Origin of the sequence: Bacillus sp. FJAT-29937, from assembly GCF_001509555.1 — a bacterium.
Lineage (GTDB): Bacteria > Bacillota > Bacilli > Bacillales > Cytobacillaceae > Cytobacillus.
Genome location: NZ_LMAS01000006.1, coordinates 1 through 57,671 on the forward strand (window position 1 = coordinate 1; position 57,671 = coordinate 57,671).

General features: G+C 39.3%; 52 protein-coding genes and 3 tRNA genes (1 of these 55 running past the window's edge). 44 read left to right on the top strand and 11 right to left on the bottom strand.

The features are described 5' to 3' along the window. Positions 1 to 315: 315 nt before the first annotated feature. From AR328_RS13700 to dnaA, 8 genes are all read right to left on the bottom strand, one after another. Entirely contained in the window at positions 316 to 1,404 is a 1,089-nt protein-coding gene (locus AR328_RS13700) for an HD-GYP domain-containing protein (RefSeq protein ID WP_066295968.1), read from the bottom strand. A gap of 96 nt (positions 1,405 to 1,500) precedes the next feature. Further along, positions 1,501 to 4,026, bottom strand: coding sequence for a DNA gyrase subunit A (gene gyrA, locus AR328_RS13705; RefSeq protein ID WP_066295970.1), 2,526 nt, complete (start codon positions 4,024 to 4,026; stop codon positions 1,501 to 1,503). A 171-nt stretch (positions 4,027 to 4,197) separates the two neighbouring features. Next, positions 4,198 to 6,120, bottom strand: coding sequence for a DNA topoisomerase (ATP-hydrolyzing) subunit B (gene gyrB, locus AR328_RS13710; RefSeq protein ID WP_066295975.1), 1,923 nt, complete (start codon positions 6,118 to 6,120; stop codon positions 4,198 to 4,200). 112 nt (positions 6,121 to 6,232) lie between these two features. Continuing rightward, complete coding sequence (remB, locus tag AR328_RS13715) at positions 6,233 to 6,472, bottom strand: extracellular matrix regulator RemB (protein WP_066295977.1); 240 nt, start codon at positions 6,470 to 6,472, stop codon at positions 6,233 to 6,235. A 9-nt stretch (positions 6,473 to 6,481) separates the two neighbouring features. Further along, positions 6,482 to 7,600, bottom strand: coding sequence for a DNA replication/repair protein RecF (gene recF, locus AR328_RS13720; RefSeq protein ID WP_066295979.1), 1,119 nt, complete (start codon positions 7,598 to 7,600; stop codon positions 6,482 to 6,484). Positions 7,601 to 7,648: 48 nt separating this feature from the next. Next, a complete protein-coding gene (yaaA, locus tag AR328_RS13725; RefSeq protein WP_066295987.1) occupies positions 7,649 to 7,858 on the bottom strand; it encodes a S4 domain-containing protein YaaA in 210 nt (69 codons plus the stop codon). Between the two features lie 170 nt (positions 7,859 to 8,028). Continuing rightward, complete coding sequence (gene dnaN, locus AR328_RS13730; RefSeq protein ID WP_066295990.1) at positions 8,029 to 9,165, bottom strand: DNA polymerase III subunit beta; 1,137 nt, start codon at positions 9,163 to 9,165, stop codon at positions 8,029 to 8,031. A gap of 177 nt (positions 9,166 to 9,342) precedes the next feature. Continuing rightward, positions 9,343 to 10,689, bottom strand: a complete 1,347-nt coding sequence (gene dnaA, locus AR328_RS13735; RefSeq protein ID WP_066296000.1) for a chromosomal replication initiator protein DnaA — start codon at positions 10,687 to 10,689, stop codon at positions 9,343 to 9,345. Positions 10,690 to 11,093: 404 nt separating this feature from the next. On the opposite strand from dnaA, the gene AR328_RS13740 reads away from it, so the two are divergent. The 12 genes from AR328_RS13740 to AR328_RS13795 all read left to right on the top strand — a co-directional run bounded on the left by AR328_RS13740 (position 11,094) and on the right by AR328_RS13795 (position 22,535). Beyond that, the gene (locus tag AR328_RS13740; protein WP_156422695.1) at positions 11,094 to 11,303 is read left to right on the top strand and encodes a hypothetical protein; all 210 of its coding nucleotides are present in this window, start codon (positions 11,094 to 11,096) and stop codon (positions 11,301 to 11,303) included. Positions 11,304 to 11,549: 246 nt separating this feature from the next. Further along, entirely contained in the window at positions 11,550 to 11,684 is a 135-nt protein-coding gene (gene rpmH / locus AR328_RS13745) for a 50S ribosomal protein L34 (RefSeq protein ID WP_066296007.1), read from the top strand. 78 nt (positions 11,685 to 11,762) lie between these two features. After that, a complete protein-coding gene (gene rnpA / locus AR328_RS13750; protein ID WP_066296014.1) occupies positions 11,763 to 12,134 on the top strand; it encodes a ribonuclease P protein component in 372 nt (123 codons plus the stop codon). 164 nt (positions 12,135 to 12,298) lie between these two features. Beyond that, a complete protein-coding gene (gene spoIIIJ, locus AR328_RS13755) occupies positions 12,299 to 13,075 on the top strand; it encodes a YidC family membrane integrase SpoIIIJ (RefSeq protein WP_066296019.1) in 777 nt (258 codons plus the stop codon). Beyond that, positions 13,072 to 13,692: an RNA-binding cell elongation regulator Jag/EloR gene (gene jag / locus AR328_RS13760; RefSeq protein ID WP_066296021.1), complete on the top strand. Its 621-nt coding sequence runs from the start codon at positions 13,072 to 13,074 to the stop codon at positions 13,690 to 13,692. The genes spoIIIJ and jag overlap by 4 nt, the downstream gene beginning before the upstream one ends. A 298-nt stretch (positions 13,693 to 13,990) precedes the next feature. Next, positions 13,991 to 15,376 carry a tRNA uridine-5-carboxymethylaminomethyl(34) synthesis GTPase MnmE gene (gene mnmE, locus AR328_RS13765; RefSeq protein WP_066296023.1) on the top strand — a complete coding sequence of 462 codons (1,386 nt, stop codon included), beginning with the start codon at positions 13,991 to 13,993 and terminating at the stop codon, positions 15,374 to 15,376. A gap of 449 nt (positions 15,377 to 15,825) precedes the next feature. Continuing rightward, positions 15,826 to 17,715 (top strand): tRNA uridine-5-carboxymethylaminomethyl(34) synthesis enzyme MnmG, encoded by a 1,890-nt coding sequence (mnmG, locus tag AR328_RS13770; protein WP_066296024.1) that lies wholly within the window; start codon positions 15,826 to 15,828, stop codon positions 17,713 to 17,715. Positions 17,716 to 17,751: 36 nt separating this feature from the next. Then, a complete protein-coding gene (rsmG, locus tag AR328_RS13775; RefSeq protein ID WP_066296025.1) occupies positions 17,752 to 18,468 on the top strand; it encodes a 16S rRNA (guanine(527)-N(7))-methyltransferase RsmG in 717 nt (238 codons plus the stop codon). Between the two features lie 163 nt (positions 18,469 to 18,631). After that, positions 18,632 to 19,507, top strand: a complete 876-nt coding sequence (noc, locus tag AR328_RS13780) for a nucleoid occlusion protein (RefSeq protein ID WP_066296027.1) — start codon at positions 18,632 to 18,634, stop codon at positions 19,505 to 19,507. A gap of 553 nt (positions 19,508 to 20,060) precedes the next feature. Next, entirely contained in the window at positions 20,061 to 20,822 is a 762-nt protein-coding gene (locus AR328_RS13785; protein ID WP_066297271.1) for a ParA family protein, read from the top strand. After that, positions 20,815 to 21,657, top strand: a complete 843-nt coding sequence (locus AR328_RS13790; RefSeq protein ID WP_066296029.1) for a ParB/RepB/Spo0J family partition protein — start codon at positions 20,815 to 20,817, stop codon at positions 21,655 to 21,657. The genes AR328_RS13785 and AR328_RS13790 overlap by 8 nt, the downstream gene beginning before the upstream one ends. 164 nt (positions 21,658 to 21,821) lie before the next feature. Then, complete coding sequence (locus AR328_RS13795; RefSeq protein WP_066296031.1) at positions 21,822 to 22,535, top strand: DUF554 domain-containing protein; 714 nt, start codon at positions 21,822 to 21,824, stop codon at positions 22,533 to 22,535. A gap of 39 nt (positions 22,536 to 22,574) precedes the next feature. Here AR328_RS13795 and yyaC read toward each other — a convergent pair whose 3' ends face one another. After that, positions 22,575 to 23,195, bottom strand: a complete 621-nt coding sequence (gene yyaC / locus AR328_RS13800; RefSeq protein ID WP_066296035.1) for a spore protease YyaC — start codon at positions 23,193 to 23,195, stop codon at positions 22,575 to 22,577. 320 nt (positions 23,196 to 23,515) lie between these two features. Between yyaC and AR328_RS13805 the strand changes: the two genes are divergently transcribed. From AR328_RS13805 to AR328_RS13865, 13 genes are all read left to right on the top strand, one after another. Continuing rightward, the gene (locus AR328_RS13805) at positions 23,516 to 24,415 is read left to right on the top strand and encodes a mechanosensitive ion channel family protein (RefSeq protein ID WP_442854452.1); all 900 of its coding nucleotides are present in this window, start codon (positions 23,516 to 23,518) and stop codon (positions 24,413 to 24,415) included. Between the two features lie 2 nt (positions 24,416 to 24,417). After that, positions 24,418 to 24,615 carry a DUF951 domain-containing protein gene (locus AR328_RS13810; protein ID WP_066296037.1) on the top strand — a complete coding sequence of 66 codons (198 nt, stop codon included), beginning with the start codon at positions 24,418 to 24,420 and terminating at the stop codon, positions 24,613 to 24,615. Positions 24,616 to 24,737: 122 nt separating this feature from the next. Continuing rightward, a complete protein-coding gene (gene ychF, locus AR328_RS13815) occupies positions 24,738 to 25,838 on the top strand; it encodes a redox-regulated ATPase YchF (protein WP_066296040.1) in 1,101 nt (366 codons plus the stop codon). 156 nt (positions 25,839 to 25,994) lie between these two features. After that, positions 25,995 to 26,915 carry an ABC transporter permease subunit gene (locus tag AR328_RS13820; RefSeq protein WP_066296043.1) on the top strand — a complete coding sequence of 307 codons (921 nt, stop codon included), beginning with the start codon at positions 25,995 to 25,997 and terminating at the stop codon, positions 26,913 to 26,915. Between the two features lie 13 nt (positions 26,916 to 26,928). Further along, entirely contained in the window at positions 26,929 to 27,819 is an 891-nt protein-coding gene (locus AR328_RS13825; RefSeq protein ID WP_066296046.1) for an ABC transporter permease, read from the top strand. A gap of 239 nt (positions 27,820 to 28,058) precedes the next feature. Next, positions 28,059 to 28,346 (top strand): 30S ribosomal protein S6, encoded by a 288-nt coding sequence (gene rpsF / locus AR328_RS13830; RefSeq protein ID WP_066296048.1) that lies wholly within the window; start codon positions 28,059 to 28,061, stop codon positions 28,344 to 28,346. A gap of 66 nt (positions 28,347 to 28,412) precedes the next feature. Next, the gene (gene ssb / locus AR328_RS13835) at positions 28,413 to 28,931 is read left to right on the top strand and encodes a single-stranded DNA-binding protein (RefSeq protein WP_066296052.1); all 519 of its coding nucleotides are present in this window, start codon (positions 28,413 to 28,415) and stop codon (positions 28,929 to 28,931) included. Positions 28,932 to 28,987: 56 nt separating this feature from the next. Next, on the top strand, positions 28,988 to 29,224 hold the full coding sequence (gene rpsR, locus AR328_RS13840; RefSeq protein WP_066297275.1) for a 30S ribosomal protein S18: 237 nt from the start codon (positions 28,988 to 28,990) through the stop codon (positions 29,222 to 29,224). 234 nt (positions 29,225 to 29,458) lie between these two features. Further along, positions 29,459 to 30,400 (top strand): YybS family protein, encoded by a 942-nt coding sequence (locus tag AR328_RS13845; protein ID WP_066296054.1) that lies wholly within the window; start codon positions 29,459 to 29,461, stop codon positions 30,398 to 30,400. Between the two features lie 74 nt (positions 30,401 to 30,474). Further along, a complete protein-coding gene (locus tag AR328_RS13850; RefSeq protein ID WP_066296056.1) occupies positions 30,475 to 32,448 on the top strand; it encodes a DHH family phosphoesterase in 1,974 nt (657 codons plus the stop codon). Beyond that, on the top strand, positions 32,445 to 32,894 hold the full coding sequence (rplI, locus tag AR328_RS13855; protein ID WP_066296066.1) for a 50S ribosomal protein L9: 450 nt from the start codon (positions 32,445 to 32,447) through the stop codon (positions 32,892 to 32,894). Before AR328_RS13850 ends, rplI begins: the two co-directional genes overlap by 4 nt. 176 nt (positions 32,895 to 33,070) lie before the next feature. Beyond that, positions 33,071 to 34,426 carry a replicative DNA helicase gene (dnaB, locus tag AR328_RS13860; protein ID WP_066296068.1) on the top strand — a complete coding sequence of 452 codons (1,356 nt, stop codon included), beginning with the start codon at positions 33,071 to 33,073 and terminating at the stop codon, positions 34,424 to 34,426. A gap of 200 nt (positions 34,427 to 34,626) precedes the next feature. Further along, the gene (locus AR328_RS13865) at positions 34,627 to 35,919 is read left to right on the top strand and encodes an adenylosuccinate synthase (RefSeq protein ID WP_066297280.1); all 1,293 of its coding nucleotides are present in this window, start codon (positions 34,627 to 34,629) and stop codon (positions 35,917 to 35,919) included. 135 nt (positions 35,920 to 36,054) lie between these two features. On the opposite strand, the gene AR328_RS13870 is transcribed toward AR328_RS13865, so the two are convergent. After that, positions 36,055 to 36,330: a hypothetical protein gene (locus AR328_RS13870; RefSeq protein ID WP_197414466.1), complete on the bottom strand. Its 276-nt coding sequence runs from the start codon at positions 36,328 to 36,330 to the stop codon at positions 36,055 to 36,057. 386 nt (positions 36,331 to 36,716) lie between these two features. Between AR328_RS13870 and AR328_RS13875 the strand changes: the two genes are divergently transcribed. The 19 genes from AR328_RS13875 to AR328_RS13965 all read left to right on the top strand — a co-directional run bounded on the left by AR328_RS13875 (position 36,717) and on the right by AR328_RS13965 (position 57,325). Next, positions 36,717 to 36,792, top strand: a tRNA-Lys gene (locus AR328_RS13875). A 7-nt stretch (positions 36,793 to 36,799) separates the two neighbouring features. Next, a tRNA-Glu gene (locus AR328_RS13880) sits at positions 36,800 to 36,871 on the top strand. Between the two features lie 71 nt (positions 36,872 to 36,942). Beyond that, positions 36,943 to 37,015, top strand: a tRNA-Phe gene (locus AR328_RS13885). A gap of 376 nt (positions 37,016 to 37,391) precedes the next feature. Continuing rightward, on the top strand, positions 37,392 to 38,864 hold the full coding sequence (locus AR328_RS13890; RefSeq protein WP_066296079.1) for a M23 family metallopeptidase: 1,473 nt from the start codon (positions 37,392 to 37,394) through the stop codon (positions 38,862 to 38,864). A gap of 224 nt (positions 38,865 to 39,088) precedes the next feature. Beyond that, complete coding sequence (gene yycF, locus AR328_RS13895) at positions 39,089 to 39,799, top strand: response regulator YycF (protein WP_066296081.1); 711 nt, start codon at positions 39,089 to 39,091, stop codon at positions 39,797 to 39,799. A gap of 9 nt (positions 39,800 to 39,808) precedes the next feature. Next, positions 39,809 to 41,641, top strand: coding sequence for a cell wall metabolism sensor histidine kinase WalK (gene walK / locus AR328_RS13900; protein ID WP_066296084.1), 1,833 nt, complete (start codon positions 39,809 to 39,811; stop codon positions 41,639 to 41,641). After that, positions 41,638 to 42,960: a YycH family regulatory protein gene (locus AR328_RS13905; RefSeq protein ID WP_066296088.1), complete on the top strand. Its 1,323-nt coding sequence runs from the start codon at positions 41,638 to 41,640 to the stop codon at positions 42,958 to 42,960. Before walK ends, AR328_RS13905 begins: the two co-directional genes overlap by 4 nt. Beyond that, positions 42,947 to 43,750, top strand: a complete 804-nt coding sequence (locus AR328_RS13910) for a two-component system regulatory protein YycI (protein ID WP_066296090.1) — start codon at positions 42,947 to 42,949, stop codon at positions 43,748 to 43,750. The genes AR328_RS13905 and AR328_RS13910 overlap by 14 nt, the downstream gene beginning before the upstream one ends. A gap of 6 nt (positions 43,751 to 43,756) precedes the next feature. Further along, entirely contained in the window at positions 43,757 to 44,545 is a 789-nt protein-coding gene (locus AR328_RS13915; RefSeq protein WP_066296092.1) for an MBL fold metallo-hydrolase, read from the top strand. Positions 44,546 to 44,797: 252 nt separating this feature from the next. Further along, on the top strand, positions 44,798 to 46,036 hold the full coding sequence (locus AR328_RS13920) for a S1C family serine protease (RefSeq protein ID WP_066296094.1): 1,239 nt from the start codon (positions 44,798 to 44,800) through the stop codon (positions 46,034 to 46,036). Positions 46,037 to 46,257: 221 nt separating this feature from the next. After that, positions 46,258 to 46,437: a CxxH/CxxC protein gene (locus AR328_RS13925; RefSeq protein ID WP_066296096.1), complete on the top strand. Its 180-nt coding sequence runs from the start codon at positions 46,258 to 46,260 to the stop codon at positions 46,435 to 46,437. An 80-nt stretch (positions 46,438 to 46,517) separates the two neighbouring features. Then, positions 46,518 to 46,997: a 23S rRNA (pseudouridine(1915)-N(3))-methyltransferase RlmH gene (gene rlmH, locus AR328_RS13930; RefSeq protein WP_066296103.1), complete on the top strand. Its 480-nt coding sequence runs from the start codon at positions 46,518 to 46,520 to the stop codon at positions 46,995 to 46,997. A gap of 593 nt (positions 46,998 to 47,590) precedes the next feature. Then, positions 47,591 to 49,009, top strand: coding sequence for a sigma-54 interaction domain-containing protein (locus AR328_RS13935; protein ID WP_066296109.1), 1,419 nt, complete (start codon positions 47,591 to 47,593; stop codon positions 49,007 to 49,009). A gap of 205 nt (positions 49,010 to 49,214) precedes the next feature. Beyond that, entirely contained in the window at positions 49,215 to 50,504 is a 1,290-nt protein-coding gene (locus AR328_RS13940; protein ID WP_066296112.1) for a saccharopine dehydrogenase family protein, read from the top strand. 136 nt (positions 50,505 to 50,640) lie between these two features. Then, positions 50,641 to 52,047, top strand: a complete 1,407-nt coding sequence (gene nhaC, locus AR328_RS13945) for a Na+/H+ antiporter NhaC (RefSeq protein ID WP_082677240.1) — start codon at positions 50,641 to 50,643, stop codon at positions 52,045 to 52,047. Between the two features lie 393 nt (positions 52,048 to 52,440). Then, the gene (locus AR328_RS13950) at positions 52,441 to 52,749 is read left to right on the top strand and encodes a nucleotide pyrophosphohydrolase (protein WP_066296122.1); all 309 of its coding nucleotides are present in this window, start codon (positions 52,441 to 52,443) and stop codon (positions 52,747 to 52,749) included. A gap of 1 nt (position 52,750) precedes the next feature. Continuing rightward, positions 52,751 to 54,694, top strand: a complete 1,944-nt coding sequence (locus AR328_RS13955) for a DUF2075 domain-containing protein (protein WP_066296132.1) — start codon at positions 52,751 to 52,753, stop codon at positions 54,692 to 54,694. 191 nt (positions 54,695 to 54,885) lie between these two features. Continuing rightward, entirely contained in the window at positions 54,886 to 56,331 is a 1,446-nt protein-coding gene (locus AR328_RS13960; protein ID WP_066296136.1) for a DEAD/DEAH box helicase, read from the top strand. 328 nt (positions 56,332 to 56,659) lie between these two features. Continuing rightward, complete coding sequence (locus tag AR328_RS13965) at positions 56,660 to 57,325, top strand: hypothetical protein (protein ID WP_066296144.1); 666 nt, start codon at positions 56,660 to 56,662, stop codon at positions 57,323 to 57,325. 267 nt (positions 57,326 to 57,592) lie between these two features. On the opposite strand, the gene AR328_RS13970 is transcribed toward AR328_RS13965, so the two are convergent. Then, a protein-coding gene (locus tag AR328_RS13970; RefSeq protein ID WP_066296151.1) for a sensor domain-containing diguanylate cyclase crosses the window boundary here: on the bottom strand, positions 57,593 to 57,671 show its 3' end. 1,367 nt of this gene lie beyond the right edge of the window; 79 of the gene's 1,446 nt are visible here — the last part of the coding sequence; its start codon lies beyond the right edge, outside the window; its stop codon occupies positions 57,593 to 57,595.

Here is a 57,671-nt window from a genome sequence, read left to right on the forward strand (position 1 = left end):
CTCCAATAAAGTTGAGTTGATTAGCTCATAAATGTCTTTTTGATAAAAAGACTAAAACGTTGACGTTTTTGTTCGTTCAGTTTTCAAAGAACTATCATATCGCTCAGAAGCGACTTTATTAATATATCATTCCAAAATAACAATGTCAACATTTTTTTCTTTTCTTTAAGAAGTTATTTACTCTCGCTTGCTGACTTGAATTAGTATAACAAGCCCATAGTATGATTGCAAGTATTTTTTTGTATAAATTGTTCTTTTTATTATTGTAAAATATGTTAATTTCCTTTTACACAGAAATAGACCAACATTTGTGGTCTATTTAAGCACTTCCTCTATATATAATTGCCGATGTTTTTCTAAGTGGAGGATTTCGCCAGTTTGATTTATTTTCACAAGTGGCCTTGTCGGTGTTTTTTCTTCTAAAAACATAATTTCAGCTATATGGCCGTTTGAAAGCTTAACACTGCTTCCAATTGAAAAAGTCATAAAGCCTGATCCGATTGCGTGCATCGCTGCAATATCATATTTCCCAAACATATCCTGGAGCATCATTTCTAAAACTTTAAATGGTGACTGCTTTTTTCGGTAAAGTCTATTACTAGTCATGGCATGAAAGGTATCAGCCACCGCAATGATTTTGGCAAATGTGCTTATTTTACTGTTCTGTTCCCCTAAAGGATAGCCGCTTCCATCTAATCTTTCATGATGTTGAAAAATCCCTATCTTTGTCGTTTCTTTCAAAAGAGAAATATTTTGCACCATCTTATAGCTAGAGACTGAATGTCTTTTAATCTCTTCAAATTCCTGAAGAGTTAACGTTGAATTCTTAAAAAGAATGGAAGGCTTTATTTTTGCCATTCCAGCATCTGAAAGACAGCCACCAAGAGCAAGCTGTAGAACATCTCCTTTATTGTATTTAAGCTTCTTTCCGATAAAAGCACTTAATAGCCCGACTGCAACTGAGTGCTGATATAGGTATTCATCATTAGTTGATAAATGATGCAGGGAGAACAAATCAGAGGGATTAGCTTCTGATTTTTCAACGAGAGGAAGTATAATACTTCTGATTTTTGAAATATCGATTGGCAAACCTGATTGCCAGTTCTTAAATTCTCTTTTGTAATTTTGTACCGCAATAAGAAACAGATCTTCCAGACATTCATTGTTCTCGCTAGGTGCTTCCTTTGTATTCCTGTCATCACTTACGACTTCATTTGGAATAAAAGCAGTTCCATTCACCAGTAACTTTTCTACATCAACTTCCTCAATAAGAAAAACATTTAGTATATGTATTAATTCTTTTGTAAGAATACTTTTCTTAGTAACAATTGGACGATTGGTCAGACTATAAATATCTTCAGCTATAATACATCCCTCTCGCAGTTCCTTTATGTTCACACGCACAGTCTTCCACCCCAAATGTCATGAATCGTTTTTACCATTATACCCCATTAAACACAAAAGGAGGAACACAAAACTTGTGTTCCTCCCATTCATATATTATTCTTGATCATCTTCTGCGGATTCCTCATCAGGAAGAAATTCAGCACTTTCTAATGGCTTTGTTAATTCCTCTTCAGGTTTATCCTCTTCCTTTTCAACCTTGGCAACAGTAGCAACAAATTCATCTATGTTTTCGTCTAAACGAATGAGTCTAACACCTTGAGTGTTACGCCCCATTGTCGAAATATCACTTACTGCCATGCGGATGAGGACACCGCCAGTCGTAATTAACATTAAGTCTTCTTCGCCAGTGACCGCTCTCATGGAAACGAGATTTCCATTTTTCTCGGTAACATTACAGGTTTTAATTCCTTTTCCGCCTCTTCCTTGAATACGATATTCTTCGGAAGGGGTACGTTTACCATAACCGTTTTTCGTAACAATTAGTATTTGGGAATTCTCCTCCAACACTTCCATTCCCACTACTTCATCATCACCGCTTAAGCTTATTCCCTTAACCCCTGTTGCGGTACGCCCCATTGAACGGACATCATCTTCAGGGAATCGAATGAGTAAACCATTTTTCGTTCCAATAATAATTTCCTTCTGTCCATCTGTTAAGCGTACAGAAATTAGCTCATCATCTTCCCTTAAATTAATGGCAATTAACCCATTGTTTCTAATATTGGCAAAGGAAGTAAGAGGGGAGCGCTTAGAAATCCCTTGCTTCGTGGTAAAGAACAAGAACCAATCATCTACGAATTCCTCAATTGGAATAATGGCATTTACCCATTCATCTTTCTCAAGCCCGCTTAAGAGGTTAACAATTGGAATCCCTTTAGCTGTACGGCTAAATTCAGGAATTTCATATCCTTTAGAACGGTATACCTTCCCTTTATTCGTGAAGAACAAGATTGTGTCATGGGTTGATGTAGTCATTAAATGTTCAACAAAATCATCTTCGTTTGTCCCCATACCTTGAATTCCACGGCCACCACGCTTTTGGGCACGGTAAGTAGAAACAGGCAGACGTTTCACATAGCCTTTATGAGTTAAAGTGATGACGATATTCTCGCGAGGGATCAAATCTTCATCTTCAATTTGCTCAATGCCCCCTGCAACGATTTCCGTGCGTCGCTCATCATTAAATCTTTCTTTAATTTCAAGCAATTCTTCACGGATAATTTCGAGTACCTTTTCCTCGTCCGCCAATATTGCTTTCAACTCAGCAATTAGTTTAACTAAGCTTGCATATTCATCTTCAATTTTTTCACGCTCTAAGCCTGTTAAACGTTGCAGACGCATATCCAGAATAGCCTGAGCTTGCTTCTCAGAAAGATTGAATTTGGTCATTAATCCTTCTCTGGCAATATCCGTTGTTTGAGAACCGCGGATTAATGCAATGACCTCATCCAAATGATCGAGGGCAATTCTTAAGCCTTCTAGAATATGAGCACGCGCCTCCGCCTTTCTTAATTCAAACTCAGTTCTGCGTCGGATTACAACTTTTTGGTGATTTAAATAATACTCTAAACACTGCTTTAAATTCAGTACCTTTGGTTCGCCATCGACTAAAGCAAGCAAGTTAATTCCGAAACTCGTCTGCATCGCTGTTTGCTTATACAGATTGTTCAATAATACACTTGCATTTGCATCTCTGCGAACTTCAATGACAATCCGCATCCCGTTACGGTCGGATTCATCACGCAGATCGGTAATTCCATCAATCTTTTTATCTCTGACAAGTTCAGCGATTCTCTCTATCAGCTTCGCTTTATTCACTTGATAAGGGATCTCATTGACAATGATGACTTCTCTGCCATTTGCCTTTTGTTCGATTTCTACTTTTGCTCTTAATGTAATAGAGCCTCTGCCTGTTTCATAAGCCTTGCGGATTCCGCTCCGGCCAAGAATCATTCCGGCAGTTGGAAAATCCGGGCCGGGAATAATATCCATCAACTCTGGAATGGTTATATCTGGATCCTGGCTAATGGCCAATACCCCATCAATTACTTCGCCAAGCTGATGCGGAGGGATATTTGTTGCCATTCCTACAGCTATCCCTGATGTACCATTCACTAATAAATTCGGGAATCTAGCCGGCAAAACAACAGGCTCTCTTTCTTCCCCATCATAGTTGTCTTGATAATCGATTGTGTCTTTATTAATATCTCTCAAAAGCTCCATCGAGATTTTGGACATACGGGCTTCCGTATAACGCATCGCTGCTGCAGAATCCCCATCGACAGAACCGAAGTTTCCATGTCCATCAACAAGCATGTAACGGTAGTTGAAGTCCTGTGCCATCCGCACCATTGTTTCATATACAGCAGAGTCTCCGTGGGGATGGTATTTACCAATAACATCTCCAACGATACGAGCTGATTTTTTATAAGGTTTATCTGAGTGCATGCCAAGATCGTGCATGGCGTATAAAATCCGGCGGTGAACCGGTTTTAATCCATCTCGTACATCTGGTAAAGCACGTGACACAATAACACTCATCGCATAGTCAAGAAAGGACGAACGCATTTCCTGGCTTATATTAATCTCTCTTACTTGGGGCCTCGGAGTTTCAGCCATGTAAAGAACCTCCTTTATGTGAACAACTATTTCTCAATCTATCCATGGGTAAAAATTCCCAACGAATAGTTTCAATGATAAAAGGTAGCCTAATGATCAAAAGCAGCTGCCTTTGCATTTCAAGTATATAAAACCAGGATAGAATAATAGCCATCTACCCTGGGTGTTTAATCAAATATCTAGGTTCTTAACATATAACGCATTTTCTTCAATGAATTGACGGCGAGGCTCCACTTTATCACCCATAAGGATTTCAAAGGTTTCGTCCGCTTCAATTGCATCTTCGAGATTTACCTGCAATAAAGTTCTTGTTTCTGGATTCATCGTTGTTTCCCAAAGCTGCCCAGGATTCATTTCTCCTAACCCTTTGTAACGCTGTACATTTGGCTTAGGATTACTTGGCAAGCTTCCCATCACTTCTTCCAGCTGACTTTCATTGTAGGCATACTCAATCCGTTTCCCTTGCTGGATTTTGTATAAAGGCGGCTGTGCAATATAAATATATCCCGCTTCAATGATTTGTCTCATATAACGATAGAAGAAGGTTAATAGTAAAGTTCGAATGTGAGCACCATCAACATCCGCATCAGTCATGATAACAATCTTGTGGTATCGCGCTTTCGAAATATCAAAGTCATCGCCAATACCTGTTCCAGCTGCTGTAATCATTGCTCTTACTTCATTGTTTGAAAGAATTCGATCCAGTCTAGCCTTCTCAACATTGAGGATTTTCCCTCTTAGCGGAAGAATGGCTTGGAAATGGCGATCACGTCCTTGTTTGGCGGATCCGCCCGCTGAATCACCCTCAACAATATATAATTCAGAGATGGATGCATCCTTTGAAGAACAATCCGCTAATTTACCAGGCAAGCTTGATACTTCTAATGCACTTTTTCTTCTTGTTAATTCACGTGCCTTTTTCGCAGCTAATCTTGCGCGGGCAGCCATTAATCCCTTTTCAACAATTTTCTTCGCTACCGTCGGATTCTCCAGCAGGAATTTGTCTAATGCCTCAGAGAAAACAGTATCTGTAATCGCACGAGCCTCGGAGTTCCCTAGCTTTGTTTTTGTTTGTCCTTCAAATTGAGGGTCCGGATGCTTAATGGAAATAATAGCCGTAATTCCTTCGCGGACATCTTCCCCTGAAAGATTGGCATCATTTTCTTTGAAAATTCCGCTTCTTCTTGCATAGTCATTAATAACCCTCGTTAAAGCTGTTTTGAAGCCGACCTCATGGGTTCCGCCTTCATACGTATTAATATTATTGGCAAAGGAATAGATATTGCTTGTATACCCATCATTGTACTGGATCGATACTTCCACATTAATTCCGTCACGCTCGCCCTCAATATAAATCGGCTCCTCATGGAGGACTTCCTTTGAACGGTTTAAATGTTCAACGTACGACTTGATTCCGCCCTCATACATATATTCTAGCTTCTTGCCATTTTCGCGTTTGTCCTCAATCGTAATTTTCAATCCGCGATTTAAGAAGGCTAATTCCCGGATACGGTTTGCCAGTGTATCAAAGTCGTATTCAAGTGTTTCAGTGAAGATCTCCGGATCTGGCTTAAAGTGAATGGTTGACCCAGTATGGTCTGTTTCGCCAATAATCTTCAGGTCCCCAATCGTCACGCCACGCTCAAATTTAATATAGTGAATATGTCCATCCCGATGAACAAATACTTCTAATTCAGTGGAAAGTGCATTAACAACAGAAGCACCTACACCATGCAGCCCGCCGGAAACCTTATATCCGCCTCCGCCAAACTTCCCTCCGGCATGAAGGACAGTCATAATGACTTCAACGGCCGGACGTCCCATTTTTTCTTGAATATCGACAGGGATCCCACGTCCGTTATCGATAACGGTAATACTATTATCTTTCTCGATGCACACATTAATCTCTGAACAATATCCGGCTAATGCTTCGTCAATACTGTTGTCTACAATTTCCCATACAAGATGGTGCAAGCCCTTAGCACTTGTAGAACCAATATACATCCCTGGACGCTTACGAACCGCTTCAAGACCTTCTAAAACCTGTATCTGATTGGCATCATAAGACTCTTCCTGCACTGCCTTTTGCTCCATTGACACATCGATCACCTACGCTTTCATTTGCATTACTATCCAATATCAATTCATCTATTAAAAAGCCTGGCAAATCCTTATTCTATTTCGCCAAACTATTATCTTTATCTGTTTAAATTGCGGATTTCGCGGATCGCTTTTTTAATGTACCTGATGCCAGTGGGGAAAAAAAGATTTCCTTTGTGGTGATGACCACCGATTTATAAGAACCTTTGGAGAGGTTTATGACAGAGTGCTTCTGGCGCTCTAAAAACTCTTCTATCATTTTAGAAGAGTGTACACTTTGCTTATCAATAATAGCGACAATATCCTTTGAACGAACTAATATATCTTCTCCGACATGGATATACAAATGCTCACCTCATTGAATCTTTTTCATGCTTCCAGCTTCCACCCTGAAAGCTGCAGCCTCTTTTAAAGTCTTGTGATCAATTCCATCAACACTTGTCGTTGTGACAAAGGTTTGCACTTTTCCTTGAATCGTATTGAGCAAATGTGATTGCCGATAATCATCAAGTTCTGAAAGTACATCATCAAGAAGCAATAGGGGGTATTCGCCAATCTCAGAATGAATTAGCTCAATTTCTGCAAGCTTAAGAGATAAAGCAGTTGTTCGCTGCTGCCCTTGTGAGCCAAAGGTTTGCACATCGCGCCCATTAACAAAAAAGAGCAGATCATCCCGATGAGGGCCAAACATTGTCACACCACGTTCAATTTCTCTATTTTTTATTTTTCCAAATTTCTCTTCGTATACTTTTATCATTTTCGACAAATCTTGCTCATCTGATACATCTGCCGATGGCTTGTACTCTATTTTCAACGATTCAAGCCCTCTTGATATGCCCTCATGAATCGGCATTGCCCAATTTTCAAGCAGCTGAAGGAATTCGAAGCGTTTTTTCACGATTTTGACGGCAGTTTGAATAAACTGCTCTGTCAAGATGTCCAGCATTGTTTGATCCGTTTGCTTTTTTATTTGGAGCTGCTTTAAATAGTGATTTCTATGCTGCAGTATTTTTTGATACTGGCTAACATCATGAAGATAGATGGGAGAAACTTGCCCAATTTCCATGTCAATAAAACGCCGTCTTACTTGTGGGCTCCCCTTAACAAGATGGAGATCTTCGGGAGCAAACATGACGACATTCATATTTCCAACATATTGACTTAACTTTTGCTGTTCAATATGGTTGCATTTAGCCTTTTTTCCTTTTTTGGAGATGACTAATTGCATCGGTAAAGAGCCTCGATCTTTTTGGACCCTACCCTCTATTTTAGCATACTCTTCGTCCCAGCGAATAAGTTCTTTATCATTTGAGGTGCGATGCGATTTTGCCATGGCTAACACATAGATGGATTCCATGACATTTGTTTTCCCTTGTGCATTTTCGCCCAATATGACATTCACTTTATTTTCAAACTGGACTTCTAATCCTTCATAGTTCCGGTAATTTTTCAACTGCAATTGCTCGATATACATGGACCTACATCCTTTTAGCATAGCTCTCTGCTACAGAAGGCCTATTTTTTATACAATCGTAAATGAACCAAATTCCTCGATTTGAACTTGATCTCCCGTACGGAGCTTTCTTCCTCTTCTTTGGTCCTGCTCTCCATTTACGAATACTTCATATTCACTTAAAAACCACTTGGCCATTCCGCCAGACTGAATAATCTCAGCTATTTTAAGAAATTGGCCCAGTGTAATATATTCCGTATCAATTTTGATGTCTGTCATCTTTTTCACTTCCTCGATTGTTTGATTTTTATTGTTAGAAATATTTTTTCCATAAAATCAAAACAATTTCTAGAATGTACCCTAAAGTTCTATTTTACTAAAAATTTAGCGATTATACAAAGAAAAAGCTACCAGCTCTTATGCTGGCAGCTCCCCGTCATTTTTGTTTATTAATACGTTCTAACCGGCAAAATGAGCTGGAGAATGGAATCGTCATTAATTGGTCGAATAACAAATGGTCTCATGGCTCCCGTGAAGCTAATCGTTATTTCAGAACCCTCTAGTGTTTTCAGTGCATCCATCATAAATTTGGCACTGAAGGAGATTTTTAAATCCTCGCCTTCTACAGACTGGCTTTGTAATTCTTCAACAACATGTCCGATTTCAGGCGTATTAGAAGAGATTTCAATAATCCCTCCGTCAATCGTTGTGAATTTGACGACATTATTTCGTCCCTCTCTCGCTAATAGAGAAGCACGGTCAATCGCATGTAAAAACTCCTTCGTATTGACGACAATATCTGTTTTGCTTTCTGTCGGAATTAATCTGGATGTATCTGGGTAATTTCCTTCAAGTAATCTTGAGAAAAATAATAGGTGCTTCGCTTTAAATAAAACTTGATTTTCTGTAATAACAATTTCAACAGGATCATTATGATCATCCAAAATCTTGCTTAATTCACTTAAGCTCTTCCCCGGAATAACAACATTGTAACTTTCTGCTGCTTCTGTTTCGATTCTTGCTTTTCTGAGCGCTAATCGATGGCTATCTGTTGCAATACAGGTTAATTCCCCATTTTCCACTCGCCAGTTTACACCTGTCAAGATGGGGCGTGTTTCTGAGGTGGACACTGAGAACACAGTTTGGCGAATCATCGCTTTAAGAAGATCAGTTGGAATTTTAAACACATTTTCTTCCGAGATTTGCGGCAATAACGGATATTCCTCCGCATCTAACCCATTTAATTTAAATTCAGACTTTCCAGAGCGAATGACTGTTTGCAGCTGATTTTCCACATGCATTTCAACGGTATCCGTTGGCAGCTTCTTAACAATTTCGCTAAAAAACTTAGCCTGAAGCACAATGGAGCCTGTTTGTTTGATCTCCGCAATCTCATCTCCAGCTTCTTCTTTAGGAATAAATGATTCAATCGATATATCTGAATCACTGCCTGTTAATGTTACTCCTTCAGATGTCGCTACAATTTTGATTCCCGTTAAAATTGGAATAGTAGTTCGGCTCGTTACCGCCTTCATAACATCCTGAACACCTTGAACTAATCGATCCCGTTGGATTATAAATCTCATTTCTTAATCCTCCGTATAAACTATTTTTATATTTTTAGTTATATATATTTTTCTTTTTAAAAATACTAGAAGTACTAGTAGGGCCTGTTAACATGTGGATAACTATATTTTTTTAATGGAAACACAGCCTATCCACATGTGGACAGACTGTGTGTAAGCTAGTTCATGTTATGCACACTATATTTTAAGTATTTCATGAATCTCTTTTATTTCTTTTTGAAATTGAGTATCTGTTTGCACGAGTTTTGAGATTTTTTCATGAGCATGGATCACGGTTGTATGATCTCGTCCTCCAAACTCTTCGCCAATTTTCGGCAGAGAGAAGTCTGTTAATTCCCGCGATAAATACATGGCAATTTGCCTAGGAAAGGCAACAGATTTTGTCCTTTTCTTCGCTTTAAAGTCTTCTAATTTCACATTATAGTGTTCCCCGACAACGCGCTGAATATCAAGTATCGTAATCACTTTAGGCTTTGAGCTTGGAATAATATCTTTAAGAGCTTCAGCAGCCAAGTCGGCATTAATATCTTTATTAATTAAGGATGAGTACGCAACAACGCGAATAAGAGCGCCCTCTAATTCACGAATATTTGAATCAATCTGGTTGGCAATATACAGCATCACTTCATTTGGAATATCAAGTCCTTCAGCCTTCGCCTTTTTACGCAAAATAGCAATTCTTGTTTCAAGATCTGGAGGTGTGATATCAGTGATAAGCCCCCATTCAAACCTGGAACGAAGCCTATCTTCTAAGGTCGGGATTTCCTTTGGCGGCCGGTCGCTGGAAATAATAATTTGCTTGCTTTCCTCATGTAATGTATTAAAGGTATGGAAAAACTCCTCTTGAGTTGATTCTTTTCCGGCTAAAAACTGAATATCATCAATTAACAATACATCGACTTTTCGATATTTATTGCGGAAATCGACTGCCTTATTGTCACGAATCGAGTTAATGAATTCATTCGTAAATTTTTCTGATGATAAATAGACAACCTTAGCTGACGGGTTGTGATCTAATACATAATGGCCAATGGCGTGCATAAGGTGCGTTTTTCCAAGTCCGACTCCCCCATAAATAAATAAAGGGTTGTATGCTTTGGCTGGTGCTTCGGCCACTGCTAATGAAGCAGCATGAGCAAATCGGTTTCCTGAGCCAATAACAAACGTATCAAAAGTATATTTAGGATTCAGCATGTTTAATGGCAGTTCAGGATGTTCATCCTCTTTATCCGCTTTTCTTGGCGGATTTGGAAAATTAAGCCCTTCTTCATTTTGATTTTGAGGAATGATAAATTTAACTCCTAATTCTTCTCCAGTTATGTCATAGAGAATTCCAGAGATCAATTGGGAATAGCGCTCTTCCAGCCAATCACGGGCAAACTCATTCGGCGCAGTAATCGTTAACGTGTCTCCTTGAAGAGAGTGAGCTTTCGTCGACTTTAGCCATGTTTCATAACTAGGTTTGCTTATTTTCTTTTCGATGCTGGTCAGTGCATTATTCCAAAGATCCGCAATGTTCTCCAATAGATAGCCCTCCTTTGCCAGTTACTATTAAAGAAATTCCCTAAGCAGGTAGAACGTCGTAGGCCAATAATCACTTTTTTTATTTTATAAGAATGATAGGCGCCAAAAAAATATAGGCTATACAAGCAGTACAACCTAGATATTCATAAATATACAGACTCATGTATGTGGAAAAACATATAATAAGGAAGAGAAGAAGGATTTCGACAATATCCACTAGCTGTGGACAAGGTTTTACAACCTGAAAGAATAACTCATCCACATCTTATCCACAATCTGTGGATAAGAAAGTTATGCACAATGATTTATTAAGAGTGAAAACACAATTATGATAACAGATATTCCTAAGAGGTGCAATGGTTTTTAATAATCTATCCACAAGGCTAAGAGTGTGTGGATTTAAATTGTCCACAAGGGGTGTTTGTGTGAAAAAGCTGTCGATATGTGCTGTGGATAATAAAAAACGTGTCGAAAGTTTATCCACAACTCGAAAAGCGGAGAGCGCCCGCCTATCGGCGACAAGCATAAGACGAGCCGGCTGGAAGGTTGTTCTTTACCTTCTAGACGGATTGGCTTATGACCTCGAGCCGATGGCGCTCGGAGCTAGACAATAGAAGGATCACAGGCTTTTCGGGTGTCGAATTTAAAAAGTGGAGAAATTTACTTTTCTTAAAAACAAAATTTTAGAGTGACATCGATCCGAAAAGAGGGTAAAATTTCTTGGTGGATCTTTTTGTAAGAAATGAATCAGATTAAGCAATGCAGGCTTACGAATTTCTACCAGTTGACAACATTCTAGTTGCATCTTTATAATTAGTAGGACTGTCTTTAACAGCTATTCCTCAGGGAGGTGTCATATAATGAAAAGAACTTATCAACCAAAAGCACGTAAAAGAAGTAAAGTTCACGGATTCCGCAGCCGCATGAGCACGCCAAACGGACGTAACGTCTTAGCTCGTCGCCGTCGTAAAGGAAGAAAAGTATTATCTGCTTAGGCCACTGAAACGTCAGTGGTCTTTTTTTCCATAATCAATTAAAAACAGAGTCTTCCGCTTTTAGAGAGGTAAGAGACGATGAAAAAAGAATTTAGAGTGAAAAAGAATAAAGAATTTCAAGACGCCTTTAAAAAAGGCAAGTCATTCGCCAATCGGCAATTTGTTGTTTACTCACTTAATAAGCCAGGGCAGGAGCACTTTCGAATTGGCCTTTCAGTGAGTAAGAAAATTGGTAACGCTGTCACAAGAAATCAGATCAAGCGCTATGTTCGTCAAGCTTTCCACGAACTGGAGAATGAATTAAAACATCCTTTCGACTATATTATTATTGCCAGAAAGCCTGTTGCTGATATGGGTTTTCATGAGATTAAGAACAGTTTAATTCATGTATTAAAGCTGTCGAAGGTTATGGTTAAGCCTAAGCCAGGAATGGCTGATAAACAGTCTTAAGAAGAAGTGTTTTCTATAAAGACATGCCTTATTAATAATGTTAAAATATATGTAGTTTTGTTTTCCATAATCTTCTGAATTACATTTATATATTTAGAAGGTGGCAAACTTGGGAATAAACATACAATAGATAAATTTTCTTAGCAGTAAGGAGGAAAAATCGTTTGAAGAAAAGAATACTTCTAGTAGTCGGTCTGGTTTTCTTAACAGCGCTTTTATCAGGCTGTATGGATATTAATACGCCGATTACATCCGAAAGTGAAGGCTTTTGGAATCAGTACATAGTTTATCCGCTTTCACTTTTCATCATAAAAGTTGCTGAATTCGCGGGTGGCAGCTTTGGTTTATCGATTATCATTGTCACCATTATTATCCGTTTGATTATGCTTCCTTTAATGATTAAACAAACGAAAAGTTCAAAGGCGATGCAGGCATTGCAGCCAGAAATGGCAAAACTGAAAGAAAAATACAGTTCAAAGGATCAAAAAACCCAACAAAAGCTGCAGCAGGAAACAATGGCATTATTCCAGCAGCATGGGGTTAATCCTTTAGCTGGGTGTTTCCCATTAATCATTCAAATGCCAGTACTGATTGGGTTCTACCATGCTATATCCCGTACTCAGGAGATTAAGTTACATTCCTTTTTATGGTTTGAACTAGGTGCTCCAGATCCAATTTATCTATTGCCGCTAATTGCTGGTGTAACAACATTTATTCAGCAAAAAATGATGATGGCAGGCACAGCTAATCAAAATCCGCAAATGGCGATGATGCTTTGGCTCATGCCGATCATGATCGTTGTTTTTGCTATTAACTTCCCAGCTGCCCTTTCATTGTACTGGGTAGTCGGTAATATCTTTATGATCGTTCAGACGTATTTTATTAAAGGTCCGGAGCTGAAAGCTGCAGCAACCGGTAAAGCAGGAGGAGCAAAAAAGTGAAACAAGTAACTGCTACAGGACAGACCGTCGAGGAAGCAGTAAAGTCGGCTCTAGCTCAGTTGCAGACAACGGAAGAACGTACAGAAATTACAATCGTCGATGAAGGCAAAAAAGGGATCTTTGGCATCTTTGGTTCACGACCTGCAATTGTGAAAGCTGTTTTGAAAATCGACCCAATTGAAGAAGGCAAGAAGTTCCTTTTAGATGTAAGTGAAAAGATGGGCGCTGCGATTGAAATAGAGGTAATTGGCAGCGGAAGAAACATCGAATTCATTTTAACAGGTGAAAAAATTGCTCTGCTCATTGGAAAAAGGGGTCAGACTTTAAATTCTTTGCAGTATTTAACACAATTAGTTATGAATCGCTATTCGGAACAATACATTAACGTATTACTGGATGCGGAGGATTACCGAAAAAGGCGAAATGATACGCTTATCCAGTTAGCTGGACGATTGGCGCAAAAGGCGATAAAGACAGGCCAAACTGTTACTTTAGAACCGATGCCTTCTTATGAAAGAAAAGTCATTCATACCGCTCTCGCTGATAATAAACGGATCAAAACGTATTCAAACGGAAATGATCCGCATCGCCATCTTGTCATTACACCGGTTAAATAAGAGGGACCCAATCTTGTGATTGGGTTCTTTTTTTTTGTAAAAATCATCTGATGGCCGCTGCTTTATTGTTATTCACATGTGGATAAGATAAAATATAGTATACCTAATTTGAAAACTGTGGATAAATAAAGATTTTTTGAAAATAAAAATGCTGTGGAAAAGTTTTATTTAAGGCAAGAAGAGGAAGACAAACTTGTTTTCTAATAAAAAGGCATATGATATTCTATTATTTTGTAGAAATCACAGGAAGTAACGTTTATAGATAAATAAAGCTTTGAATGAAAAGAGGTGGAGTGTAATGGAATTAGATACAATTGCAGCCATATCGACGCCGATGGGTGAGGGAGCGATTGCGATCGTTCGGTTAAGCGGGGATGAAGCAATTGCGATTGCGGATAAAATGTTTAAAGGTGTTAGTGGTAAAAGACTGAATGAGGTTGCCTCTCATACGATCCATTATGGGCATATGATCGATCCAAGGACGAATGAAATCGCTGAAGAAGTCATGGTATCGGTTATGAAGGGCCCAAAAACCTTTACGAAAGAGAATGTCGTTGAAATTAATTGCCATGGAGGAATTGCTTCTGTCAATCGGGTGCTTCAGCTAGTTCTGAGTTATGGGGCTAGACTTGCGGAGCCTGGGGAGTTTACGAAGAGAGCCTTTTTGAATGGACGGATTGATTTATCTCAGGCTGAAGCGGTCATGGACTTAATTCGGGCAAAAACGGATCGGGCAATGAATGTGGCTCTTGGACAAATGGAAGGCAGACTATCGAAGCTGATTCGGAAGCTCCGTCAGGAAATATTAGAGACGCTCGCCCATGTTGAAGTTAACATTGATTATCCTGAATATGATGATGTGGAGGAAATGACCCATCAGCTCCTTTTAGAAAAAGGCTCCTATGTTAAAGAGGAGATTGAAAAGCTGCTTCGAACCTCTCATCAGGGGAAAATTTTACGAGAGGGCTTATCGACCGTCATTGTGGGGCGTCCAAATGTAGGAAAATCCTCTTTATTGAATAGTCTTGTTCAAGAAAACAAGGCAATCGTAACAGATATTCCTGGTACGACCCGTGATGTGATTGAAGAGTATGTGAATGTTCGCGGTGTGCCGCTACGTTTATTGGATACAGCAGGGATAAGAGAAACTGAGGATATAGTCGAACGAATCGGCGTTGAAAGGTCCCGGCAGGTGTTAAAGGAAGCGGACCTTATTTTGCTTGTTCTTAATTATTCGGATGATTTTACGGAAGAGGATGAAAATCTATTTAAGGCAGTCGAAGGCATGGACGTGATCGTCATTGTGAATAAAACTGATCTGCCTCAAAAGATTGATATGGAACGGGTTCAGAACCTCTCTCGGAACCATAAGCTCGTAACAACTTCCCTTTTAGAAGATAGGGGAGTGGATGAGCTGGAAGAAGCGATTGCATCTCTCTTTTTCGAAGGCTCGATCGAATCAAGGGATATGACGTATGTTTCGAATTCCCGCCATATTGCTTTGTTAAATCAGGCGTTAAGTGCTATGGAGGATGCTTTAATGGCAGTAGAAATGGGTACGCCTATTGATATTGTGCAGATTGATTTTACTAGAACTTGGGAGCTGCTCGGTGAAATTATCGGGGATAGTGTCCATGAAAGTCTAATCGATCAGTTATTCTCTCAGTTTTGTTTAGGGAAATAGGAGAAAGATGAAAATGTGCTTTATGGAGGGTTTATAGTGGCTCGTTTGAAGCGGTTATTTAAGAAAATGCGCACTATGAAGGGTTCATAGAGCTCATTTGAGGCGGTAATTAAAGAAAACGCGCATTATGAAGGGTCCATAACGCTCGTTTGAGGTGGAAACTAAAGAAAACGCGCACTATGAAGGGTTCATAACGCTTGTTTGAAGTGGAAACTAAAGAAAACGCGCACTATGAAGGGTTCATAACGCTCGTTTGAAGTGGAAACTAAAGAAAATACGCACTATGAAGGGTTTATAGGACTCGTTTGATGTTGATTCATAAGAAAACAAGTACTATACACATTTATAAAAATATATTTGCTACAGAATAACTGTAATTCCGCAAAATGTATCACTCAAAAGGGGATTACAAAAACAGAAACTTCAAGAGAGTAAAAGGAGGCAGCATCATGCCATATGAAGCTGGAACATATGATGTCATTGTCGTCGGCGCTGGTCATGCGGGCTGTGAGGCTGGCCTTGCGTCTGCCCGCATCGGTGCAAAGACGTTAGTTGTGACGATAAATTTAGATATGATAGCCTTTATGCCGTGTAATCCATCTATCGGGGGGCCGGCAAAAGGAACCGTTGTTAGAGAGATAGACGCTTTGGGCGGAGAAATGGCTAAGAACCTGGATAAAACCTACATCCAAATGCGAATGCTTAATACTGGAAAAGGGCCAGCTGTCCGTGCGTTGCGCGCACAAGCGGATAAGTTCGCCTATCAGCATGAAATGAAGAAGACACTAGAAAGTGAGCCTAACATCACCCTCATTCAAGGGATGGTAGAACAACTAATCATTGAAGATGGAGTATGTAAAGGAGTGATCACTCAAACAGGCGCTGTTTATCACGCGAAAGCTGTAATTATTACAACAGGAACCTTTTTAAGAGGAGAAATAATCCTAGGAGAACTAAAGTATTCAAGCGGCCCGAACAATCAGCAGCCTTCTATCAAGCTTTCTGAGAATTTAGAGGAGATCGGCTTTGAATTAGAACGCTTTAAAACAGGTACACCTCCACGTGTAAACAGCAACACGATTGATTACAGTAAAACAGAAATTCAGCCTGGTGATGATCTACCGCTCGCATTTTCATACGAGACGACAAAATTTATAACAGACCAGCTGCCATGCTGGCTAACTTATACAAGTGAACGCACACACCAAATTATTGAGGCCAACCTGCATCGTTCTCCGATGTATTCCGGAATGATCCAAGGGAAGGGTCCGCGCTATTGCCCGTCCATTGAAGATAAGATTGTTCGCTTCAACGATAAGCCGCGCCACCAAATTTTCTTGGAGCCGGAAGGACGAAATACGCAAGAGGTTTATGTTCAAGGTTTATCAACAAGCTTGCCGGAGGAAGTACAGCATGACCTAATCCGCAGTGTTCCAGGCTTGGAAAATGCCAAGATGATGCGTGCTGGCTATGCGATTGAATATGATTCCGTGAGACCGACTCAGCTTTGGCCAACATTAGAGACGAAAAGGGTAAAGAATTTATATACGGCTGGGCAAATTAATGGCACCTCGGGCTATGAAGAAGCCGGTGCACAGGGCCTTATGGCTGGAATTAATGCAGCGATGAACGTTTTTGGCAAGGAAGAAATCATTTTAAGCCGTTCGGATGCTTATATTGGGGTTATGATTGATGACCTGATTACAAAAGGAACGCAGGAGCCATACCGATTGCTTACTTCCCGTGCGGAATACCGCTTACTGCTTCGCCATGATAATGCCGATCTGCGATTAACGGAAATTGGACATTCAGTCGGTCTTATCAGTGAAGAACGCTATCAAAAGTTTGTTTCAAAAAAGCAAGCAATTGAAAACGAAATTGATCGGTTAAAAGGGATTATTCTCAAGCCATCAAAAGAAGTTCAAGAAATCATCAAGAGCCTCGGAGGCAGCGAATTAAAAGACGGAATCCGGGCATCAGACCTGTTGAAAAGACCAGAAATGTCCTATGAGCATATTTGGCAGCTCGCTCCTGGGGAAGAAAAGCTGGGTCAAGAAGTGGCAGAACAAGTGGAGATTCAAATTAAATATGAAGGTTATATTGATAAATCGCTGCAGCAGGTAGAACGATTAAAGAAAATGGAAGACAAAAGGATCCCAGAGAATATTGATTATGACGCGATTAATGGCCTGGCAAAAGAGGCGAAACATAATTTAAAAGAAGTCATGCCATTATCCATTGCACAAGCTTCTAGAATTTCAGGAGTCAATCCTGCTGATATTTCTATTTTGCTTATTTATATTGAACAGGGCCGAATTGCAAAGGTCACAAACGAATAAAGCTTGCCATTTCATAGCTTGAGAAAGGATTGGCGAATGAATACAGAACTATTTATTGAAGCGCTGGCGGCGAAGGGGATCTCCCTCTCGCCTCAGCAATTAGATCAATATGAGAAATACTTCACCTTATTAGTGGAATGGAACGAGAAAATGAATCTTACGGCAATTACAGATAAGCCAGAGGTTTATTTAAAGCATTTCTATGATTCGATCTCAGCAGCTTTTTATTTTGATTTTACAAAGCCATTACATATTTGCGATGTCGGAGCGGGAGCGGGTTTTCCAAGTCTTCCAATTAAAATCGCCTTCCCAGAGCTGCGGGTTACGATTGTCGACTCTCTTAATAAGCGGATTGGCTTTTTAGAGCATTTAACGAAGGAACTTGGCTTGGAGAACGTCCAATTAATTCATGACCGAGCGGAAACATTTGGTCAGAAAAAGGAGCACCGCGAATCATATGATGTCGTTACAGCCCGTGCAGTTGCCAGGCTTTCTGTTTTAAGCGAGCTATGTATGCCATTAGTAAAAGTCGGCGGTACATTTATTGCGATGAAGGGTGCGAGTGCTGAAGAAGAACTAGAAGTGGGGAAAAAGGCCATTTCCATCCTAGGCGGAAAACTTCATCAATCATTTTCTTTCACACTTCCACAGGAAGATAGTGAACGCAATCTATTAATTATTCATAAAGAAAAGGCTACACCAAAAAAATATCCTAGAAAACCTGGTACCCCGAATAAGACCCCAATTGAATAGGTTACACTTTTCAAAGAATTGTGGCATAATTAGTAGGGATAAGGGTACAGGTTCATGTCCCATTTAAGATATTTGGAAAAATAATAAATCCTGATTTTCAGCAGGACTTGTCAAGTTTATAGAGAATATGTAATAGGGAGTTTCGTAAAGGTGGTGCAGGGTGATGAAGCATTCTTTTTCACGCTTTTTTGGCCTAGGCGAAAAGGGAGAACAAGTTGAAATAGAAAAACAAGAAGAAATAAATGTTGAAAAGATTGGGGAATATGAGGAAATTAAGAAAATCCCCATCGATCATATTGTTCCTAACCGTTTTCAGCCAAGAACGGTATTTGATGAGGAAAGAATTGAAGAACTGTCACGAACCATTCATACTCACGGCATCATTCAGCCGATTGTTGTTCGGGAATTTGAGAATGAGCAGTTTGAAATTATTGCAGGTGAGCGCAGATGGCGTGCCATGAAGAAGCTTGGCTGGGAGGAAGTTCCCGCCATCATCAAAAATCTAAATGATACAGAAACAGCTTCTGTTGCCTTGATTGAAAACCTGCAGAGGGAAGAATTATCTCCAATTGAAGAAGCGATCGCATATGGGAAGCTATTGGAGTTGCATCATCTAACCCAGGAAGCATTAGCTCAGCGCTTAGGAAAAGGGCAATCAACCGTTGCAAATAAGCTGCGGCTATTAAAGCTGCCACAAGAAGTTCAGGATGCTTTATTATGTAAAGCGATAACGGAGCGACATGCCAGGTCACTTATTCCGCTAAAGGATCCTGAAAAGCAAGTGAAGCTGTTAGAGGAAATTATTGATAAAAACCTAAATGTGAAGCAAACGGAAGACCGGGTTGTTCGTCTTTTAGAACAAAATAACCCGAAGCCCAAACCGAAGAGAAAAGCGTTTAGCAAGGATATGAGAATTGCCGTTAATACCATCCGGCAATCCTTATCTATGGTTTCAGAGAGCGGTATAAACCTAGACTCGCATGAGGAAGAATTTGATGAATTTTATCAAATTACGATTAAAATTCCAAAAAAGAAATAATAAATATATTATATACTCATGAGGAATTAAACAGCCCATCGTTTAATTTCTCATGTTTTTTGTATGTGTATTGGTGTATAAGGTGTTAAGTTTTAATTGTTAATAGAGTACACTAGAAAACACGTACTATAAAGTGTCTATAACACTCGTTCTGCAAGTGTCCAGTAGAAAACACGCACTATGAAGTGTTTATAACGCACGTTTTGCAAGGGTCCAGTAGAAAACACGCACTATGGAGTGTTTATAACGCACATTTTGCAAGTGTCCAGTAGAAAACATGTACTATGAAGTATCCATAACGCTCAATTTTATCCTCATTTTTGATCGTAAGCTTTTCGACTTCCTCCAAGTTGAATCTCCACCTATTACTAGCTATTCCACTCATTCAGATTATCTTCAAATTGGAAGGATGCATTTTTTAATTAAAATTTATTCTCTTGTCTTTTTCATGTTAAAATAGAATACATGATTGTCTTTTTAATAGTTTGAAAGTAATTTCGAAGTCTTGAATATATCGATAGAAGTTTATTTATAGATGAAAGTAGGTGATATCGTGGGCAAAGTGCTTGCAATTGCAAACCAAAAAGGTGGAGTAGGGAAAACCACTACTTCCGTGAACCTTGGAGCCTGTTTAGCATACATAGGAAAAAAGGTTTTGCTTGTAGATATTGACCCTCAAGGGAATGCAACAAGCGGGGTAGGAATAGAGAAAGCAGATGTCGATCAATGTATTTATGATGTGTTAGTCGATGATGTAGAAGCTGCGAAGGTTATTCGCCCAACTACAGTTGAGAATTTGTATGCTATTCCTGCAACGATTCAACTAGCTGGAGCAGAAATTGAATTAGTGCCGACGATTTCAAGGGAAGTCCGTTTAAAACGCGCCTTGGAGGAAATTAAAGCTAACTTCGATTACATTATTATTGATTGTCCGCCATCTCTTGGCTTATTAACTTTAAATTCATTAACAGCATCAGATGCTGTCATTATTCCAGTTCAATGTGAATATTACGCTCTGGAAGGGCTTAGCCAGCTTTTGAACACAGTCCGCCTCGTTCAGAAGCATTTAAATCATGATTTGAAAATTGAAGGCGTGTTACTCACTATGCTGGATGCGAGAACAAATTTAGGCATTCAAGTTATTGAAGAGGTGAAGAAATATTTCCAGGATAAAGTGTATCAAACGATTATTCCTAGAAATATCCGCCTTAGTGAAGCGCCGAGTCATGGCGAACCTATTATTACTTATGATCCTAAATCCCGTGGGGCAGAGGTGTATTTAGATTTAGCAAAGGAAGTGGTTTCGAATGGCTAAAGGTTTAGGGAAGGGGCTTAATGCTTTTTTTTCCAACGTGGAGACCAAAGAGGAATCAGTTAGGGAAATCAAATTAAAAGAGCTGCGTCCTAATCCTTATCAACCTCGTAAAATATTTGAGAAGGAAGCAATTGAAGAATTAACTCAGTCGATTCTAGAGCATGGTATTTTGCAGCCAATCATCGCACGGAAAAGCTTAAAGGGCTATGAAATTGTTGTAGGGGAAAGACGGTATCGAGCGGCAAAAGCGGCGAAATTAGAAACGGTTCCGGTAGTCGTTAGAGAGTTAAATGAACAGCAGATGATGGAATTAGCCGTATTAGAAAACCTGCAGCGTGAGGATTTAACACCCATTGAAGAAGGTGCTGCCTACCAGCTTCTAATGGAAAAGTTGAAGATTACCCAAGAAGAATTAGCAAAGCGCCTTGGAAAAAGCCGGCCGCATATTGCAAACCATATTCGCCTACTCTCCTTGCCTCCAAAAATTCAAGGACTGATCTCCGAAGGGAAAATCACCATGGGCCACGGACGAGCTTTATTGGGGCTAAGAAGTAAAGAGAAGCTTATGGTGTTAGTTGAGAAAACGATTAAAGATAACTTAAATGTTCGGCAGTTAGAACAGTTAATTCAACAGCTCAATAATGTTTCACGTGAAACAAAAAAGCCTGTACCTAAAAAGGATATTTTTATTAGAGAACAGGAGTCCTTCTTACGCGAAAGATTCGGAACAACGGTTAATATTAAACAGACAAACAATAAAGGAAAAATTGAAATAGAGTTCTTATCTAAGGAAGATTTGGATCGGATTTTAGAACTGCTCGAAACAAGTAAATAATCTCTTTTAAGCCATCATAGGATGGTTTATTTTTTTGGCGTTAAGAGAATTCCACCTATCTATTAACGAAATTTTGAAAAAATGATTGTCATCTATCTCTCGTTCATGGTAGTGTATCTTTAACTTCATTCGCATGTCGAAATTTAACTAGTAAGGTGAAAAGAATGTTTCTACTTGGTACGCTCGTAAATGGAATATTAATTATTGTTGGTACCCTTTTAGGAAAAATGCTTAATAGAATCCCTGAAAATATGAAAGGGACGGTTATGCATGCCATTGGTTTGGCTGTCATGGTTTTGGGCCTTCAAATGGCTTTAAAGGGTGAGAATTTCCTAGCTGTTATTATCAGCCTCGTATTTGGGGCTGTTCTAGGTGAGTATTTTGCTTTGGAGAACAAGCTTAATGCACTTGGTGATTGGCTGGAAAGGAAAATCGGCTCAAATGGTCAGGGGAGCATTTCTCAAGGATTTGTCACGGCTACACTTATTTTTGTAATTGGTGCTATGGCCATTATTGGCGCATTGGACAGCGGGATTAGAGGCGATCATGATGTGCTTTACACGAAGTCGATTATCGATGGTTTTACTGCGTTAATTTTAACGACTACTCTTGGAATCGGCGTCCTGTTTTCGGCTATCCCTGTTATGGTTTACCAAGGACTTATTGCTCTTTTTGCTACACAGATCGATCAATTTGTTCCGCCAGTTCTGATGGATAGCTTTATTAAAGAAATGACAGCTACTGGTGGAGTCATGATTTTTGCTATTGGTTTAAATCTGGCTGGCATTATCAAAATTCGCGTGGCTAATTTACTTCCGGGAATTGCTGTAGTGGGGTTAATTGTGACGATTATTTATTTTTATCAATCATATTTCTAAAAAAGAAAAGGAGGGGAGCCATATAATATGGTCCTCTCCTTATGTTATTTGTTCTTGTTCCGCATCAAACCTTGATATGGTTTGTTCTGGCTTGTAAAGTAAGTTTGCACAATAAATCCCGTTCGCAATGGTTTTGGCCATGTTCATGACAAGATGAAGTCTTGTATTCTGCAGGACAAAGAACTCCATAAAGCCGCTTACATTGACGATTCCTGTAATATGCATATGCCCTACCTCTGGAAGCTCTTTATTTACACCAGCACCTGGCTTCACAGGGCCCTCTCCAATCTGAATGACACCTACACTTTTTAAACGCCCTAAGCATGCATCAATGCCAATGATAAAAGGATTAAAATGCCTTTTTTGGATTTCAGCCAGTTTGTCAGCCATATTTACAGCATGAATGGGATTTTCTAAAGTTCCGTACACGAAAAAGGAGGGCAATCTTTTTTCTTCAAGAAGTGTTCCAATGAGTGGACCTAATGAGTCTCCAGTTGATCGGTCAGTACCGATACAGACAAAAACAATAGGCCGGTTTATGAAACTAGTCGGCAATAATTGATTGATATGCAAAGCTAACTGATGGGCAGCATTCGGTTCATCATGCACGATTCTTTCCGGATTTGCTTTTTTTTCAAATAGCTGGGGTCTAAAATCCATTGGATCCACTCCTTTTTGTTAGGGAACTGGGAAACTATTTATGTATACAGTTTTCAGCGGCCATTCCACACACATATTTTAGGTAGTAATAGTATACGGAAAATATTAGCAATCTATACATGGTGTTTCGCATGGGGTTAAATTGTCATGTGGAGGGGTACAAAATTTAGAGAGAAATTGTTAAAATAAACTTGCTTTGTCTTTCATGATTACTGCATTATTCTAATCTATGATTGCTTGCCCTCAATAGATGCAATAAGCTTAAATAAAGTAAATTTTTTGATGCAAAAATCTAACATCTATTTAAAGAAGGTGAAGGATTGGATCATATAAGGACAATTATCAATAAAAAAATGGAAATTTTGTCAAATGAAGAAACATGGATGGCAATTGGTAATGGGGCTCTTAAAATTTTATTTATTATTATTTTGACGGGTCTTTTTATTAAAATAGGAAAAGCCATCATTTTAAAAATATTTAAACTTAGGTCGCACAGTTCGCTTATCCGAATTTCAGAGCGGCGTGAGGCTACACTAGTAAAGCTATTAGTCAATATTCTTACCTATGTGGCGTTTTTCTTTGCCTTAATGATGATTTTGGAAACGATGACCATCGATGTGAAGGCTTTATTAGCTGGTGCGGGAATTGTTGGATTGGCTATTGGGTTTGGAGCACAGAATCTTGTCCGGGATATCATCACGGGATTCTTTATTATTTTTGAGGATCAATTTTCGGTAGGGGATTATATTCAGGTGGATCAGTTTATGGGGACAGTAGAGGAAATTGGACTAAGGACAACGAAAATTAAGAGTTGGACCGGTGAAATACATATACTGCCTAACGGGAGCATTAACCAGGTAACGAACTTTTCAATCAATAATAGTGTGGCTTTTGTGGATGTTAACATCGCGTATGAAAGTGATATCAATAAAGCAGAGAAGGTTCTGCAGGAGCTGCTGGCGAAGCTGCCGGAAAAGTATGAGGATATGGTGAAGCCGCCTGAAATTCTTGGTGTGCAAACGTTAGATGTATCCAATCTCACAATCAGAGTGACGTCTGAAACATTGCCCATGAGGCATTTCTATATCGCACGGCAATTAAGGAAAGAAATTAAGCAATGCCTAGAGGAGAATGGAATTGATGTGCCGTTCCCTCGCCTTGTTATGTATTCGCGAAATGAAGAGGAGTTAAAGAAAACAAAAGATGGAATGGGGGGCTAACCGTGGAACAAAAGGAATTCAATTTAAATGATGTCGTTGAAATGAAAAAGCAGCATCCTTGTGGAACCAATCGCTGGAAAATTATCCGGATGGGAGCGGACATCCGAATTAAATGTGAAGGCTGTTCACATAGTGTATTAATCCCAAGAAGGGAATTTGCTAGAAAGATGAAGAAAATCCTTGTGAGGCATGAGGAATAAGTGAGGGCCGTTTGGCCTGGCAGCTTGCGCTTTTCTTAGTTAATCTCTATAATTGTGAAGGACTTCATATGCTGATTGTAAATGATTTTCATAGATATTTATTTAGTTGAGGAGTGACTTGGATGGCTTTAACAGCTGGTATTGTAGGGTTGCCGAATGTCGGAAAGTCGACATTATTTAATGCGATTACCCAAGCGGGAGCAGAATCGGCGAACTACCCGTTTTGTACGATTGATCCGAATGTAGGAATTGTTGAGGTTCCTGATTATCGCTTAAATAAATTAACAGAGCTTGTTCAACCGAAGAAAACCGTTCCAACAACATTTGAATTTACGGATATTGCTGGGATTGTTAAAGGGGCGAGCAAAGGTGAAGGGCTGGGAAACAAATTCCTATCCCATATCCGTGAAGTAGAGGCCATTTGCCAGGTAGTCCGCTGCTTTGCGGATGATAATATTACTCACGTTGCCGGCAAGGTTGATCCGCTTTCTGACATTGAAACGATTAATCTGGAGTTAATTTTGGCGGACCTTGAATCTGTTGAAAAGCGGATTGCCAGAGTTGGAAAAATGGCGAAACAAAAAGATAAAGAATCTATGTTTGAAATGGAGATTCTTGAGAAATTAAAAGAGGCTTTCGAAGCGGACAAGCCTGCACGAACTGTAGAATTCACTGAAGAGCAAATGAAGGTTGCTAAAGGGCTGCATCTTTTAACAATCAAGCCAGTTCTTTATGTAGCAAACGTAGGAGAAGACGATGTGTCAGACCCGGATTCTAATGAATATGTTCAACAGGTAAAAGAATTTGCCAAAAATGATAATGCGGAAGTTATTGTCATTTGCGCCAAAATTGAATCAGAAATTGCTGAGCTAGAAGGAGAAGAAAAGGAAATGTTTCTTCAAGAGCTTGGAATTGAGGAATCCGGACTGGATCAATTAATTCGCTCTGCCTATCATCTTCTTGGACTAGCTACTTATTTCACAGCTGGTGTTCAGGAAGTGCGTGCTTGGACATTCAAAAAAGGCATGAAAGCTCCACAATGTGCCGGGGTTATCCATTCTGACTTTGAAAGAGGCTTTATCCGTGCGGAAACGGTTTCCTATGATGATCTGTTAGCAGGAGGAAATATGGTTGCGGCACGTGAAGCCGGAAAGGTTCGCTTAGAAGGAAAAGAATACATTGTTCAAGACGGAGATGTGATCCACTTCCGTTTTAACGTTTAAAAGGGAACACTGCAGAGCGCTAATCTGCAGTGTTTTTTAACGCCATTTTTTAGCCTCATGAGGAGATAATGTTATGAATATACCGAATTTATAGAAAATTTTACCTTTTTTTGCTATACTTTCAAAAAGAGATCGAACATAAGGGGAGTCTTTTACATGAATATAGTAAGGGTGATTTTAAAGAATTTACTGCTTTATGCTGTTATCATTGCGGGATTATTTCTCGTTGTCTTGTTTCCAAGAAATCCGGTACTCTCTGTTAGTGGAAAGGCTTTAACGGTACAGATGGAATATCATTTCTCTTGGCAGGAGTATAAGGAAAATATTACGACATACATACAGCATATATGGGATAAAAAAAGCTTAGGGGGAACGAAGCATGAACGATTGACAGTTGAGGATGAGCTTAAGCGTTTTGTGCCCAATAGTTTAAGGCTGCTTCTTCCTGCTTTTTCTCTTAGCCTATTGATAGGAATTGGGAAGGGAATCTTTGATTATCGCAATAGATCAAATAAGAAGAGAATCATTGGCCATGGGTTCACATGGCTTTTGCAATCGATACCTGATTTCTTCCTTGTCATAAGTATTCAATGGCTCGTTATATTTACCTTTCCGACATTGCGCCTTTTTAGTCAGACGAATTGGTATGGTTTTATTGTTCCAGCTATTCTCATTTCCATTTACCCAATGATGTATATGGCTAGGATCACTTCAGATGCTTTAGCTAATGAAGAAGGCCAGTATTATATCCAAGTGGCACAGTCAAAGGGATTTCCGATGTCGAAGGTTATTAATAAACATATGTTTCGCAATGCTATGAAAACCGTTATAAATCATATGACCTCACTCATGATTCACTTATTGTCCAGTTTAATCATTGTTGAATATTTAATTGGATATGAAGGGATGGCTTATCGATTAATTACAGCCCTTGGTTTCGGCTTAGGCTTTCACATGGGAGCTTTTCGAAACTTTGAGCCGGGTATGATTATTGGAATCAGTTTATGTTTTCTGCTATTTGTCATCATTGCACAAGTACTTGGGTTTATCATGAAGAGAAGTTTACGGATACCTTAAAGGGGAGATTTATTTGCGTAACTATTATTTAATTATAGGACTAATCATGGCTAGTATATTGGCCTTTTTTACCATTTTTGGCCCTTCTCTTTCGTTTGTAGATTCGGATTTAAAGGGGGAGAGAGTGATCTTCCCAGGTCCAGGAAAAATTTCTGTAGCTCCTTTTCCTCCTTCTGACCGGTTCCCTCTTGGATCTGATCGGGAAGGGAGAGATTTATTAAGTCTATTAATCATGGGGGCAAAAGATACGTTTATTCTCATTTTTAGTATTGTGATCCTTAGGTATGTGATGGCTATTCCGTTAGGGCTTCTTGGAATGAGGAATAAAGGGGTTATTTCATGGCTTAATAAATGGTGGAATCAGCTGTTTTCCAGCTTTCCAGTCCTTTTTACAGCCGCTTTAGTTCTGACATTGCCATTTCTTCTTTTTCATGAGCATAGATACTATTGGACAATTGTCATCATTGCCTTAATTGAAGTAGGAAGAGTTAGTTTTATTATTCAGCAGGAGGCCTATGGTCTATCTCAAAAACCATTTATTGAGGCAGGGATCACGATCGGTGTCAACCCGATAAAAATGTTGGTTTCACACTATTTTCCGAACCTTTTCCCAAGCATGATCGTTAACTTTTTTATCGATGCAGGAAGGGTGGCCATCCTCATTGGGCAACTTGCCATTATCAATGTTTTTCTTACACAGGACATTGTGCAAGTTACATATGGGTATAGTGAGCTGTTCAATACAAGTATTGATTGGGCAACTCTTATTCGGGAGGCACGGAAGGATGTTATACGAGCTTTTTGGATTCCGTTCTTTCCGATGCTGGCCATTGTGATTTCCACGCTGACATTTAATATTTTGGGGGAAGGCATTAGGCAGCATTTTAATCGGCATATTCAGTAGGATAGAATATGGAGAGCCTCAGTATTAAAAAACACCCTGAGATACATAATGAAGCAGTTGCAAAGGGATAGAAATCCAAACTATGATGGTATAGGCACATAAAGCAAATATTCCTTTGTAGATGTCTAGTCCATTGCAAAAGCAGATATTTTGTGCTATACTTTCATCTTGTGAGTAATGAATAATTGCTCCTTGCCCTTATGATGGGGCCGTTTAGACCAAAAGGAGGTGTAATAGTGATGAGAAAGTACGAAATTATGTACATCATCCGCCCAAATATTGAAGATGAGGCTAAAAAAGCTCTAGTTGAGCGTTTTAACGGAATCTTAACTGATAATGGTGCGGAATTGACTGAAGCAAAGGATTGGGGTAAGCGCCGTTTAGCTTACGAAATCAATGATTTCCGCGATGGTTTCTACCAATTAATCCATGTTAATGCTGAGTCCCCAGCTGTTGACGAGTTCTCTCGTTTAGCGAAGATCAGCGAAGACATTATCCGTCATATCGTTGTTAAAAATGAGAAGTAATAGATAAATACTTTTAACTAAAATGTTTCACGTGAAACATTTGTTGGGAGAAAGGAGTTGATTCTGATGATGAACCGCGTTGTTCTTGTTGGACGTTTGACAAAGGACCCTGAATTACGATACACCCCAAATGGTGTAGCGGTTGCTTCATTCACTCTTGCTGTAAACCGTACGTTTACGAATCAACAAGGTGAAAGAGAAGCTGACTTCATCAACTGTGTTGTTTGGAGAAAAGCTGCTGAAAACGTGGCGAACTTCTTGAAAAAGGGCAGTCTTGCTGGAGTAGATGGAAGGATTCAAACTCGCAGCTTTGATGGTCAGGATGGAAAGCGTGTATATATTACAGAGGTATTGGCTGAAAGTGTTCAATTCCTTGAGCCTCGGAATAGCTCTAATAGCTCCAGAGGCGAAAATGCTAATTATGGCGCACCTAGAGAACAGGATTTCCCATTTGGAAATAACAACAATCAGAATCAACAACCGCAATACACCAGAAATAATCAAGGGTATACGAGGGTAGACAACGATCCATTTGCAAATGACGGTGGACAAATCGACATTTCAGATGACGATCTGCCATTCTAACATGATTATTTTTTGAACGATAATAAACAAACAAAAGGAGGGAAATGACCATGGCAATGGGAGGACGCAGAGGCGGACGTGCAAAACGTCGTAAAGTTTGCTTCTTTACAGCAAACGGCATCACTCACATCGATTACAAAGATGTAGATCTTCTTAAAAAGTTCATTTCTGAGCGCGGTAAAATTTTACCTCGTCGTGTAACTGGTACAAACGCTAAATACCAACGTAAATTAACAGTTGCAATCAAGCGTGCACGCCAAATGGCATTACTGCCATACGTTTCAGGTGAATAATAGATGATCAAAAGCACAACAAGGGGCAACCTGTTGTGCTTTTTTTATTACAATGATAGGCGGAATATAAACTGTTAGCCCTACAAGGAACTCTTCAGCCGCAAAATCAACACAAGTAGAAGTTAAAAGAAGCACCTGCCACTGATGTACCGGACATCGCCCTTCCTAGTTGAATATGACAAAAATACTAGCTAAAATAGAATTTATGGTGTCCCGCTAAAAAGAGGTGTAAAAATGAAAAATGTACATAAGCTGACTGAAGGGGCTGTTTTGTTAGCTACGTTTGCAGTATTAATTTTAATAACCATGTATATCCCTCTAATAGGGGTTGTCAGTAATTTGTTTTTGGCTGTGCCATTTATTCTGTTTGGTGCAAAGAATTCTCGTATGTATGCACTGGTTTTTATCGTTGCAGCCATTCTAATCTCCTTAATTGTTGGTGCACTGCTAGCGGTTCCTCTGACGTTAACTTACGGATTGACAGGGATCGTGATTGGGCAATCAATTAAAGAGGGGAAAAGCAGAATCAGTTCTTATATCAAAGCAACCCTTGTATTTCTAGCAACCATTTTAGTTCAATATGCGGTTGCCGTTGTCTTTTTCAAAATGAATTTTATTAAAGAATTTAATCGTGCAATGAAGGAATCACTTGATGAATCACGAGGTATGGTGGATGCTTTAAGCCAGGGACAAGCTGAAAAAGTAATGGAGCAAATGGAGGCATCTTTTCAATTACTTGAGACGTTAGCTCCGAGTTTATTAGTATTAATGGCTCTTTTCGGTGTGATATTAGTTGAGTTAGTCTCATTTCCAATCGTAAAACGTTTTGGAGTAAATATTGAACGCTGGAAGCCCTTCAGAGAGATTGTCTTACCAAAAAGTATTCTATGGTATTATTTATTAACGATGTTGGCCTCCTTTGCCTTAAATCCTGAACAAGGCACCTATTGGTATATGGCGTTAATGAATATAGGATTTCTGCTTCAAATGTTTATGGTCCTTCAAGGATTATCACTTATTGCGTATTTTTGCCATAAGAAGGGCATTTCAAAGGCTGTCCCTATTTTTGCGGTGGTCTTTACATTCATCATTCCAATTTTCCTTTCTATTGTAAGGATATTAGGTATAATTGACTTAGGGTTTGATTTAAGAAAAAGATTTGAAAAGAGTAAATAAATGTATGTCCAATTGGGTGAATCCATCTCCTGAATAGGACATGCTCTAAACACTGCTGTTTAGGAGCTGAAAACATGCCATCATATTTAGAAAAGCGCTCCATTCGCTATCCAATCTTTGGGTTGATGGGCATAACAGTGGTGCTTCTTATTATATTAGCGTATTATAACTGGATTTTTGGCCTAATCGGACTTCTTATTGTTGTCCTTCCTTTCTATTACCTATTTAAAATCATTTATTTGCAGAGGAAGGAAACAGAAGAATACATATCTACCTTATCTTATCGGGTAAAAAAGGTTGGCGAAGAGGCCTTAATGGAAATGCCAATTGGGATTATGCTCATTAATGATGATTATTACATTGAATGGACCAATCCTTTTTTGGCCTCATGCTTTGATGAAGATACGTTAGTAGGAAGATCGCTTTATGATGTAGCAGATTTGCTGGTCCCATTGATTAAGCAAGAAGTGGAAACAGAAGTGATTTCGCTTCAAGACCGTAAGCTTCGTGTTATTCTGAAATTGGAAGAGCGCCTGCTTTACTTTTTTGATGTAACAGAACAAACAGAAATTGAAAAAATGTATCAAGAAGAAAGAACCGTTATTTCGATTATCTTTTTAGATAATTATGATGAACTGACCCAAGGGATGGAAGATCAGGCGAGAAGCAGCATTAACAATATTGTGACCTCCATTCTGAACAAATGGGCAACAGATAATGGTGTTTTCTTAAAAAGGGTATCCTCCGATCGATTTATTGCAGTCTTTAATGAACAAATACTTCAGTACCTTGAAAAAGGGAAATTTTCAATTCTAGATGATATTAGAGAAATAACGGCAAAGAGAAACCTGCCACTAACATTAAGCATCGGAGTGGGAACGGGTGTCTCATCCTTGCCTGAATTGGGCGTTCTTGCTCAATCCAGTCTCGACTTAGCTCTCGGTCGCGGCGGAGACCAAGTGGCCATTAAGCAGACAAACGGTAAAGTTAAGTTCTACGGGGGGAAAACGAATCCTGTTGAAAAACGAACAAGGGTCCGTGCGCGTGTCATTGCCCATGCTCTGAAGGAGCTAATCACCGAAAGTGATAAGGTGATTATTATGGGGCATAAGAATCCGGATATGGACGCCATCGGAGCAGCCATTGGCATTCGAAAAATTGCCCAGATGAATCAGCGTGAGGGGTATATCGTCATTAATCCGCAAGATATTGACACCGGTATTCAAAGGCTTATGACGGAAATCAAAAAAAGCGAATCCATGTATTCGAAATTTATTACTCCGGCACAGGCTTTAGAATTGGCAACTGACAATACTCTTTTAGTGATTGTCGATACTCATAAGCCTTCTATGGTTATTGAGGAAAAGCTTGTCCAGAAAATAGATCATGTGGTTGTGATTGATCACCATCGCCGGGCAGAAGAGTTCATTCATAATCCGCTGCTTGTATATATGGAGCCTTATGCTTCTTCGACTGCTGAGCTAGTGACCGAGCTTCTTGAATACCAGCCGAAATTTGGAAAGATTGATATGCTTGAGGCAACCGCCTTATTAGCTGGAATTACGGTTGATACGAAGAGCTTTAGTCTAAGAACTGGTTCAAGAACCTTTGATGCAGCATCCTATTTGCGCTCTCAGGGAGCTGACACTGTTCTCGTGCAGAAATTCCTTAAAGAGGATGTTAATACTTATATTAAACGGGCCAAATTAATCGAAAATGTGTATTTTTATCGTGAAGGCATTGCGATTGCAAAGGGACAGCCTGATGAGGAAATTCATCAGGTGTTAATTGCACAGACGGCAGATACATTGTTGACAATGGACGGCGTTCTTGCTTCTTTTGTTATTTCGAAGCGATCTGAAAATACAGTCGGAGTAAGTGCAAGATCTCTTGGAGATATCAATGTTCAAGTCATCATGGAAAGCCTAGATGGCGGAGGGCACTTAACAAATGCGGCCACTCAGCTGACAGATCACTCTCTAGATGAAGTAGAAGAACGTTTACATGCCGCCATTGATGAATATATGGAAGGGAGAAAAAAGGAATGAAAGTTATATTTTTAAAGGATGTTAAAGGAAAAGGAAAAAAAGGGGAAGTCAAAAATGTTGCGGACGGATACGCACAAAATTTCCTGATCAAACAAGGCTTGGCTGTTGAAGCAAACCAAGCAAATATAAGCACATTAAGTGCACAGAAGAAGAAAGAGGAGAATTTAGCTGCAGAAGAGCTGGCTGAAGCCAAAAAGTTGAAGGAAACAATGGATAAAATTACATTGGAGTTTTCAACAAAAGCAGGCGAAGGCGGACGTCTATTCGGCTCCATTACGAGTAAGCAAATTGCAGAAGAATTACAGAAGGCCCACAGTATTAAAGTGGATAAGCGCAAAATTGAGCTACCGGATGCCATTCGCTCACTAGGTTATACGAAGGTTCCTGTCAAGCTTCATTCAGAAGTGACATCCACATTGAATGTCCATGTAAAAGAAGCAAACTAAATTTGGAAGTTCCATTGGCTCATAAACATGATAAAATAGAAGAGTTGAAAAAAATGTGATCGGTTCCTGCTGGTCACATTTTTTCTAAGCTTTTAGCCATTTTTAATTATTTTATTACTGTAATCGTTATTTAACTTTCATATTCCTCTGGATAATAATTAAGGAGGTTTTTATAGATGAATGAATTAGTTGCAGATCGTCTTCCACCGCAAAATATAGAAGCGGAACAGGCGGTTCTAGGGGCTATTTTCCTCGAGCCATCTTCCCTCACTTTAGCTTCTGAAATATTGATTCCTGAGGACTTTTACCGTGCGGCCCATCAAAAGATTTTCAACGTGATGTTAAAGCTAAGCGATCAGGGAAAAGCGGTTGACTTGATTACCGTGACGGAAGAGCTTGCTGCAGCAAAACTGATCGAGGATACAGGCGGAGTCAGCTATTTAAGTGAACTTGCAGGTTCTGTTCCGACAGCAGCAAATATAGAGTATTACGCAAAGATTGTGGAGGAGAAATCCCTTCTTCGCAGGTTAATTCGTACAGCAACAGGCATTGCTCAGGATGGTTATACCCGTGAGGATGAGGTTGAGGTCCTATTAGGGGAAGCGGAAAAGAATATTCTAGAAGTAGCCCAACGGAAAAATGCAGGCGCCTTTCATAATATTAAGGATGTCCTTGTTCGTACTTACGATAATATTGAAGTCATGCACAATCGGAAGGGTGACATTACAGGGCTTGAGACTGGTTTTGCAGAGCTTGATAAAATGACGGCTGGATTTCAGCGCAATGATTTGATTATTGTTGGAGCACGTCCATCCGTTGGGAAAACTGCATTTGCCTTAAATGTTGCGCAAAATGTAGCAACTAAAACAGGGGAAAATATAGCGATTTTTAGCCTGGAGATGGGTGCCGAACAGCTCGCTATGCGTATGCTCTGTGCTGAGGGAAATATTGATGCACAAAGACTGCGTACAGGTTCCTTGACGGATGAAGACTGGGGCAAGCTGACGATGGCGATGGGAAGCTTGTCGAATGCAGGGATATTTATCGATGATACACCTGGTGTGCGGATTACAGATATTCGTTCTAAATGCCGCCGTCTGAAGCAGGAGCATGGCCTTGGGATGATCTTAATTGATTACTTGCAGCTCATTCTCGGCAGCGGACGCTCTGGGGAAAACCGCCAGCAGGAAGTTTCAGAAATTTCCCGGTCATTAAAAGGATTAGCACGTGAATTACAAGTTCCTGTTATTGCTCTATCTCAGCTTTCCCGTGGAGTGGAGCAGCGTCAAGATAAGCGGCCAATGATGTCTGATATCCGTGAATCAGGGAGTATTGAGCAGGATGCGGATATCGTTGCATTCCTTTACCGTGATGATTATTATGACAAAGAATCAGAGAATAAAAATATCATAGAAATCATCATAGCGAAGCAGCGTAATGGTCCAACAGGTACTGTGTCGCTTGCCTTTGTGAAGGAGTATAATAAATTCGTAAACTTAGAGAGAAGATACGATGATCCTCCTGGTGCTTAATATTCATATTTTTATAGCGGAAGAGCCAGTTTTAATAGCTGGTTCTTTTTTATTTTGCTATTTTCATATAAATGCGAACGAAATGTGATATTTTTATGGAATAGTTCGTGTCTTGTTGACTTTTTCATAAAACGATTGCTAAGATGATGATGTTTAAAGGGGAATCAATCTTGATTGATAAATCCGGAGGTGCTGTAAAAATGTCATCAGTTGTCGTTGTTGGAACACAGTGGGGAGATGAGGGGAAAGGAAAAATTACCGATTTCTTGTCTGAAAATGCTGAAGTCATTGCCAGGTATCAAGGGGGAAACAATGCGGGTCATACAATTAAATTTAACGGAGAAACGTATAAGCTGCATTTGATTCCCTCAGGGATTTTCTATCGTGAAAAGATCAGTGTGATCGGCAATGGGATGGTAGTTGACCCTAAAGCACTTATTAAAGAGCTTGCCTACCTGCGCGAAAAAGGAGTAGCAACTGATAACCTCCGTATCAGCAACCGTGCCCATGTCATTCTGCCCTATCATCTTAAATTGGATGAAGTGGAGGAAGAGAGAAAAGGGGCGAATAAAATTGGAACAACGAAGAAGGGAATTGGCCCCGCCTATATGGATAAAGCAGCGAGGATTGGCATCCGTATTGCTGATTTATTGGATAAGGAAGTTTTTGAAGAAAAGCTTGCACGCAATCTGGAGGAAAAAAACCGTTTATTGGAACGTATTTATGAAACACAGGGTTTTACAATAGAAGAGATTTTAGATGAATATTATGAATATGGACAGCAGATCCAACATTATGTTTGTGATACATCCGTAGTGCTGAATGATGCCCTTGATGAGGGGCGCAGAGTTCTCTTTGAAGGAGCACAAGGGGTCATGCTCGATATCGACCAGGGGACCTACCCATTTGTTACCTCTTCTAACCCTGTCGCCGGGGGAGTAACAATTGGTTCAGGTGTAGGACCTTCCAAGATTAAACATGTTGTAGGTGTATGTAAAGCTTATACAACCCGAGTGGGGGATGGCCCATTTCCAACCGAACTTGATAATGAAGTTGGCCATCAAATCCGGGAAGTTGGCCGGGAATATGGAACTACAACAGGACGTCCGCGCCGTGTCGGCTGGTTTGATAGCGTCGTTGTCCGCCATGCACGCCGAGTGAGCGGGCTGACAGATCTGTCCTTGAATTCTGTAGATGTCTTAACTGGAATTGAAACTTTAAAAATTTGCGTAGCCTATCGCTATAAAGGGGAAGTGCTCGAGGAATTCCCTGCAAGCTTAAAGGTGCTGGCAGAATGTGAACCTGTTTATGAGGAACTTCCGGGCTGGAAAGAAGATATTACCGGCTGCAGAACATTAGACGAGTTGCCCGCCAATGCGCGGCATTATATTGAGCGCGTTACACAAGTAACTGGAATTCCGTTATCCATCTTCTCAGTAGGTCCTGACCGTACGCAAACGAATGTAGTGAGAAGTCCTTGGCGGCAAAACTAATCTAAAAAGAGTAAAGAGAAAAAATTTCGCAAAATTAAAGTGGAGCAAATAGGGATTAATCTAATTGCTCCATTTTCTTTTTTATTCAATTTATAATCTTCTCCAGAGTGTAGCATGTATAAATAGGAAGGTAATTTAGTATCCTTCGCGATGGGTCCCATATCCTTGATGGTACGGATAACCGTCATGACCAAAACCATGACCATAAGGATAACCGCCAAAACCTTGGTGATACCCAGGATAGCCTCCGTATCCCATGCCGTGACCAGGATATCCCCCATGGCCCATCCCATGGCCAGGATAGCCACCAAAGCCCATCCCATGTCCAGGGTAGCCGCCATAACCCATGCCATACCCAGGGTAGCCGCCGCCCATGCCCATACCATAACCGGGATAACCCCCCATGCCCATACCAGGAATCATGCCTCCAAATTGTCTATCCATATCTAATATCCCTCCTCAAATCATTACAATTGTAGTGTATGAGTCCATATTGAAAGAGGAATAGGGCATTTGCCTATTTATCAAGAAATTAAACTTACCATTCAAAGAAATATTTTTTTCGAAAAAACATTGCGCAATAATATCTCTCTATGCTATTATAAAAAGCGTCGTCATAAACGATGAAGCAACATAATATACCGAGCCATTAGCTCAGTCGGTAGAGGATTTTAAAAGATTGCACTCCGAAGCAGATCTTCCCCGAATGGGAAACTTTTAAAATCTGTGACAAAGACCGTAGGACTTTGGAACACAGTCCGACTACCATCAATATTTAGGAAACAACATATTATTCCGAGCCATTAGCTCAGTCGGTAGAGCATCTGACTTTTAATCAGAGGGTCGAAGGTTCGAGTCCTTCATGGCTCACCATTTCTTAGGCCCATTGGTCAAGCGGTTAAGACACCGCCCTTTCACGGCGGTAACACGGGTTCGAATCCCGTATGGGTCATGGCAAATGACATCCAGCAAGCGGCAGGCAAGCCCGGCCACCTTGCTGGGTGTCATTAATACATACAATACGGCTCAGTAGCTCAGTCGGTAGAGCAAAGGACTGAAAATCCTTGTGTCGGCGGTTCGATTCCGTCCTGAGCCATCACCAAATAGAGTATGAACCTGTTCATACTCTATTTTTGTTACATAACTGTAATAATTCACTTCCTTTAACGAGAAAAGGTAAAAATACCGCGCGAATACCCTCCTTTATAAAAACTAGTAGGAAAAACCTAGTCATAATAAGCTTTATTTACTATTTTTCCTCTTCATTTCGACAAAATTCAATTGGATTTTTAGGCCCTTGTGGCAGTAAATTGTCATCATTTATACAATTGTGTTACATTATGAAGTCAAATAGTCTATTAGGTGGATTATATGGTAAAGTATAGAAGTGAAAAAATTACAGTAAATAGAATAATAGTTATATAGCACTAATTGGAAGTGTGTTTGTTGCCGTAGTCTAGGAGGATATACCAATGCAGGATTCGACAAATAAATTCACGAAGATCAAAAAACATACATATAATAAATTTAAAACTGCTATCAAAAATACCGCATTAACAGTCTTTGCAATCGGTGCGATTTCTTTTGCAGCTGGAAGTTCAGCACAAGCCACAGAAAAGCTGACAACAGTTTACTATGTTTATGTTGATAAACAATATATTGGAACTGTTACTGATAAAACGGCTATAGAAGGTCTAATTGAAACGAAGCTTAAAGAGGCTCAGTCTTTGAATGAAGAGCTGAAATTATCATTAAACTCTGAAGTTACATATGTACCGGAGCAGGTTTTCCATGCAAACTCTGAAACGAATCATACAGAGGTCGCAGAGGAAGTTATGAAAGAAATTAAGGTACAGGCCGAAGCTTCTGCCCTAATCATTGATGGAAATCCAGTTGCCTACGTCCAAAACGAAGAACAAGCAAACGAAATCATTAAGAACTTGAAGTTAAAATATGTATCAGAAGATGAATTAAAAGCAGTTGAGGCAATGAAAGCTTCTGCTACTAATACATTACCCCCTTTGAAAGAAAATGAAACTCGTATATTAGACGTTAAACTATCAAAAGAAGTTTCCGTTAAAACAGAAAAAATTGAGCCGGCAAACATTCTTTCTGTTGAGGATGCTGTTAAGCTACTTGAAAAGGGATCTTTAGAGGAAGTCAAATATACGGTGAAAGAAGGGGATGTGCTAGGTGGAATTGCTCAAGCTCATAACCTTACATCCAAGCAATTGCTAGACCTGAATCCTGGATTATCAGAAGACTCCCTTCTGCAAATTGGCCAGGAATTGAACGTAACCATTTTAAAACCATATATTCACGTTATGATTGAGAAGGAATACTTCACAAATGAAGTGATCCCTTTTGAAAAAGAAGTAGTGGAAGATGCAAAAATGCCCAAAGGGGAAACAAAGGTTAAGCAAGAAGGAAAAGATGGAAAACGGGCTGCTACCTATCATATCTCCGTACAAAATGGGCAAGTGTTGAAGAAGGAGATTGTAAAAGAGGAAATCATCGAGCAGCCTGCTAAACATATTGTCGTCAAAGGGACTAAGGTGATTCCATCCCGCGGTGAAGGCAGCTTTGTCTGGCCTGCGGTTGGAGGATATGTTTCAAGCCATGTAGGCAATCGCTGGGGAAGATTGCACAAAGGAATTGATATCGCTAGACCGAGCAACCGTACGATCAAAGCTGCTGATAATGGGGTAGTTGTATCTGCAGGCTACCAAGGCAGCTTTGGCAACAAAATTGAGATTGACCATCAGAATGGCTACCGTACCATCTATGCTCATCTATCATCTATTAATGTAAAGCCGGGACAAGTCGTTTCAAAGGGCTCTAAGATAGGAGTAATGGGGTCTACTGGAAACTCAACAGGTGTACATTTACATTTTGAACTTTATAAAAATGGCGCACTCCAAAACCCATTAAACTATATTCGTTAATGATCAAAGTCTCTAGTTTCGATACTAGAGGCTTTTCTACTTCAATAAACTAGGTAATGGCAACTATATAATAATTATCCAGCCCTGCCTCTGACATCCTAGGAAATACAACGTTTTTTCTTATTAGATGAATTCACATTTATAACATGTTAAAGTAAAATTGAATGATAATAAACAAAATCTATCAATCAACATAAATCAATCTTCAGGAAAAGGAGAATTACATGGAAAGAAAAATTTTAGTAGTTGATGACGAGAAACCGATTGCTGACATATTGCAATTTAACTTAAAAAAAGAAGGCTTTGAAGTCTATTGTTCGTATGATGGAAATGACGCTCTCGAGAAAGTGGAAGAAATTAAACCAGACCTTATTCTGCTTGATATTATGCTTCCTCAGAGAGACGGAATTGAAGTTTGCCGGGAAGTAAGGAAAAAATACGATATGCCCATCATTATGCTGACAGCAAAGGATTCAGAAATTGATAAGGTGATCGGCCTTGAACTTGGGGCGGATGACTATGTGACAAAGCCATTCAGCACAAGAGAATTAATTGCCCGTATTAAAGCGAATTTGAGAAGGCATCAGCAAATGGCTGCCAATGCGAATGAAGAGGAAGAGACGAATGAAATTACAGTCGGAACCTTAATCATTCATCCAGATGCTTATATTGTGTCAAAAAGAGGAGAAACGATTGAACTGACTCACCGTGAGTTTGAGCTTCTTCATTACTTGGCAAAGCATATTGGACAAGTGATGACCCGTGAGCACCTTCTTCAGACCGTTTGGGGCTATGATTATTACGGAGATGTTCGGACAGTTGACGTAACCGTTCGAAGACTCCGAGAGAAAATTGAGGATAACCCAAGCCACCCAACCTGGATTGTGACAAGAAGGGGAGTTGGGTACTATTTACGAAATCCTGAACAGGAGTAAGGACAATCAATGAAAAAGGTAGGCTTTTTTCGTTCTATTCATCTTAAGTTTGTCATCATCTATGTGTTGCTCATATTGATTGCCATGCAAATTATTGGCGTCTACTTTGTTAGACAATTGGAATTTACACTTAAGGATAATTTTAAATCAACCATTCAGGACCGTGTGAATCTGCTTGCTTATTATCTGGAGGAGCAGCTGACAAAGGAGCGATTGCCTGATGAGGAGGGTCCTACCCTTGAGGAAGATGTTTACCGGCTGTTAAGAGATTATAATTCGGAAGACATCACTGAGGTTAGGGTGATTGAGGGGGCTACTTTAAAGATTCTCGGAACCTCTGACCCTGATAACCAAGGCGTTGTCGGACAAAGAGATACGGATGCATTAATAAAAATGACGCTTGCTACCTCTCAACAGGCAAGTGACGAGCTTATTGATTCCCAAACGGACAATCGAATCTGGGTTTTAGTTACACCGATCAAGCATAATGGCGAGGTAAGAGGAGCCATCTACCTCGTGGCAAAAATAGAAAATGTATTCGAGCAGATGCGGCAAATTAACAGCATCTTTATTTCCGGTACAGCCATTGCCCTTGCCATTACAGCGATTCTGGGTGTCCTTCTAGCCCAAACCATAACACGGCCGATGTCAGACATGAGAAGACAGGCTCTTGCGATGGCGAAGGGAAACTTCTCCCGTAAAGTTAAAATATATGGCAATGATGAAATTGGCCAGCTAGCTATGACGTTTAACAATTTAACGAAAAAATTGCAGGAAGCTCAGGCTACAACTGAAGGGGAAAGGCGAAAGCTCTCATCTGTACTCTCCCATATGACTGACGGGGTGATAGCAACAGATCGAAAAGGAAGAGTTATTTTAATCAATGAACCTGCTGCTGACATGCTGAATGTTTCACGTGAAACAGTTTTATCGATGCCGATTGTTTCACTTCTTGGCCTTGATGAAGATTATACATTTGAAGAATTGCTATCTGAACGGGATTCAATCATTTTGGACTATAGCAACCATTCAAATACATTAATTCTGAGAGCCAATGTTTCTGTCATTCAGAAGGAAACAGGATTTGTTAATGGACTTATTACGGTTCTTCATGACATTACGGAGCAGGAAAAGATTGATATGGAGCGCCGGGAATTTGTTGCAAATGTTTCGCATGAGCTGAGAACGCCGCTCACAACAATGCGAAGTTATTTAGAGGCCTTGGCAGAAGGGGCTTGGCAGGATGAAGAAATTGCTCCGAAATTCTTAGACGTAACTCAGACGGAGACAGAGCGAATGATTCGCCTTGTGAATGATCTTCTGCAGCTTTCAAAAATGGATAGCCGAGATTACCGCCTGAAGAAGGAATGGATTGATGTTATTCGATTCTATAACCGAATCATTGACCGTTTTGAATTATCGAAGCAGCAGAATGTTACCTTCGAAAGGAAACTCCCCGACCATTCAGCGTTTGTTGAATTGGATGGAGACAAGCTAACACAAGTAATTGATAATATTATTTCGAATGCCCTTAAATACTCCCCAGAGGGTGGGAAAATCACCTTCATGCTCGAGGAACAGAATGAATTTGTCGTTATAAGTGTTTCTGATCAGGGAGTAGGGATACCGAAGGAAAATATCAATAAGATATTTGAACGATTTTACCGGGTGGATAAGGCTAGAACGAGAAAACTTGGAGGCACTGGACTTGGGCTTGCAATCGCCAAAGAAATGGTAGAAGCCCATGGAGGGAAAATATGGGCGACAAGTAAAGAAGGAAAAGGAACAACCATTTCGTTCAGCCTGCCATATGATCGTACTGAAGAGGATGATTGGGAATGACATATGAAAATATAAAATCACTCATCTTAGTCATTTTAGTATGCTTTAGTGTGCTTTTAACATGGAGCATCTGGACATATCAGCCCAATTTAGAAACGATGAAAAAAACAAAAACGGTTCAAGAAGTCGCGATCAGTGAGAAAAAGGATGCAGAAAAGATTGTTAAGCCAGACAGAGTGATCTACCATTATTCAAAGGATAAGCATTTTGGAACGACAGATGCAGGTGAGATTGATAAGATCATTTCTGAAATTAGCAGATGGAATTTTACAGATTTTATAGATGTCACTAGTGAAATTAAGAACTACCCTTCATTCATTCATAATTCCGGAAATGCAGTTATTCTCTTTCCAGATTCGATACCAATCGATTTTTACCGAACAATCATTGATATGAAGGAAAAAAAGATCCCAGATTTTTATTTTGACCGAATTGTTATTGATACAGAGGGAATTCAAAAGGATCAGGGATTTGTCTATTTCATTTCATCTGAAAAGGGCCAGGCTTTCCGAAGCCAAGTCCCTGCATCATTCGTGCAAAGTTTTTATAACGGCTTTTTTAATAATGCGGAATATAGCCTTCATTATGCTAAGTACTTTCCGTTTAAGAGTTCTAGCAACCGGGTTATTTACATGCCAGAGGATGCACCTAAAATGATTCAATACCAGTACTTATCAAAACCTTTAGAGTCAGAAAAGTTCAAGAATGCTTTGTTCAGGGATCCTACTGTCGTTAAGAAGAGTTATCAGCAATCTGGTGAGGAATACACAAATGGTTCAAGCTTAATGCGTGTGAATAATGATCGAAATACGCTTTCATATGTGAATCCAGTTGGTGGCAGCGAAAGCCAATTGACGTCAAAAAGCCTTCTGAAAAGGAGTATTGATTTTGTCAATGATCACGGGGGCTGGACTGATAATTACCGTTTTGTTGAAATGGATGAGACGAGCCGCCAAGTATTGTTCCGTATTTATGATCACAAAGGATATCCTATTTTTAGTGAGGGCAGCGGAATTTCAGAAATTCGCGAAACTTGGGGCCAAAGTGAAATCTATAAATATTTCAGGAGTAACTTCTTAATGGAGCTTCGAATGGAAGATACTGAAGTGAGTCTTCCATCGGGACAAAAGGCTATTGAGCTGTTGGAATTGAAAGGACTTGAACTGGCCAATCTGCAGGATATGATGCTCGGCTATTCGATGGAAAAGGATTCAAGGCTCGTGTATTTAGAGCCTAGCTGGTTCTATAAATATAATGGTTCCTGGAATCAGTTATCCGTGGATGAGACAATGGGAGGGGCTAACCGTGGATTGGAGTAGAATCAAAACCATTTTCATCTTAACCTTCCTCGTCCTGGATATCTATTTAATGTATGAGTTTTTTAAGCTAAACGATTCGAGCCAGTATGAGTATAGTACAGAAACTTCCTTTGAAAAGCGATTAAAGACAGATGAAATTGAGTATGTAGAGCTTCCAAAAAATTATGCGAAAGATTCGTATTTAAGCGCAAAGCCGAAAAGCTTTAATAATGATGAAATTGAATCATTAGAGAACACGAAGCTTAAGGGGCAGAGACTGCAGGTCAATACAGGCACAGTGCTAAAATTTGTTCTTGATAAGCCGTATGAGCTTAGTGATAAATTGGATACGGCAGAAATCAATTCATTCGTCAAAAATAATGTTTTAAATGGGGATCAATATCGTTTTTGGAAGAAAGAAGAGAATGCGATTACGTATTACCAGCAATTCGATGATAAGGTTTTCTATCATAATATGAGCGGCGAGCTAACGATTTATTTAAATGAAGAGAATGATATTGTGACTTACCAGCAATCCATGCTGGAGGAAATTGAAGAGCTATCAGAAGAACAGAAGCTTATCCAGCCTTTGAAGGCAATCGAAACGCTTTATGAAAAAGGCTCCTTAAAGTCAAAGAGCAAGATAACAAAGGTGGAGCTGGGCTATTTCACCTTTGTGCAATTAAGCACGTCACAGGTTTTGACTCCTGCATGGCGTTTTGTGATTAATGATAATGAAGATGTATTTGTTCATGCCTTTGAAGGGCAGATCATCGAATTAAACAACGAAGATAAAAATATAGTGGAGTGAGAGAATATGCGATTCAGCGTACTCGCGAGTGGTAGTACGGGGAATGCGATCTTTGTCGAGACTGAGGATCATTCGTTTCTTGTCGATGCGGGCTTGAGCGGAAAGCAAATGGAAGCCTTGTTTCAAAAGATTGACCGGGATATGGGGAAGCTCTCCGGCATCTTAGTAACCCATGAACATAGTGATCATATTAAAGGTGTCGGGATACTCGCAAGAAAATATAAATTACCCATCTATGCCAATGAAAAGACATGGAATGCAATGGACGGTTTAATCGGACAGGTCCCTGTGGAGCAGAAATTTACTTTTTCCATGGAGACGGTTAAGTCATTTGGATCATTAGATATTGAATCCTTTGGCGTTTCACATGATGCGGCCGATCCGATGTTCTATGTGTTCCACCATTCAGGGAAAAAGCTTGTATTGATTACGGATACAGGGTATGTAAGTGATCGTATGAAGGGGCTCATATCCAATGCGGACGCTTATGTATTTGAAAGCAACCATGATGTCCAAATGCTGCGGATGGGCCGCTATCCATGGAGCATTAAAAGGCGAATCCTCAGCGATGTCGGACATGTATCCAATGAGGATGCAGCGATTGCCATGAGCGAAGTGGCCGGCGAACGGACAAAGCGCTTTTATCTGGCACACTTAAGCCAGGACAATAATATTAAAGAACTAGCAAGAATGTCCGTATCCCAAACGCTTGAAAGCAGAGGCATTATTGTGGGAGAGCAGTTTGAGCTATATGATACAGATCCAAAGACACCGACTGCGCTGACGGCAATATAGCGATTTTAGCAGGAGTGAAGAGCCTCTTTTGACGGCTTTTCACTCCTTTTTTTATTGTTAAAAAAATGGTTCTAACTTATGAACAAACTCGTAAGATTGCTGATTTGACCTGCATTTCAATAGATTCTTCAAAAGAGGCGAGTATAATAATAAATAAGGTGGAAGAATAGAAAGTAGCACTTATATTTAACACCTTTTCAATAGAGCTTGTACGAAGTTTCTAAATGAAATAAGGGAAAGGAATGGTCCAGAGTGGGTTACTATGATCAAGATTATCGAAACCAGTATAAGAAGCAAAAGGGAAACAGGGGCGGCTATTTTCTAGCAAGCCTTGTCGGGGCAATTCTAGGTGCCATTCTTGTAATCATTGCCATCCCGAAATTTGCTGAGTTGAATGTATTGCCTTATTCTGTTCAGCCAGACGCCCAGTTAGAAGAAAGTGCGGCCACTAATAATAACGCAAATATTCCTACTGAAAATGTCTCTCTGAACGTGGTTTCAGACGTAACAAAAGCGGTTGATAAAGCAGGTGATGCGGTTGTTGGGGTATCCAATATTCAAACAACAAGCTTCTGGGGTGAAGGCAGCAACGGCAGCAACGTAGAAGAGCCTGCTGGAACAGGATCAGGAGTCATTTATAAAAAGGCTGGAAATAAAGCTTTTGTTGTCACGAATCACCATGTAGTGGAGAATGCTAGTAAGCTAGAGGTTACTTTAGCGGATGGGACGAAGATTCCGGCCGAGCTTCGTGGCAGTGACATTTGGACGGATCTTGCTGTTTTGGAAATTGATGCGAAGGACGTAAAAGCCATTGCTGAGTTTGGAAATTCCGATACATTAAAAGCGGGAGAACCCGTAATCGCTATCGGGAATCCACTTGGTCCGACGTTCTCAGGTTCAGTGACACAAGGGATAATTTCCGGATTAGAGCGGACCATTCCAGTAGATATTAACCGCGATGGAGTCATTGACTGGAATGCCGAAGTACTGCAAACAGATGCGGCGATTAACCCTGGTAACAGTGGCGGAGCCTTAGTCAATATTAAAGGGCAGGTCATTGGAATCAACTCTATGAAAATTGCCCAGAATGCAGTTGAAGGAATTGGTTTAGCAATCCCAATCAACTCCGCACTTCCGATTATTAATGATCTTGAAAAATTCGGCGATGTCAAAAGACCATATATGGGTGTAGATTTAAAATCCGTTAACGAAATTCCATCCTACTATCAGCAGGAAGCATTGAAGCTGCCAAGAGATGTGAATTATGGAGTCGCTTTAAGACAGGTTGTGCCAAATTCGCCAGCCGCACAAGCAGGATTACAAGAGCTTGATGTGATCGTTGAAATGGATGGAGAACAAATCAAAGATGTGGTTGATCTCCGAAAGCACCTTTACAATAAAAAGAAAGTCGGCGACCAAATGAAAGTGAAATTCTACCGCGATGGAAAGATTCAGGAAGTAACGGTGAAACTGAGCGGGGAAACGTTTTAATTAAATTGGGGACAGGGGAGCGAAAAGTGCTCTCCTGTTTTTTTGAATTTGAGTTGGAAAAACTTAAAATGTGAATAACTTTTTGCCGGTCTGGCTATATAAAAAATGTGGGTGCTTTCACATTTGTTTTTGTTTTGTTAAGATGAAATGTGGATAACTGAAAAATGATGTGGATTTTTAAATTATCCACAATATAATATTAGAAATTAGGTGGATTAAGGATGAAAGAAAATAAACAAATCATATGCAGCTGTGATGAACACGTTGATATAGCAATAGATACAATCGTTGATGAGTGTGAAACCTTTCCAGTGTTAACGAAACTTTCAGACGAGGAAAAGTTATCAACACCCTGTGAATATTGTCGAAATCAGGCAATATATCTTGTGGCGAACGAATGATCTCACACAATATGTGGATAGAAAATGTGGATATGTGGATAAGTTATGTGGATATCTTGTTTGTAAAGTGAGGATTACTTGTGAATATCCCAATTATTACCGTCGGAAAATTAAAAGAGAAGTATTTAAAGCAGGGAATTGATGAATACTTAAAGCGATTATCAGCCTACGCTAAAGTGGAAATCATCGAAGTTCCCGATGAAAAGGCGCCTGAAGAATTGAGCGAAACCGAAATGCTGCAAGTGAAGCAAAAAGAAGGCGAGCGGATATTGGCCAAGATTAATCCAGATGCCCATGTGATTGCTCTTGCAATTGAAGGGAAAATGAAATCATCTGAGGAGCTGGCGGATACTTTAGACAAGCTTGCTACATATGGAAAGAGCAAGGTGGCATTTGTCATTGGCGGATCGCTGGGGTTGAGTGAGGATGTGTTGAAGCGGGCGGATGAGAAATTGAGCTTTTCCAAAATGACGTTTCCGCATCAGTTGATGAGGTTGGTGTTGGTGGAGCAGGTTTATCGGGCGTTTCGGATAATAAAGGGGGCGCCGTATCATAAGTAAGTGGAGTTTTTAGCCAAAAGCCTCTCCTCAAGGTTGGGGAGGCTAGAGCATACCCGATTAGATAAAATAGTCGGAAAAATTCCGCTTAATTGGTAAAAAAAATAAAAAACAGCTTAAATAGACGGAGAGATTCCGCCTATTGCCCCAAAAAACGTGAAAATTGGGGATTTTGTTTTGCATAGGCGGAAAACCTTCCCTTATTTACCCCGAAATGAGCTCCATTTTGCCTCTAACCGGAAAACCTCCGTTTATTTTACTTTCGCTGGTTCCTTAAATATAAACAAGAATTCTTATCGAAAGGAAGTGAGATGAAACCATCACGAGATGGTGCTTTGGTGCTTTGATTTTTAGCATTTTTTTGTTATCTTAAAAAATCCTAGAGAACCCGGTATCTAATTAGGAACATTTCACAATATGGTAAAGCGATAATCCACTGGGGAGAATCATATCCCCAAAAAGGATATTTATTGGAATTGCTCATAATGCAGATCCTTTATACTAAAAGAGTAAGCATGTTAATCAATAATTTATCGAAACCAGTTTTATTAAATCCTATACTTTTTAACTGAAATGGAAAAAAAGGAGCTAGATGTATGAATAAGCTAAGACCGGTTTTAGATTATGTCGATTCAATAATGGTTGTAGATAAGAATTTTAATATTATACATACAAGTAGGGCTAATCCAAGATTCGGTAATAATGAAATGGTTAATGAATATAACCAGTATTACCACAAACGATTTTTTGAAGTATATCCAAATCTTGACCCCAAAGAAAGTACGATGGTTGAATGCTTGAAAACTGGTAAAATAACGTTTCATAAGAGTCAAGTATTCACTGACTTGCTCGGTAGAATATATCATACAAAGAATATTACCTATCCAATTATTCGTTATGGTGAAATTGTTGGAGCTATAGAATTATCACAAGATATCACCTCTATTGGAGATTTAGATCCGTTACTAAATAATGACCTTACAAAGAAAAAGGCAAAAAAGCAAAAAGAAAAATTGAATAGTGATGTTTCATTTGAAAGTATACTTACAATTAATCATCAAATGATTGAAAATATTAGACGGGCAAAGATATTTGCTCTAAATGACAATCCCGTATTAATTTATGGAGAAACAGGTACTGGAAAAGAAATGTTTGTGGAGGCCATGGTCAAAAGTAATGAGTTTCGAAAAGAGAAATTTATTATTCAAAATTGTGCTGCCATTCCGGAAACATTATTTGAATCCATATTGTTTGGATCATCCAAAGGTGCTTTCACAGATGCAAAAGATAAGGTCGGTTTATTTGAAATGGCAGATGGGGGAGTCTTTTTTCTTGATGAACTCAATTCTATGCCAATCCATCTACAGGCAAAGTTGCTTAGATTTTTACAAGACGGGAAAATAAGACCAATAGGAAGTTCCAAGGAAAAAAAGGTAAATGTTAAGATTATTGTAGCTATAAACCAGAATCCAACAAAATTAATTAAAGAAAAACTTTTAAGAGAAGACTTATTTTATCGATTAAGCAGCAATATTATACACCTTGTACCATTACGTGAACGTAAGGAGGATATCACGTTATATATTGATCACTTTATTAATCATTTTAATAAAATGTATAATAAGAAAGTTTCTAAAATATCTACGAATTTGAGGGATATCCTTCTTAACTATGATTGGCCTGGGAACGTTAGAGAATTAAAACATATAATAGAATCTATGGTAAATGTTTCGGATGATGAACTATTAACTACTAATAATCTTCCAATTTATCTAAAAGAAGTTATACATACCGAGAAAGGGAGGGCGGAAAATAGAGAAGATAAAGAAAGTACAAGAGGTTTCAAACTGTCTCTTCAAGAAATGTTAAATAATACAGAAACAGACTACATTATACGGGCTTTGAAGTTCACTAAAGGCAATGTTACACGTTCTGCTGAATTGCTTCAATTACCAAGACAAACTCTTAAGTATAAAATAGATAAGCTGAACATTGATATAAATAGAATAAAATAGTGTTATGGAAGAAAAAACGCTATGTGATTGGCGTTTTTTTATTGCCAAAAAATTGGCGTTAATTCTTTGAGATCGCTAGATTACTGGCGAATTCTGTATCCATTCCATTCCTATCGCCAAATACTTGTCGGAGAGTTTCTATTCACAAAGGAAAATATTCAAAAATGCCTTATTTTCAACGTTTTCAAGAGGCAGAAAAGTTGGCATGTTTATTGCAAGTATATTTAGTGTGATTGCTTTTAATTATTACGCTCAAGTCAAGCTTGTTTTCTTACTGATTTGTGCCTTGAGTGAAGCGAAAGGAATGGTTATAAAGATGAAAGTAGTTGTATTAGGAGGAGCAGGACTACAGGGAAGAGCGGTTTTATACGATCTTAGTAATTCTCAAGATGTAAAGGAGATCGTATGTGTAGACGCAGATTTTAAGGGGGTAGATTCGTTTCAACAGCATCTGGATATGAGTAAAATAAGCAAAAAAAGGGTTGATGTTACAAATAAGGATTCTCTCGCTGAACTATTTAAAGAAAATGTAGATGTTGTAATTGACGTACTTCCTAAACAATTTAATGCTATTGCGGCAGATGCAGCAGTTGAAGCAGGTGTAAATATTGTTAACTGTTCTTATGCATCGGCACTTTCAGAGGATATTTATGGAAAGGCGGAAAATGCAGGTGTAACGGTTTTACCTGAAGCCGGTCTTGATCCTGGTATAGACTTGGTTCTGTGTGGATATGCGGTAAGTCAGTTAGATGAAGTTTACGATCTCTATTCGTTTACAGGTGGAATGCCTGAAAAATCTATTGCAGCGGCAAATCCCCTAAAATACAAAGTAACGTGGAATTTCTATAATACGTTATTGTCTTATTATCGTCCTGCTAAAATCATGAAGGATGGTAAGGTAATTGAAATCCCTGCAGCAGATCAGAACAGGGAAAAGTGGAAACTGGATTTATCTTTGTCTGGAATTGATGGCTTAGAGGCTTTTCCAAATGGCGATGCTGTTCGATTTGCTCAGTTATTAGGTATTGAAGAGACTGTTCGAAATACCGAGCGCAGAGCAATACGCTGGGCAGGTCACATGGAATTTTGGAGTAATATGGTTGACCTTGGCTTTTTTGAAGAAAAAACAGTGCCAGGATTGCCTGCTGCTATCACTCCTACAGAATTTCTAGCCGCACATTTAGGTCCTCGCCTTCAGTATAAGGACGATGAAAAGGACCTTGTTCTAATGAAAAATATCATTCGCGGGAAAAAAGATGGCAAGAATGTAGAGTATATTTATGAATTGGCGATGGAAAGGAATCTGGAAATAGGACTCTATGCTATGAACATGTCTGTCGGATATACTGCCAGTATAGCCGCACAGATGATTGTCAATAAGGTTATTACAAAGACTGGTGTGCTAAATCCTATAACAGACATTCCATATCAAACATTCATTAAGGAATTAAGCGATCGTGGAATTCAAATTATAGAATCAAAAAGGTTTATATAATCTTGTTATTTTAAAGGAAATATCAAAGTTATATAAAAGGGGTAAATTAGTTACTGATAAATAACTAATTGTTATGAGTACAGATTATTATGAAAAACTGTACAAAAATCAATTATTTCCGATGGGGGGAATCACAATGGAAAGGAAGCTGCCAAGCTTTAGAATATCTATCATCATTATTTGTCTTATGATTGTTACAATGGCTGTTTCGGTATTTATTTTTGATATACCAATCCATATTACGTTGTTATTAGTTATTACATTTTCAGTATTATTGTTATTATTGGAAGGAATTAAATGGCAAGATATAATGTCTGCAATTGAGGATGCTGGAAAACTAGCATTACCTCCTCTGCTAATTTTATATGTAATAGGAGCATTAATCGGTACATGGATAGCCAGTGGTACAGTACCTATGATTATTTACTGGGGATTAGAGCTAATTCATCCTTCTATATTTTTGGTGACAGCAGTTCTTGTTACTTCTATAGTATCTGTTGCTTCAGGAAGTTCATGGTCTACTGCTGGAACTATTGGGGTTGCACTAATGGGAGTTGGCGGAGTTTTAGGATTAAATCCTGCGATTACTGCTGGAGCTATTATTTCGGGATCCTACGTTGGAGATAAGATGTCGCCAATGTCTGATACTACTAATTTGGCACCCGCAGTTGCGGAGGCAGATTTATTTGATCATATAAAGGCCATGGTCACTACGGCATTACCAGGTTTCTTAATTACATTAATTATATTCTTAATTTTAGGCTTTAACCAAACGTCTAATGTGAAGCTAGATTCTATTAATAATATCATGGGTTCACTCGATGAAACATTTAACTTGAGTATTATTACATTAATTCCACCTCTAATTGTATTACTATTTGCTATTAAAAAAGTACCATCCTTAATTACTCTAATAACTTCAGCAATAGTTGCTGCGTTAATTGCAATTTTTATGCAGGGGCAAAGCATCATGACGATAACAACAATTATGGATTCTGGGTATGTTGCAAATACGGGTATAAAAGAGGTTGATTCACTTCTAAGCAGAGGTGGTTTCCAAAGTATGAACTGGACTAGCAGTTTAGCTATGCTGGGGATTATATTGGGCACAATATTGGAGAAAACGGGAGTTCTTGAAGTCTTGTTAAGTAAATTGTTTAGGCTTACAAAAACAGTTGGCGGACTAGTCAGTACTACCGTATTAAGTGTAGTTGGTCTTAATATGATTACAGCGAGCCAATATACTAGTATCGTCATTGGTGGAAGGATGTTTATTACAGGATATAAAAAGAAAAATATGCTTCCACAGACTTTATCCAGAACATTAGAGGATTCGGGAACAATAACATCCCCATTGGTTCCATGGAATACATGCGGAGTATTTATGGCAGGTACGTTAGGAGTGTCTACAATGGCTTATGCGCCCTATGCAATATTCTGCTGGACTGTTCCAATAATAGCTATTATATATGGATTCACCAACAAATTCCAATGGAAAACTGGGGAAATTGAAAGTAAAAAAGTATATGATATTGGGGCATAATCAAATTGATCTCACGATTTACCAGCATGAGCACTAAAACCTTCATGCGATGGAAGCAAAGGGCTGATTCTCCTTTGCTTCTATTTTTATTTTCTATTTGAAACAGAAGGACCGTCCCCTGCTTCAAAGAAAAAGTACATCAACTCCGGCCTTCCATTTCGGGATTGAACGTTTCTCCAAAGCGTGAAAGGCAGATTATCAAATAATCGGTGCCTGTCCATCAGTAAAGTAACGCTTTATCACACTGGGGGACAGGCACTGTTTTTTCTGTTTTTTTTCGCTAAGTTTTTTTATATTCCTTTGTTTCAGTTGTAGAAAAATCATGATTTACAATATCCCCCATTTCCCAATCCATGTTACCATTAAATCAGGACTTTTTATGGAGGATTAACAATGAATAATATATACGAAGAGGTCATTCGTTTTCGAGATGAGCGGAAGTGGAAGCCTTATCATAATGAAAAGGATTTAGCATTGTCGATAGTTTTAGAAGCTTCTGAGCTTCTTGAGAATTTTCAATGGAAAAGCAGTGAAGAGGCTGTAGCTTCATCGCGGCAAAATATAAAAGAAGAGATGGCCGATATTCTTATCTATTTAATACAATTGGCAGATAAACTTGATGTTGATCTAGAACAAGAGGTTCTGCTTAAGTTACAAAAGAATGCATTGAAATATCCTGTTCGAAATGAGGAGGAGCATTAATTTGATCGTTTATGAAGCAACAAAGACTGAATTTCTGGATGATGTGTTTCAGGATCATTTGGTGAATAATATATGTGCCAATTACAATGAGAAGATTGGCAAAATAAATGAACGTGAAGTTAGGGCTTGGGATAATTCAATGCAATACATGTATCGGGTGTTATGTGATGAGGAGATACCCAACAACGCTGGAGTTGCCATTGAGTTTAAAATTCCATATACATCTAAACGGGTCGATTTTTTAATATCAGGTCGTGATGACAGCAAGGATTCTGTGGTGATTGTTGAGCTTAAGCATTGGGAATCAGTTGAGAAAGTGGAAGGGAAAGAAGCCATTGTCAAGACATTCATAAATATAGGAATGATTGAAACGGCTCATCCTTCTTACCAAGCCTGGTCTTATGCTGCATTAATACAGGATTATAATGAAAATGTACAAGATGATCATATTGATTTATATCCATGTGCTTACTTACATAACTATTTAAAATCGGGTCAGGATGATCCGCTTACGGCTCCAGTTTATAGAGACTATATTGACCAGGCGCCAATTTTTGCAAAAGGAGAGGCGCCTAATTTAAGAGCTTTTATTAAAAAATATATTAAATATGGCGATGATAAAGAGAACTTATACAAGATTGAGAACGGTAGAATCCGTCCATCGAAATCCCTGCAAGATTCTTTAAGCAGCATGTTAAAAGGAAATCGGGAGTTTGTCATGATTGATGACCAAAAGGTTGTCTATGAAACGGCTGTTGCCCTCGCTATAAAAGCTCAGAAAACAGAACAAAAACAAGTATTAGTAGTTGAAGGAGGCCCAGGGACTGGAAAGTCAGTTTTAGCTATTAATCTATTAGTAGAGCTTACTAGACGTGGTCTTGTTGCACAATACGTGACAAAAAACTCAGCACCTCGGAATATTTACGCAAACAAATTAAAAGGTGATTTTCGTAAAAATAGAATAGATAATTTGTTCAAAGGTTCTGGCAGTTATACAGAAACCCCCAATAATGAATTTGACGCGCTTATCGTAGAAGAGGCACACAGGTTAAATGAGAAATCTGGAATGTTTCAAAATATGGGTGAAAATCAAATAAAAGAGGTTATCCATTCTTCCCTCTTTTCAATATTTTTTATAGATGAGAATCAGCGTGTGACCTTGAAGGATATAGGCAGCATCGAGATGATTGAGAAGTTTGCAAAAGAACAGGGGGCCATTATTACAAGGACCGAATTATCCTCGCAATTTCGCTGTGATGGTTCGGATGGATATATGGCCTGGCTTGATGATGTCCTTAACATTCGAGAAACAGCTAATAGCGATTACTTGGGATTAAACTATGATTTTCGTGTTTTCTCCGACCCTAATGAACTCCTGACTGAAATCCAAAGGCTAAACAAAAGGAAGAATAAATCCAGAATAGTAGCGGGATATTGCTGGGATTGGAAAAAGGAAGGAAAGAACGATCCCAATTACCATGATATTGTCCTTCCAGAATATAGTTTTGGAATGAGCTGGAATCTTGGAAATACTGCAACTTGGGCAATTGATGAAGGCTCTGTAAAAGAGGCAGGCTGCATTCACACGTGCCAAGGGCTGGAATTTGATTACGTAGGTGTCATTATTGGTGATGATCTTATTTTTCGTGACGGGCAGGTCCAGACAAACCATAAACAAAGAGCTAAAACGGACCAATCCTTAAGAGGTTTAAAGTCGATGTTAAAAACGGATTCGGAAAAAGCCGAGAAATTAGCCGATGAAATCATAAGAAACACATACCGTACATTAATGACACGAGGGCAAAAGGGCTGTTTTATTTATTGTACTGATAAAGAATTGGAAGCGTACTTTATAGAAAGAATTAATCGTGCGTCTTATACTTATAATGGAAATGAAATGTTTAAAATGGCGGTGGCGGAAGGTAAAGAGGGGTATGACGCTTAATCAGCTTATCTAAATAAATCCCTAATGGGTCCATCAATAGGGCCCATTTTTCTATGCCCAATGGAAAATATTAATAAAAAGTCCACTAATTTATCTGCAAGTCGAATTTCGCGTATAATAGTAGTTCGTATTAGGAAACAAACTTTACGGAAATAATAAGGTAAATAATCCAAAATAAAAGAGGCTTAGTTATGGGCAAAGAAAGTTTTAAAGATTATCAATTAAGTAATGAAATTGTAAACGCGCTGGATCGCTTAGAATATAAAAATCCAACAGCCGTTCAAAGTAAGGTCATTCCCCTTGTGTTAGAGAAAATGGATCTTGTTGTGAAATCACAGACAGGCAGCGGAAAGACTGCCTCGTACGGGATTCCGATTTGTGAATTAATTGATTGGAAGGAAAATAAACCTCAAGCGTTAATTTTGACGCCAACGAGAGAACTTGCTGTTCAAGTGAAGGAGGATTTCATAAACATCGGCAGATTTAAACGGATAAAAGCAACAGCTGTTTATGGAAAGCAGCCTTTTGCCATCCAAAAAACAGAATTAAAGCAAAAAACGCATGTAGTCGTCGGTACTCCGGGCCGCGTGTTAGATCATATTGAAAGAGGTACTCTGGCCTTAGATCAGATTCACTATCTTGTTATAGATGAAGCGGACGAAATGTTAAACATGGGATTTATTGAACAAGTAGAGGCCATTATCAAGGAGATGCCTCGAAAACGAGTGACGATGTTATTTTCAGCTACTTTGCCGGAGGAGGTTAAGAACCTCTCGCTCAACTATATGAAAACACCTATCGATATTGAAATTAAGGCGACGGGAATTACGACGGATAAAATTGAACATTCTCTTTTTAAAGTGGCGGAAGACGATAAATTTTCTATGCTTACAGATGTAACGATTGTTGAAAATCCAGATAGCTGCATCATCTTTTGCCGGACAAAGGATCGAGTAGATTCTGTGAGTGATCAGTTAGGGGATTTAGGATATAGCTGTGATAAAATCCACGGCGGCATGATACAAGAGGATCGTCTTGACGTGATGAATGACTTTAGAAGAGGGGAATTTCGCTATTTGATTGCTACGGATGTAGCCGCTAGAGGAATTGATATTGATAATATCACACATGTTATCAACTATGACCTTCCGTTAGAGAAAGAAAGCTATGTCCACCGGACGGGAAGAACAGGACGGGCGGGTCAAAAGGGAAAAGCCATTACTTTTGTTACTCCATTTGAAGATCGGTTTTTAAGTGAAATTGAAGAGTACATTGGTTTTGAAATTCCAAAAATTGTCGCTCCTTCGAAAGATGATATTTCAAATAAGAAACCTGCCTTTGATGCAAAAATGAATGTTGAACCAACGATTAAACAAGCAAAAAGTGAAAAATTGAACAAGCAAATCATGAAATTGTACTTTAATGGCGGGAAGAAAAAGAAGCTTAGAGCGGTAGATTTTGTTGGAACGATTGCAAAAATTGAAGGCGTATCAGTGGAGGACATTGGCATCATTACAATATTAGATACGGTTTCTTATGTTGAAATATTAAATGATAAAGGTCCGATTGTGTTGAAAAAGATGAAGAACACAACAATAAAAGGGAAGCTGTTGAAAGTACATGAAGCAAGAAAGTAGCGGTGGCAGCAGCTTGGGAGATAGGGTCCCTCTGATATCAAACTGAAAATCAACCTTACTATTAGTAGCCAAAGCCTCTCCTTAAAACTGGGGAGGCTAAAAGTTAATTTTTTGAAAGTAGCCAATATTGTAAAAGTTAATTGACAAATTTTAGAATTCTATTAAACTAAAAATAGCTCTGTCCTCAAATTCCTCTTTATATTACAACTTTTTAAGTCTTTTTTCCTTTTACTTTCTCCAACAGACCCTTTTTTTACTCGCATTCACACTTAAAAATCTAGTTAAGGTATAGATCAAAATATATTATATGGAAAGCAGGAGGGATGTTATGGGATTCGAAGAAGAATACCTGGCCTTTTTGAATACTCACTTTCAGGTAAGATCTGGTGAACGGCTTCGGCGCTTACAAGAAGGTCACAATGAGGCTGAAATGCTGTTTTTGAAGCAAGTGTGGTGGCCTTTGTTTTACCATTTCAAGTATCTTCATCCAGAATATGAAGTCGATGATTTCAAGGACGGTCAAAGGTATTTGGATTTTGCTTATATTCGTCCCGGAATCCGGCTTTGCCTTGAGATCGACGGGTATGGCCCTCACTTGAAGAATATAAGCAGATGGCAATTTTCCGACAACCTGGAACGCCAAAACCAGTTGGTGATTGACGGATGGACTGTGATCCGTTTTTCTTTTGACCAAGTGAAAGAGAAGCCACGCAGATGCCAACAGATTGTTCAGCAAGTGATTGGCCAATGGCTGGGCGATGAACTAGACGAGACATCTTTGTCCTTTGCCGAAAAGGAAGTGCTTCGGTTAGCGATTCGAAAAGGAGAAACCATATCCCCTAAAGAAGTCGGGACGTATTTGAAGCTAAGTGACAAGACGGTAAAAAAGGCACTTTCGCAACTAGTCGAAAAAAAGCTGCTGATTCCCGCATCTGGGGTAAAAAGGGTTCGCACATATCGGCTTGGCGACCAGGTTAAGCACCCGATCAGATAATTAGTCGGAGAAACTCCACCTATTTGGTAAAAAAGTCAAAAAACAGCTTTAATAGACGGAGAGATTCCGCCTATTGACTCGAAAAACGTGAAAATAAGGGATTTTGCTTGGCATAGTCGGAAAACCTCCCCTTATTTTTCCCGAGACGAGCACCATTCCGCATTTAACCGGAAAACCTCCGTTTATTTTACTTTCAATAGTTGCTGTGAAAACCTACAAATAAAAAACCCCTCACCACAAGTGAGAGATTTTTCACGTGGCACCTATCTAGTTAAGCGCCACTTGCTTTATTCTATGCTTAGACTTTTCTTTATACATTTCCTGGTCCGCCAATTCCAGGATTTCT

Excerpts from the sequence above, each read along its gene's own strand:
- yaaA (WP_066295987.1), bottom strand. The coding sequence starts at position 7,858 with ATGACAGACATCAAAATTGATACGGAATATATTACACTGGGCCAATTT.
- rplI (WP_066296066.1), top strand. The coding sequence starts at position 32,445 with ATGAAAGTTATATTTTTAAAGGATGTTAAAGGAAAAGGAAAAAAAGGG.
- dnaN (WP_066295990.1), bottom strand. The coding sequence starts at position 9,165 with ATGAGATTTATAATCCAACGGGATCGATTAGTTCAAGGTGTTCAGGAT.
- yycF (WP_066296081.1), top strand. The coding sequence starts at position 39,089 with ATGGAAAGAAAAATTTTAGTAGTTGATGACGAGAAACCGATTGCTGAC.
- ychF (WP_066296040.1), top strand. The coding sequence starts at position 24,738 with ATGGCTTTAACAGCTGGTATTGTAGGGTTGCCGAATGTCGGAAAGTCG.
- AR328_RS13870 (WP_197414466.1), bottom strand. The coding sequence starts at position 36,330 with ATGGGCATGGGGGGTTATCCCGGTTATGGTATGGGCATGGGCGGCGGC.
- AR328_RS13790 (WP_066296029.1), top strand. The coding sequence starts at position 20,815 with ATGGCTAAAGGTTTAGGGAAGGGGCTTAATGCTTTTTTTTCCAACGTG.
- AR328_RS13820 (WP_066296043.1), top strand. The coding sequence starts at position 25,995 with ATGAATATAGTAAGGGTGATTTTAAAGAATTTACTGCTTTATGCTGTT.
- gyrA (WP_066295970.1), bottom strand. The coding sequence starts at position 4,026 with ATGGCTGAAACTCCGAGGCCCCAAGTAAGAGAGATTAATATAAGCCAG.
- AR328_RS13795 (WP_066296031.1), top strand. The coding sequence starts at position 21,822 with ATGTTTCTACTTGGTACGCTCGTAAATGGAATATTAATTATTGTTGGT.
- noc (WP_066296027.1), top strand. The coding sequence starts at position 18,632 with ATGAAGCATTCTTTTTCACGCTTTTTTGGCCTAGGCGAAAAGGGAGAA.
- mnmG (WP_066296024.1), top strand. The coding sequence starts at position 15,826 with ATGCCATATGAAGCTGGAACATATGATGTCATTGTCGTCGGCGCTGGT.
- AR328_RS13915 (WP_066296092.1), top strand. The coding sequence starts at position 43,757 with ATGCGATTCAGCGTACTCGCGAGTGGTAGTACGGGGAATGCGATCTTT.
- AR328_RS13850 (WP_066296056.1), top strand. The coding sequence starts at position 30,475 with ATGCCATCATATTTAGAAAAGCGCTCCATTCGCTATCCAATCTTTGGG.
- rpsF (WP_066296048.1), top strand. The coding sequence starts at position 28,059 with ATGAGAAAGTACGAAATTATGTACATCATCCGCCCAAATATTGAAGAT.
- AR328_RS13950 (WP_066296122.1), top strand. The coding sequence starts at position 52,441 with ATGAATAATATATACGAAGAGGTCATTCGTTTTCGAGATGAGCGGAAG.
- mnmE (WP_066296023.1), top strand. The coding sequence starts at position 13,991 with ATGGAATTAGATACAATTGCAGCCATATCGACGCCGATGGGTGAGGGA.
- AR328_RS13925 (WP_066296096.1), top strand. The coding sequence starts at position 46,258 with ATGAAAGAAAATAAACAAATCATATGCAGCTGTGATGAACACGTTGAT.
- AR328_RS13890 (WP_066296079.1), top strand. The coding sequence starts at position 37,392 with ATGCAGGATTCGACAAATAAATTCACGAAGATCAAAAAACATACATAT.
- AR328_RS13960 (WP_066296136.1), top strand. The coding sequence starts at position 54,886 with ATGGGCAAAGAAAGTTTTAAAGATTATCAATTAAGTAATGAAATTGTA.
- nhaC (WP_082677240.1), top strand. The coding sequence starts at position 50,641 with ATGGAAAGGAAGCTGCCAAGCTTTAGAATATCTATCATCATTATTTGT.
- recF (WP_066295979.1), bottom strand. The coding sequence starts at position 7,600 with ATGTATATCGAGCAATTGCAGTTGAAAAATTACCGGAACTATGAAGGA.
- yyaC (WP_066296035.1), bottom strand. The coding sequence starts at position 23,195 with ATGGATTTTAGACCCCAGCTATTTGAAAAAAAAGCAAATCCGGAAAGA.
- rpsR (WP_066297275.1), top strand. The coding sequence starts at position 28,988 with ATGGGAGGACGCAGAGGCGGACGTGCAAAACGTCGTAAAGTTTGCTTC.
- ssb (WP_066296052.1), top strand. The coding sequence starts at position 28,413 with ATGATGAACCGCGTTGTTCTTGTTGGACGTTTGACAAAGGACCCTGAA.
- AR328_RS13905 (WP_066296088.1), top strand. The coding sequence starts at position 41,638 with ATGACATATGAAAATATAAAATCACTCATCTTAGTCATTTTAGTATGC.
- AR328_RS13940 (WP_066296112.1), top strand. The coding sequence starts at position 49,215 with ATGTTTATTGCAAGTATATTTAGTGTGATTGCTTTTAATTATTACGCT.
- rpmH (WP_066296007.1), top strand. The coding sequence starts at position 11,550 with ATGAAAAGAACTTATCAACCAAAAGCACGTAAAAGAAGTAAAGTTCAC.
- AR328_RS13865 (WP_066297280.1), top strand. The coding sequence starts at position 34,627 with ATGTCATCAGTTGTCGTTGTTGGAACACAGTGGGGAGATGAGGGGAAA.
- AR328_RS13845 (WP_066296054.1), top strand. The coding sequence starts at position 29,459 with ATGAAAAATGTACATAAGCTGACTGAAGGGGCTGTTTTGTTAGCTACG.
- dnaB (WP_066296068.1), top strand. The coding sequence starts at position 33,071 with ATGAATGAATTAGTTGCAGATCGTCTTCCACCGCAAAATATAGAAGCG.
- rsmG (WP_066296025.1), top strand. The coding sequence starts at position 17,752 with ATGAATACAGAACTATTTATTGAAGCGCTGGCGGCGAAGGGGATCTCC.
- walK (WP_066296084.1), top strand. The coding sequence starts at position 39,809 with ATGAAAAAGGTAGGCTTTTTTCGTTCTATTCATCTTAAGTTTGTCATC.
- rnpA (WP_066296014.1), top strand. The coding sequence starts at position 11,763 with ATGAAAAAAGAATTTAGAGTGAAAAAGAATAAAGAATTTCAAGACGCC.
- gyrB (WP_066295975.1), bottom strand. The coding sequence starts at position 6,120 with ATGGAGCAAAAGGCAGTGCAGGAAGAGTCTTATGATGCCAATCAGATA.
- AR328_RS13965 (WP_066296144.1), top strand. The coding sequence starts at position 56,660 with ATGGGATTCGAAGAAGAATACCTGGCCTTTTTGAATACTCACTTTCAG.
- AR328_RS13935 (WP_066296109.1), top strand. The coding sequence starts at position 47,591 with ATGAATAAGCTAAGACCGGTTTTAGATTATGTCGATTCAATAATGGTT.